At 64.4% G+C, this 51438-nt stretch carries 64 protein-coding genes and 1 riboswitch (2 of these 65 only partly in view); of the genes, 27 read left to right on the top strand and 37 right to left on the bottom strand.

Going from position 1 to position 51438, the window contains the following annotated elements:
- The 3 genes from L6637_RS16780 to bfr all read left to right on the top strand — a co-directional run.
- Window positions 1-206 carry the 3' portion of a hypothetical protein gene (locus L6637_RS16780; RefSeq protein WP_237865841.1) on the top strand. Its footprint begins 100 nt before the window's first position, so the window shows 206 of its 306 coding nt (coding positions 101-306); its start codon lies beyond the left edge, outside the window; its stop codon occupies window positions 204-206.
- A 166-nt stretch (window positions 207-372) separates the two neighbouring features.
- Window positions 373-645: a (2Fe-2S)-binding protein gene (locus L6637_RS16775; RefSeq protein ID WP_237871399.1), complete on the top strand. Its 273-nt coding sequence runs from the start codon at window positions 373-375 to the stop codon at window positions 643-645.
- Between the two features lie 133 nt (window positions 646-778).
- Entirely contained in the window at window positions 779-1267 is a 489-nt protein-coding gene (gene bfr, locus L6637_RS16770) for a bacterioferritin (protein ID WP_011089420.1), read from the top strand.
- Window positions 1268-1343: 76 nt separating this feature from the next.
- Here the strand turns inward: bfr and L6637_RS16765 are convergent, their stop codons facing one another.
- The 3 genes from L6637_RS16765 to L6637_RS16755 all read right to left on the bottom strand — a co-directional run bounded on the left by L6637_RS16765 (window position 1344) and on the right by L6637_RS16755 (window position 3571).
- The gene (locus L6637_RS16765; RefSeq protein WP_237865843.1) at window positions 1344-1946 is read right to left on the bottom strand and encodes an MSMEG_1061 family FMN-dependent PPOX-type flavoprotein; all 603 of its coding nucleotides are present in this window, start codon (window positions 1944-1946) and stop codon (window positions 1344-1346) included.
- Window positions 1947-2022: 76 nt separating this feature from the next.
- On the bottom strand, window positions 2023-2367 hold the full coding sequence (locus L6637_RS16760) for a hypothetical protein (RefSeq protein WP_237865844.1): 345 nt from the start codon (window positions 2365-2367) through the stop codon (window positions 2023-2025).
- 142 nt (window positions 2368-2509) lie between these two features.
- Window positions 2510-3571 carry an alpha/beta fold hydrolase gene (locus tag L6637_RS16755; RefSeq protein WP_237865845.1) on the bottom strand — a complete coding sequence of 354 codons (1062 nt, stop codon included), beginning with the start codon at window positions 3569-3571 and terminating at the stop codon, window positions 2510-2512.
- A gap of 126 nt (window positions 3572-3697) precedes the next feature.
- On the opposite strand from L6637_RS16755, the gene L6637_RS16750 reads away from it, so the two are divergent.
- On the top strand, window positions 3698-3964 hold the full coding sequence (locus L6637_RS16750; RefSeq protein WP_237865846.1) for a DUF2277 domain-containing protein: 267 nt from the start codon (window positions 3698-3700) through the stop codon (window positions 3962-3964).
- Window positions 3965-4061: 97 nt separating this feature from the next.
- Entirely contained in the window at window positions 4062-4277 is a 216-nt protein-coding gene (locus L6637_RS16745; RefSeq protein WP_237865847.1) for a hypothetical protein, read from the top strand.
- Window positions 4278-4286: 9 nt separating this feature from the next.
- On the opposite strand, the gene L6637_RS16740 is transcribed toward L6637_RS16745, so the two are convergent.
- Window positions 4287-4805: a collagen-like protein gene (locus L6637_RS16740; RefSeq protein ID WP_237865848.1), complete on the bottom strand. Its 519-nt coding sequence runs from the start codon at window positions 4803-4805 to the stop codon at window positions 4287-4289.
- Window positions 4806-4961: 156 nt separating this feature from the next.
- Here L6637_RS16740 and L6637_RS16735 point away from each other — a divergent pair, with 156 nt between their 5' ends.
- A complete protein-coding gene (locus tag L6637_RS16735; protein WP_237871396.1) occupies window positions 4962-5213 on the top strand; it encodes a hypothetical protein in 252 nt (83 codons plus the stop codon).
- Here L6637_RS16735 and L6637_RS16730 read toward each other — a convergent pair.
- Window positions 5210-5458, bottom strand: coding sequence for a helix-turn-helix domain-containing protein (locus L6637_RS16730; RefSeq protein WP_237865850.1), 249 nt, complete (start codon window positions 5456-5458; stop codon window positions 5210-5212). The two genes, L6637_RS16735 and L6637_RS16730, sit on opposite strands and share 4 nt — an antisense overlap.
- Window positions 5459-5669: 211 nt before the next feature.
- A complete protein-coding gene (locus L6637_RS16725; protein WP_237871394.1) occupies window positions 5670-6437 on the bottom strand; it encodes an SDR family NAD(P)-dependent oxidoreductase in 768 nt (255 codons plus the stop codon).
- A 111-nt stretch (window positions 6438-6548) separates the two neighbouring features.
- On the opposite strand from L6637_RS16725, the gene L6637_RS16720 reads away from it, so the two are divergent.
- Window positions 6549-7034: a J domain-containing protein gene (locus L6637_RS16720; RefSeq protein WP_237871392.1), complete on the top strand. Its 486-nt coding sequence runs from the start codon at window positions 6549-6551 to the stop codon at window positions 7032-7034.
- Window positions 7035-7040: 6 nt separating this feature from the next.
- On the opposite strand, the gene L6637_RS16715 is transcribed toward L6637_RS16720, so the two are convergent.
- The 4 genes from L6637_RS16715 to L6637_RS16700 form a co-directional block, all read right to left on the bottom strand.
- Complete coding sequence (locus L6637_RS16715) at window positions 7041-7679, bottom strand: hypothetical protein (RefSeq protein WP_237871390.1); 639 nt, start codon at window positions 7677-7679, stop codon at window positions 7041-7043.
- A gap of 92 nt (window positions 7680-7771) precedes the next feature.
- The gene (locus L6637_RS16710; protein ID WP_237865854.1) at window positions 7772-8026 is read right to left on the bottom strand and encodes a hypothetical protein; all 255 of its coding nucleotides are present in this window, start codon (window positions 8024-8026) and stop codon (window positions 7772-7774) included.
- Between the two features lie 231 nt (window positions 8027-8257).
- A complete protein-coding gene (locus tag L6637_RS16705; RefSeq protein ID WP_237865855.1) occupies window positions 8258-8518 on the bottom strand; it encodes a hypothetical protein in 261 nt (86 codons plus the stop codon).
- Window positions 8519-8663: 145 nt separating this feature from the next.
- A complete protein-coding gene (locus tag L6637_RS16700) occupies window positions 8664-9047 on the bottom strand; it encodes a RidA family protein (RefSeq protein WP_237871389.1) in 384 nt (127 codons plus the stop codon).
- 462 nt (window positions 9048-9509) lie between these two features.
- Between L6637_RS16700 and L6637_RS16695 the strand changes: the two genes are divergently transcribed.
- Window positions 9510-9944 carry a hypothetical protein gene (locus L6637_RS16695; protein WP_237865857.1) on the top strand — a complete coding sequence of 145 codons (435 nt, stop codon included), beginning with the start codon at window positions 9510-9512 and terminating at the stop codon, window positions 9942-9944.
- A gap of 144 nt (window positions 9945-10088) precedes the next feature.
- Here the strand turns inward: L6637_RS16695 and L6637_RS16690 are convergent, their stop codons facing one another.
- On the bottom strand, window positions 10089-10784 hold the full coding sequence (locus tag L6637_RS16690; protein WP_237865858.1) for a glutathione S-transferase family protein: 696 nt from the start codon (window positions 10782-10784) through the stop codon (window positions 10089-10091).
- Between the two features lie 11 nt (window positions 10785-10795).
- A complete protein-coding gene (locus L6637_RS16685; RefSeq protein WP_237871387.1) occupies window positions 10796-11191 on the bottom strand; it encodes a hypothetical protein in 396 nt (131 codons plus the stop codon).
- 277 nt (window positions 11192-11468) lie between these two features.
- Here L6637_RS16685 and L6637_RS16680 point away from each other — a divergent pair, with 277 nt between their 5' ends.
- Entirely contained in the window at window positions 11469-11906 is a 438-nt protein-coding gene (locus L6637_RS16680) for a VOC family protein (RefSeq protein WP_237871385.1), read from the top strand.
- A gap of 303 nt (window positions 11907-12209) precedes the next feature.
- Window positions 12210-12938, top strand: coding sequence for an SDR family oxidoreductase (locus tag L6637_RS16675; RefSeq protein ID WP_237871384.1), 729 nt, complete (start codon window positions 12210-12212; stop codon window positions 12936-12938).
- Window positions 12939-13101: 163 nt separating this feature from the next.
- Here the strand turns inward: L6637_RS16675 and L6637_RS16670 are convergent, their stop codons facing one another.
- Window positions 13102-13749, bottom strand: coding sequence for a glutathione S-transferase family protein (locus L6637_RS16670; protein ID WP_237871381.1), 648 nt, complete (start codon window positions 13747-13749; stop codon window positions 13102-13104).
- 247 nt (window positions 13750-13996) lie between these two features.
- On the opposite strand from L6637_RS16670, the gene L6637_RS16665 reads away from it, so the two are divergent.
- Window positions 13997-14221 carry a DUF6429 family protein gene (locus L6637_RS16665; RefSeq protein WP_237865863.1) on the top strand — a complete coding sequence of 75 codons (225 nt, stop codon included), beginning with the start codon at window positions 13997-13999 and terminating at the stop codon, window positions 14219-14221.
- Between the two features lie 7 nt (window positions 14222-14228).
- Window positions 14229-14783 carry an HD domain-containing protein gene (locus L6637_RS16660; RefSeq protein WP_237871379.1) on the top strand — a complete coding sequence of 185 codons (555 nt, stop codon included), beginning with the start codon at window positions 14229-14231 and terminating at the stop codon, window positions 14781-14783.
- Between the two features lie 141 nt (window positions 14784-14924).
- On the opposite strand, the gene L6637_RS16655 is transcribed toward L6637_RS16660, so the two are convergent.
- The 8 genes from L6637_RS16655 to L6637_RS16620 all read right to left on the bottom strand — a co-directional run bounded on the left by L6637_RS16655 (window position 14925) and on the right by L6637_RS16620 (window position 21742).
- Window positions 14925-15431, bottom strand: coding sequence for a mismatch-specific DNA-glycosylase (locus L6637_RS16655; protein ID WP_237871377.1), 507 nt, complete (start codon window positions 15429-15431; stop codon window positions 14925-14927).
- 87 nt (window positions 15432-15518) lie between these two features.
- Window positions 15519-16127 (bottom strand): hypothetical protein, encoded by a 609-nt coding sequence (locus L6637_RS16650; RefSeq protein WP_237871375.1) that lies wholly within the window; start codon window positions 16125-16127, stop codon window positions 15519-15521.
- 91 nt (window positions 16128-16218) lie between these two features.
- Window positions 16219-18117, bottom strand: a complete 1899-nt coding sequence (gene thiC / locus L6637_RS16645; RefSeq protein ID WP_237871373.1) for a phosphomethylpyrimidine synthase ThiC — start codon at window positions 18115-18117, stop codon at window positions 16219-16221.
- A 186-nt stretch (window positions 18118-18303) separates the two neighbouring features.
- Complete coding sequence (locus tag L6637_RS16640; RefSeq protein ID WP_237871371.1) at window positions 18304-18912, bottom strand: thiamine phosphate synthase; 609 nt, start codon at window positions 18910-18912, stop codon at window positions 18304-18306.
- Complete coding sequence (locus tag L6637_RS16635; protein WP_237871369.1) at window positions 18899-19681, bottom strand: thiazole synthase; 783 nt, start codon at window positions 19679-19681, stop codon at window positions 18899-18901. The genes L6637_RS16640 and L6637_RS16635 overlap by 14 nt, the downstream gene beginning before the upstream one ends.
- 152 nt (window positions 19682-19833) lie before the next feature.
- A complete protein-coding gene (gene thiS / locus L6637_RS16630; protein ID WP_237865870.1) occupies window positions 19834-20031 on the bottom strand; it encodes a sulfur carrier protein ThiS in 198 nt (65 codons plus the stop codon).
- A gap of 7 nt (window positions 20032-20038) precedes the next feature.
- Entirely contained in the window at window positions 20039-21049 is a 1011-nt protein-coding gene (locus L6637_RS16625) for an FAD-dependent oxidoreductase (protein ID WP_237865871.1), read from the bottom strand.
- A riboswitch (TPP riboswitch) is annotated at window positions 21037-21178 on the bottom strand. (Overlaps the previous gene by 13 nt.)
- A 27-nt stretch (window positions 21179-21205) precedes the next feature.
- Window positions 21206-21742 carry a lytic transglycosylase domain-containing protein gene (locus tag L6637_RS16620; protein WP_237871367.1) on the bottom strand — a complete coding sequence of 179 codons (537 nt, stop codon included), beginning with the start codon at window positions 21740-21742 and terminating at the stop codon, window positions 21206-21208.
- A 244-nt stretch (window positions 21743-21986) separates the two neighbouring features.
- On the opposite strand from L6637_RS16620, the gene L6637_RS16615 reads away from it, so the two are divergent.
- The gene (locus tag L6637_RS16615) at window positions 21987-22217 is read left to right on the top strand and encodes a hypothetical protein (protein WP_237865939.1); all 231 of its coding nucleotides are present in this window, start codon (window positions 21987-21989) and stop codon (window positions 22215-22217) included.
- On the opposite strand, the gene L6637_RS16610 is transcribed toward L6637_RS16615, so the two are convergent.
- Entirely contained in the window at window positions 22214-23551 is a 1338-nt protein-coding gene (locus L6637_RS16610; protein WP_237871365.1) for an ATP-binding protein, read from the bottom strand. The two genes, L6637_RS16615 and L6637_RS16610, sit on opposite strands and share 4 nt — an antisense overlap.
- Before the next feature lie 15 nt (window positions 23552-23566).
- On the bottom strand, window positions 23567-24307 hold the full coding sequence (locus L6637_RS16605) for a response regulator (RefSeq protein ID WP_237865874.1): 741 nt from the start codon (window positions 24305-24307) through the stop codon (window positions 23567-23569).
- Window positions 24308-24488: 181 nt separating this feature from the next.
- Between L6637_RS16605 and L6637_RS16600 the strand changes: the two genes are divergently transcribed.
- Both L6637_RS16600 and L6637_RS16595 read left to right on the top strand, forming a co-directional pair.
- Window positions 24489-25067 (top strand): hypothetical protein, encoded by a 579-nt coding sequence (locus L6637_RS16600; protein ID WP_237871363.1) that lies wholly within the window; start codon window positions 24489-24491, stop codon window positions 25065-25067.
- Between the two features lie 217 nt (window positions 25068-25284).
- A complete protein-coding gene (locus L6637_RS16595) occupies window positions 25285-25812 on the top strand; it encodes a PRC-barrel domain-containing protein (protein WP_237865876.1) in 528 nt (175 codons plus the stop codon).
- 105 nt (window positions 25813-25917) lie between these two features.
- Here L6637_RS16595 and L6637_RS16590 read toward each other — a convergent pair whose 3' ends face one another.
- The 9 genes from L6637_RS16590 to L6637_RS16550 all read right to left on the bottom strand — a co-directional run bounded on the left by L6637_RS16590 (window position 25918) and on the right by L6637_RS16550 (window position 36359).
- Window positions 25918-27126 carry an ABC transporter substrate-binding protein gene (locus L6637_RS16590; protein ID WP_237865877.1) on the bottom strand — a complete coding sequence of 403 codons (1209 nt, stop codon included), beginning with the start codon at window positions 27124-27126 and terminating at the stop codon, window positions 25918-25920.
- Between the two features lie 168 nt (window positions 27127-27294).
- On the bottom strand, window positions 27295-28122 hold the full coding sequence (locus L6637_RS16585; RefSeq protein WP_237865878.1) for an ABC transporter permease: 828 nt from the start codon (window positions 28120-28122) through the stop codon (window positions 27295-27297).
- The gene (locus tag L6637_RS16580; RefSeq protein ID WP_237871361.1) at window positions 28119-29381 is read right to left on the bottom strand and encodes an ABC transporter permease; all 1263 of its coding nucleotides are present in this window, start codon (window positions 29379-29381) and stop codon (window positions 28119-28121) included. Before L6637_RS16580 ends, L6637_RS16585 begins: the two co-directional genes overlap by 4 nt.
- A 69-nt stretch (window positions 29382-29450) precedes the next feature.
- On the bottom strand, window positions 29451-30521 hold the full coding sequence (locus L6637_RS16575) for an ABC transporter substrate-binding protein (protein WP_237871359.1): 1071 nt from the start codon (window positions 30519-30521) through the stop codon (window positions 29451-29453).
- Between the two features lie 47 nt (window positions 30522-30568).
- A complete protein-coding gene (locus L6637_RS16570) occupies window positions 30569-31678 on the bottom strand; it encodes an ABC transporter ATP-binding protein (protein ID WP_237871358.1) in 1110 nt (369 codons plus the stop codon).
- Window positions 31679-31811: 133 nt separating this feature from the next.
- Window positions 31812-33380 carry a DUF4403 family protein gene (locus tag L6637_RS16565; RefSeq protein WP_237865882.1) on the bottom strand — a complete coding sequence of 523 codons (1569 nt, stop codon included), beginning with the start codon at window positions 33378-33380 and terminating at the stop codon, window positions 31812-31814.
- A 110-nt stretch (window positions 33381-33490) separates the two neighbouring features.
- On the bottom strand, window positions 33491-34336 hold the full coding sequence (locus L6637_RS16560; RefSeq protein WP_237871356.1) for an SMP-30/gluconolactonase/LRE family protein: 846 nt from the start codon (window positions 34334-34336) through the stop codon (window positions 33491-33493).
- A gap of 77 nt (window positions 34337-34413) precedes the next feature.
- Window positions 34414-35052, bottom strand: coding sequence for a Vgb family protein (locus L6637_RS16555; RefSeq protein WP_237871354.1), 639 nt, complete (start codon window positions 35050-35052; stop codon window positions 34414-34416).
- 86 nt (window positions 35053-35138) lie between these two features.
- Window positions 35139-36359, bottom strand: coding sequence for a helix-turn-helix domain-containing protein (locus tag L6637_RS16550; RefSeq protein WP_237865885.1), 1221 nt, complete (start codon window positions 36357-36359; stop codon window positions 35139-35141).
- 99 nt (window positions 36360-36458) lie between these two features.
- On the opposite strand from L6637_RS16550, the gene L6637_RS16545 reads away from it, so the two are divergent.
- Together L6637_RS16545 and L6637_RS16540 are read left to right on the top strand one after the other, a co-directional pair.
- A complete protein-coding gene (locus L6637_RS16545; protein ID WP_237871352.1) occupies window positions 36459-37244 on the top strand; it encodes a DUF899 domain-containing protein in 786 nt (261 codons plus the stop codon).
- Window positions 37241-37498, top strand: coding sequence for a hypothetical protein (locus tag L6637_RS16540; RefSeq protein ID WP_237865887.1), 258 nt, complete (start codon window positions 37241-37243; stop codon window positions 37496-37498). The genes L6637_RS16545 and L6637_RS16540 overlap by 4 nt, the downstream gene beginning before the upstream one ends.
- A 51-nt stretch (window positions 37499-37549) precedes the next feature.
- Here the strand turns inward: L6637_RS16540 and L6637_RS16535 are convergent, their stop codons facing one another.
- Complete coding sequence (locus L6637_RS16535; protein ID WP_237871350.1) at window positions 37550-37822, bottom strand: GNAT family N-acetyltransferase; 273 nt, start codon at window positions 37820-37822, stop codon at window positions 37550-37552.
- Here L6637_RS16535 and L6637_RS16530 point away from each other — a divergent pair.
- A complete protein-coding gene (locus L6637_RS16530; RefSeq protein ID WP_237871348.1) occupies window positions 37821-38210 on the top strand; it encodes a hypothetical protein in 390 nt (129 codons plus the stop codon). The two genes, L6637_RS16535 and L6637_RS16530, sit on opposite strands and share 2 nt — an antisense overlap.
- Here L6637_RS16530 and L6637_RS16525 read toward each other — a convergent pair.
- A complete protein-coding gene (locus L6637_RS16525) occupies window positions 38138-38842 on the bottom strand; it encodes a L,D-transpeptidase (protein ID WP_237871346.1) in 705 nt (234 codons plus the stop codon). The genes L6637_RS16530 and L6637_RS16525 overlap by 73 nt on opposite strands.
- A 274-nt stretch (window positions 38843-39116) precedes the next feature.
- On the opposite strand from L6637_RS16525, the gene L6637_RS16520 reads away from it, so the two are divergent.
- The 3 genes from L6637_RS16520 (at window position 39117) to L6637_RS16510 (ending at window position 41705) form a co-directional block, all read left to right on the top strand.
- Entirely contained in the window at window positions 39117-40169 is a 1053-nt protein-coding gene (locus tag L6637_RS16520) for a glycosyltransferase family 4 protein (protein ID WP_237871344.1), read from the top strand.
- A 33-nt stretch (window positions 40170-40202) separates the two neighbouring features.
- Window positions 40203-40892 carry a class I SAM-dependent methyltransferase gene (locus L6637_RS16515; protein ID WP_237865891.1) on the top strand — a complete coding sequence of 230 codons (690 nt, stop codon included), beginning with the start codon at window positions 40203-40205 and terminating at the stop codon, window positions 40890-40892.
- Window positions 40893-41045: 153 nt separating this feature from the next.
- Window positions 41046-41705: a hypothetical protein gene (locus L6637_RS16510; protein ID WP_237865892.1), complete on the top strand. Its 660-nt coding sequence runs from the start codon at window positions 41046-41048 to the stop codon at window positions 41703-41705.
- A 290-nt stretch (window positions 41706-41995) separates the two neighbouring features.
- Here L6637_RS16510 and L6637_RS16505 read toward each other — a convergent pair whose 3' ends face one another.
- Window positions 41996-43660, bottom strand: a complete 1665-nt coding sequence (locus tag L6637_RS16505; RefSeq protein WP_237865893.1) for an aminotransferase class III-fold pyridoxal phosphate-dependent enzyme — start codon at window positions 43658-43660, stop codon at window positions 41996-41998.
- 35 nt (window positions 43661-43695) lie between these two features.
- On the opposite strand from L6637_RS16505, the gene asd reads away from it, so the two are divergent.
- Both asd and L6637_RS16495 read left to right on the top strand, forming a co-directional pair.
- Window positions 43696-44559: an archaetidylserine decarboxylase gene (asd, locus tag L6637_RS16500; RefSeq protein ID WP_237865894.1), complete on the top strand. Its 864-nt coding sequence runs from the start codon at window positions 43696-43698 to the stop codon at window positions 44557-44559.
- Between the two features lie 69 nt (window positions 44560-44628).
- Window positions 44629-45198: an NUDIX hydrolase gene (locus L6637_RS16495; RefSeq protein WP_237871342.1), complete on the top strand. Its 570-nt coding sequence runs from the start codon at window positions 44629-44631 to the stop codon at window positions 45196-45198.
- Between the two features lie 157 nt (window positions 45199-45355).
- On the opposite strand, the gene L6637_RS16490 is transcribed toward L6637_RS16495, so the two are convergent.
- Both L6637_RS16490 and L6637_RS16485 read right to left on the bottom strand, forming a co-directional pair.
- Window positions 45356-46825: a FecR domain-containing protein gene (locus L6637_RS16490; RefSeq protein WP_237871490.1), complete on the bottom strand. Its 1470-nt coding sequence runs from the start codon at window positions 46823-46825 to the stop codon at window positions 45356-45358.
- A gap of 193 nt (window positions 46826-47018) precedes the next feature.
- A complete protein-coding gene (locus tag L6637_RS16485; RefSeq protein WP_237871340.1) occupies window positions 47019-47789 on the bottom strand; it encodes a DUF2147 domain-containing protein in 771 nt (256 codons plus the stop codon).
- A gap of 256 nt (window positions 47790-48045) precedes the next feature.
- Between L6637_RS16485 and L6637_RS16480 the strand changes: the two genes are divergently transcribed.
- The 4 genes from L6637_RS16480 to L6637_RS16465 all read left to right on the top strand — a co-directional run.
- Complete coding sequence (locus L6637_RS16480; RefSeq protein ID WP_237871338.1) at window positions 48046-48270, top strand: hypothetical protein; 225 nt, start codon at window positions 48046-48048, stop codon at window positions 48268-48270.
- A gap of 58 nt (window positions 48271-48328) precedes the next feature.
- On the top strand, window positions 48329-49531 hold the full coding sequence (locus tag L6637_RS16475) for an extensin-like domain-containing protein (protein ID WP_237865898.1): 1203 nt from the start codon (window positions 48329-48331) through the stop codon (window positions 49529-49531).
- A 282-nt stretch (window positions 49532-49813) separates the two neighbouring features.
- Window positions 49814-51112 (top strand): M20 family metallopeptidase, encoded by a 1299-nt coding sequence (locus tag L6637_RS16470; protein ID WP_237871336.1) that lies wholly within the window; start codon window positions 49814-49816, stop codon window positions 51110-51112.
- Window positions 51109-51438, top strand: the 5' end (the start) of a protein-coding gene (locus L6637_RS16465; RefSeq protein WP_237871334.1) for an ABC transporter permease. 504 nt of this gene lie beyond the right edge of the window; only the first 330 of its 834 coding nucleotides appear in the window; its start codon is at window positions 51109-51111; the stop codon falls past the right edge of the window. The genes L6637_RS16470 and L6637_RS16465 overlap by 4 nt, the downstream gene beginning before the upstream one ends.

Below are 51438 nucleotides of genomic sequence, written 5' to 3'. Positions count from 1 at the left end.
CCAGGACGGGTGGCGATGGCGGCGGCAGCGACAGCTATTCGGATACGACGAATGAGGGCTTCTCGCTGGGAAGCTGGTTCTCCAGCGACAGTTCCGGAAGCTCGACCGACAGCGGCAGCTGCTCCGCCAGCGATGGTGGCAGCAGTGGCGGAGATTGCGGAGGCGGTGGCGGTGGCGATGGTGGAGGCGGCGGGAGCAGCGATTAAGCCCGGTCCGGCATCTTCTTGATCCAGCGCAACTCGCTATTTTAGAGCCGTTCTAGGCTCTATCCAGGCCAGTTTGGAATAGCTTGAAATACCGGTTTTTCCTTTTGCATCCGGCCGGCCCCTTAAATATCGATGATGGCGCATCACCGAAGGGCCTACCGCTTCCATGATCGTTTGTTCCTGTAACGTGCTGAGCGATGACGACATCCGCGCCGCCGTCGCCGAGTCCGACGATGCTGTGCGTCATGCCAAGCAGGTCTATGGATGCCTCGGCTGCAGCGCCGAATGCGGTCGCTGCGCCCGAACGATCAAGACGATCATCGACGAAGCACTTGGCCCATGTGCGCAATCCTGCTGCGCCGGTTGCCCGCACAGCCACACAGTGGCTGCGAATGACGAGATCGCCGAACCCGCCCAGTTCGCCCTAGCCGCCTGCTGAATTCTTTTGCCATCTCATCTGAGCTTTTCCCTGGCCGCGTTCCGGTAGCCGGTTGCTCTCATGTTTGATCTCATTTAGAAGCATTCTAAAATCGGTGTAGCGCCGATTTGGACTGCAAGAGCTGGAGTGGACCATGCAGGGCGACGCAAAAGTCATCGACTATCTCAACAAGGCGCTGCGTCACGAACTGACTGCGATCAACCAGTACTGGCTGCACTATCGCTTTCTCGATAATTGGGGCCTGCTGGATATGGCCAAGGTCTGGCGCAAGGAGTCCATCGAGGAGATGGAGCACGCCGACAAGCTGACTGCGCGCATCCTTTTCTTCGACGGCTTCCCGAACATGCAGGTGCTCGATCCCCTGCGCATTGGCCAGAACGTCAAGGAGATCATCGAGTGCGATCTCGCCGCAGAGATGAGCGCACGGGCGCTTTACCAGGAAGCGGCGACCTACTGCCACGGCGTCAAGGACTACGTCACGCGTGACCTGTTCGAGAAGCTGATGAGCGACGAGGAGCACCACATCGACTTCCTCGAGACCCAGCTCGACCTGATCGGCCGTATCGGCCTCGAGCTCTACACCCAGAAGCACGTCGGCGGGCTCGAGGGCGAAGGGCATTAGGCTCCGACGTTAGTCACACAGTTGCGAGGCCGTCCCGGCTTTTGCGGGGACGGCCTTTTTCGTTCCAGGGCCCCAGCTACAGCTGCGCCTTGTAACGCTCTTCCACGATCTCCTGGCTCTCGGGCTCGCCAAGGCTGGTCTGATCGTGGATGACCTGGCTGATGCTCGGCATCACCGAGCGCGCCACCTTCTCCGGCGACCACAGCTTGGAGCGCATAAGAGCCTTGCCGCAGTGGAAATAGACTTCGCTGACGGCGACGTTCAGCACCGCGCGCGGCGGCTTGCCGAACTCCACCATCGCGGCGAGCAGATCCGGATCGGTCGAGAGCGTGCCGCGTCCCCCGACGCGCAGCGTCTCGTCGATCCCAGGCACGAAGAACAGCAGATGCACGAACCCCGAGCCCTCGACGACATTGCGAAAACTGTCGATGCGGTTGTTGCCGGCGCGGTCGGGCATGAGCAACTGGTTTGGGCCAGCGACATGGACGAAGCCGACGCCGCCACCGCGCGGTGAGGCATCGACGCTGCCGTCGAGTCCCGATGTCGCGAGCACGCAGAACGGCGACATCTCGATGAACTTCTTCGCATGCGCATCGATCGCGGGACGCGCTTTGGCGATCACGCGCGGGGTTGGCTTCGCATAGATGGTGGCGAGGTCTTCGGCGCAAAGGTAGGTCAACGGTGTGCCTCCGGATGAGCTCGGCGTCAAACTACTTGATTGCTTTACGTCCGCCAACGAATTCCATCTTGAGACGTCAGACCGCGTCGGCCGGTACGAAGCAGCTGATGATGATGGCGCCGCGGTGATGGACGTACCACACCACGGCTTGACCGACCGGATTGCCGCGATCACGGATGATGGCGCGCTCAGGCACCTCCATCCATTGTCCCTCGATCGGCACCCAGTAAGCACCTTTGCGCACGTCGTAGTCGGTGCGGTGGCCATCCGAAATGTCGCAGCAGGGTACGCCGTTCGGCGCGATCACGCTCTTGAACCACGCGCGGATGTCGGGCGGAACGCTGTCGTACTGACCATTGTCGAACGCGAGCGCGGTGCTCGTCATCGCGGCGAGCCAAACGCACAGCGCAAGCCTGTGCATGCAAATCCTCCTCATCGCGTTTTCGATTCGTATCGTTGATGCGATTAAGCCCGAGCCGCCGGCTCATTGCATGCTCAAATAATATGCGGCGCCGAGGCGCCGCATATGATGCGTTGCGATATCGAGGTTGCTCCGACGATGTCTACATCGTCCGCTGCGGTGCGGTTTGCAGCAATTGTCGGACCTGCTCGCTGTAGAATTTTGCGTTGCCGGTGGTGCCGTGGCCGCGCGTCTCGGTGCTCGCGGGGATGAGGTACAGCTTGCCGTTCTTGACCCGCTTCATCGCGGCATCCGTGATCCCTGTCTCGGGCGGATTGCGCTCGTCGTCGGCGGAATTGATCAGCAGCAGCGAGGCCTCGATAGCCTCGAGCTTCTCGGCAGCGTTGTAGTCATGTGAGGAGTCCCATTGATAGACGTAGTCGTTCGCGTCAGCAGTAATCGGCGTCGCCAGTCGCTCGTCGACGATCTTGTCGGCCTTCGCCGCGGTCGGCGCTTGTTGCTGATAGGCGAGCGTGCCGCCGATGCTGGCAATGCCATAGGCGGTGATCGCGTACTTCATCATCCGTGGCTGGCTGGTGTAGTTGCCGCCGTTGTAGTCGGGATCGTTCCTGATGGTGTCGAGCATGATCCGTCGCAGCATCCAGTTGCGTGACGCCATCTCGGTCGGTTGCGAGGCCATCGGTACCAGCGCGTCCATGTCCTTCGGATACTTCTCGCCCCACAGCCAAGTTTGCATGCCGCCCATGGAATTGCCGATCACGAGCCGCAGGTGCTTGACGCCGAGGCCTTCAGTCACGAGGCGATGCTGCGCCTCGACCATGTCGTCGTAATCGTATTTCGGAAAGCTCGTCTTCATGCCATCGGAGGGCTTCGACGATTTACCGTGGCCGATCGCATCTGGGAGGATGATGTAATATTTGGACGCGTCGAGTGGTTGGCCGGCGCCGAACAATTCGCCGGCGAAGGCTGGCGTCAGCATGCTTGCGCCCGAGCCGCCGGTGCCGTGCAGCACCAGCACCGGCTGTCCAGTCGGTTCGCCGACCGTGGTGTAATGCAGCTTCAGTTCCGGCATGACCTCGCCGGTGTGGAATTTGAAATCCCGCGCGACCCAATCGCCCTGCTTCGGCGCCGGGTAGTCCGCCGCGTATGCCGATGCGGAAACGGACAGCAGAATGGCCGACAGCGCTGCAAAATATGCTTTCATGTTCCTCTCCCCAGGCGGCTCATATCCGGCGGCCGCGTTGGCGTGGACCTTACCAGAAGAGGGCGGAACGATGTAGGATTTCGGCTCAGCCGATCGTCTTAAGGGGAAACCACCGGGAGAAACGGCATGTGCCGCAACATCAGGACGCTGTTCAATTTCGAGCCGCCGGCGACAGAGGAGGAGATCCACGCCAGTGCACTCCAGTTCGTTCGAAAGCTCTCCGGCTTCAACAAGCCGTCACAGGCCAACGAGGCGGCCTTCGACCGCGCGGTGGCGGAGGTTTCGGATGCTGCGCGAAGACTGCTGACCTCGCTGCACACCCACGCACCGGCGCGCGACCGAGAGGTCGAGGCGGAGAAAGCCAAGGAGCGTTCGCGGCTGCGCTTCGGTTAGAGGTTCCGCAAGGTCCCACCGTGACCTGCCTCACGGTGGCGTTGGCCGTGACGCGCGATGATGCCTGCCGGGGTTCTGACAACCCGGAGCAGGAACCATGAGCCGTCCCCTTCTTCCGCTGAAAGCAGGTGCCATCATATTCACGCTGTTGTGGACCGCGTGGATGATGTGGTGGAGCGGATCGTTCTCAAGCGCAAACGTGGTGATCCTGGCGGTTTGCGGCGCGGCAGTCGGCTATCTCTGGTACCGCGCCATGCGCTGGCAGTTCGAGCGCATGGGCATGGTGCCGCGGCGGGACGACCAGGCGCAGTAGCTGCGCCCGCTAGTCCTTGTGGCCGTGCTTCTTCTTTTTCTTCTTTCTCTTGGGCTCGTCGCCTTCGCCCTCGTCGCTCTCGTCATCCGAGGACGCATCTTCAGCCTCGTGCACTGCAGCTTCGAGCGCGGCGTGCTCGGCGGCCTCCTGCTCGCGCTGGCGGCGACGTTCATCCCAGGCGTCGAAGAGCTGATCTAGCCACGGCAGCACTTGTTCGATGGACGGTAATTGACCGGGAGGGCCTGGCTCGCCGCGCGGGCCCTGGGGGCCGGCTGGGCCCTGAGGTCCTGAGGAGCCCTGCGGTCCTGCGGCGCCCCGCGGACCGGCTTCGCCCGGCTTGCCCGGCAAACCAGCCTTGCCCTGTGCGCCTGCCTTTCCGGCCGGTCCCGGTTTACCCTGTGGTCCCGGCTTGCCGCGTGCACCGTCCGGGCCTCGCTTGCCCGGATGACCCTGCGGCCCCGGTCGCCCCGGTTCGCCCTGCCGCCCGCGCGGACCCTGTGGTCCCGGCCGTCCCTGATCGTCTGCCACGCCGCTACTCCCTCTTGGCAAGCTTGCTACTTAGCGGCGTTTGACGACAGCAGCAATTCCGCTCGGGCGTCGTGGCGGCTTGATCAACATCAATCGGCGCCGCAGGGCGCCGTGTCATTGATGACGCGCGGCCACAATCCTTGCGAGGAACGACCGATGCGTGCAGCCTGGAAAGTCTTCTGCCTGTCCGCGGTCGTTCTCGCAGCGACGCTCGGCCTTGCCCATCTGCTCGTGCCGGACGTCGTCCCGGTTGGCTATGCCGAGGAGCTGCAGCCGTCATGGGCTATACTGACGGCCTTCGCGCTGCGCGCCATCGCGTTGACCGCGGCCTGGGTCGCGATCATCACGGTGTCACTGCTTGTCGGCACGAAGCTGTACCGGACGCTCTCCGGCGCCGTCACGCGCTAGTCGTGATAGGCCGGCACCTCGATGCCGGAGGCGGCATAAATCCTGATTTTGTTGCGCAGCGTGCGCACCGACAGGCCGAGCACACGCGAGGCACGCGTGCGGTTGCCGTCGCAGCGCGCGAGCGTCTGCAGCACGAGCTCGCGCTCGACCTCGCCGACGGTCGCGCCGATCAACAGTGGAACGATCTCATTGGGTGCAAGGAATTGCGCGCCCTGCTCGGGCGCCGCGACATGAACAGTGGTCATCAACACACTCCCCGATCAACGCCCGCCTCCATCGTTGGAAGCGGATCGAGAACAAACGACCCCCAAGCCGTATATCCTAAGCCGTAGATCTACGGTGGGCGGGTTTGGTTAATCAAAGGTTAATTTCGATCTATCGCACGAGATGACCTTGGGAATGCCGCCGCGTTGCCGCGATTGGCACGAGATGCATAGCAACGCGGACCGATCTCACTCACACCGTGCGATATCCGCCGTCCACCATGACGATCGATCCTGTGACGAACGACGACAGGTCTGACGCAAGGAAGATCGCGGGGCCGACGATGTCCTCCGGCTTACCGGTACGTGCGAGCGGGGTGTGGTCGACGAAGGCCTGCACCAAAGCAGGATTGGTGGCGCGTACATGGGCATTGATGTTGGTCTCGATGAAGCCTGGCCCGATCGCGTTGACGCGCACGCCTTCCTTGCCGAGCTCGACCGCGAGCGCCTTGGTGAAGCCGAGCACGCCGTGTTTCGAAGTGGTGTAGGCGGCCGAGCTCGGCGTGCGCAGATGCACGAAAGACTGGATCGACGCGATATTGACGATGCGGCCCTTGGCTGCACGCAGCGGCGCGAGGAAAGCCTGCGTCGTGTTGAAGACGCCGTTGAGGTTGAGTGAGATGATGTCGTTCCAGTCCTTCGCCACCGCCTCGGTCTCCGCAGTGATGGCGTTGCGGCGGGTGATGCCGGCATTGTTGACGAGGATCGAGACCTGACCGACCTTTTCGGCGACCTGCTTGGCCAGGGCGAAGCAGTCGTCACGCCTGGTCACGTCGAGCGCAAAGCTCGTAGCCTTACCGCCGGCCTTGCTGATCTCTTCGGCGGCCTCCGCGACCGTGGCGGCGTTGACGTCGAGCAGCACCACTTGCGCGCCCTCACGGGCATAGCCGGCGGCGATCGCCCGGCCGATGCCGGAACCGGCGCCCGTGACGACAGCGATGTGGTTTGCGAGCAATGCCATGGCAATTTCCTCCCGGATTCGTTTCTAAGTTTCATGAAAGGCTAACCCGAAATTAAGGGGTCGGAAACGGCGGCCTTGGCATACTCGTCCGCGTTGCTAAACGTTGCGCGCATGATGGAACGACTCGAATCCTGGAAATTGGCGCTCGAGCGCCTGCGGTCGGCGGAATTTGCGGACTGGGCCGAGGCTGGCCGGCTGGTGGCCGAGATCGTGCGGATGAGCACGGATGCCACGCTGCGGCAGGCCGCCGAGCAAGCGCTCCCCGTGCTGCGTCAGGCCGCGGACAATGACGATCAGGGCGTGACGCTCGCCGCCCGGCGCCGCGTCCGCGTGATCCTCGATGTCGTCCATGATCTGACCGCGCCGCGCTTCGGCCGTCGCAACGCGGCGCCAAAGAAACTGTCGAGCGAGGATCGCGCCCGCAAGATGCTGGGCCTGCCGCTCGCAGTGCAGCTCACTTGCGAGGACATCAACCAGGCCTATCGTCGCGCCGCCAAGGGCATGCATCCCGACCAGGGCGGCAGCGCGCAGGCCTTCATCGACTTGTCGGCCGCCCGCGATGTCTTGATTCATCCCGGCGCGCACAAGGACGCCTGAGAGCGCTCAGCTCTTGTTGACGCAGCTCGGATAGGGCGCGGCTTCGCCTGAGACGATCGGGCAGAGATCGATCGGGTTGAGATCGCGTAGGCGCGTTTGCCAGCGCTCGTCGTTGACCGGCGGCTCGTCGCTTTCGGGGCCGCGCTCGGCCCATTGGATGGTGTAATAGTCGCTCGCGCCCTTGAGCGTGATCAGCAGCGCGGTCTCGCTGTGCCGCGTCGGGCCGCTGTCGATGCGACCGCAACCGATCACCGCGACAAAGCCCTCGAAGCGGCCGAACATGGTCGCGCCCAAAGGCCTTGCCGCAAAGCTGTCGGGGCAGGCCGATTTGAAGCCGCCGGCGATGGTGCCCGCGAACATCTCCGGCGAGCTGCCCGGCGTCAGCGTCATGCCCTTCTCGCCGGTGACCGTGATCATCTGCGTCCAGCGCTCGGGCGTCTCACCCTTGAGCACGGCTTCGCGGATGTAGTGGCCGCCCTTGGTGTTCTCGAACACGGCCGCGAAGTCAGACGGCATCGCGAAGGCGACGAGCTGGCCGAAGATCGGCGAGATCACGCGGAAGGATTGCGGGGCCTGCGCCGCAGCCGCAGCAGTGAGCAGAAGCGAAGCGGCGAGGGCGGCCAGCCGCGTGGTCCGTGCGCGCATCGACCTGCTCCTGTCGGCGAGGTGAAAAAACGACCGGGCAAGGATGCTAGCGTCGCATCCTTGCCCGGCCCTGTCGTCCGCCGATCGAAGTCTTACCAGCTGCAGTGACCGGCCTTGAGCGCGCTGTCCTTCATGACGAGCGCGTCGACGAAGGTCGGAACGCTCGCGCTGGCGCGATGATAGCCGGCGGGCCACGGCGTGGTCGGAATGCTCTCGTCCCAGATCTGGCAGAAGCCGCTGTCCTGCCAGCGGATCAGGTGATAACCGGCTTCGGCCGGGCTCGCAGCGACGAAAGCGGCAGCGGCGAGACCGGCGGCAGCGCAGAGCATGGAAATACGACGACGCATGGATCAGCTCCTCAAATTGAAAGATGTGATGCGCCTCCCGACAATGACGGGGAGGGGGTGCGGGGCGCTTCCTCAGCCTGCGCCCCGGACAAGAGGTGAGTAGTTCCGTGCGCTGATCAGGTTCAAAGCGAAAACGCGGGAAATCGCGGAATTCGCTTGCCAAAAGACCTGCCAAAAGAAGAGGGCGGGCTGCTCGCGCAACCCGCCCTCAAACAGAAACGGCCCGATGGCTCAGAGCGTGCAGCGACGCTCGCCACGCAGCTTGATCTGGAGGTCCGAGGCCTGGGTGAAAGTCGGGAACGGCTTGCTGACGACCTTGTAGGTCGAGACGCCCCACTGGGGCGGCTTGTACTGCAGGTCCTCGTTCCAGACCTGGCAGATACCCGTGTTGTCCCAGCGGATCACGTAATAGCCGACCTTCGCGGAGGCGGGCACTGCAAAGACGGAGCTGGCGATGCCGGCAACGGCACAAAGGGCGAAAACGCGACGCATGGAAAATCTCCTTGGTCTGGGCGGGTGATCCGAAAATTCGTGCGGTAAAAACAGCGGCTTTGCAAGCCGGGGAGCCCGCCTTCACGGATATGTCAGACCGGCGCGGCCACTTGGTTTGGCTGCGTGCCCTGCAAGACACACACGCTCACTTCGCCAGCGACGCCACCGCCTCGATCTCGATCAGCATTTTCGGATCGGGCAGCGCCTGCACCACGCAGGTGGTGCGTGCAGGGAACGGCGGCGGGCCGAACGCGCCGGCATAGAGCGCATTCATCGCGGCGACGTCAGTGGGGCGGGTCAGGAGCACGTTGACCTTGACGAGGTCGCGCGTCGTGGCGCCGGCCTCGTCCAGCACGCGCTTGATGTTGACGACGACGTTGGCGAACTGCGCCTCGAACCCGTCAGGCAGCGCGCCGTGGGTGTCGAAGCCCGGAATGCCCGACACGAACAGCAGGTCGCCGACACGGGTCGCGAAGGAGAGCGGCGGCGCCTTGACGTGCGGCGGGGCAGCGAAATGCTGGATCGGCATGGGAGCCTCCGAGGATGCGAGGTGAGTTGGACGAAGCGTAGCGGGATGGGCGGCCTGCTCCAACACAAAACGCGAAAACAACCCCATGCACAGTAGGACTGATGGGCGAAACGGAAATTCGGGAAGACAGAAATTTGGGTTGACCCGTCGGGCAAAACAGTGGCAGGATGGCATGATGGGGTGATGCGGGTGCGCGCGCCTTGCAGCCTCGAACTCCGCTGTCATCGCCCGGCTTGACCGGGCGATCCAGTACGCCGCGGCGGATGTGGTGAGAGCGAGCTCTTCGACGCTGGTCTCTCGAATACTGGATCGCCCGGTCGAGCCGGGCGATGACAGCTGAGTGTATGGCTGACGGCTCGCGCCTCACCCACCCCCCATCATGTTGCCGCCGCGATCGATCGGATAGATTGCGGCGTCTGATTCGCTTTTCCTCTCGAGAAAAATAGCCCCCGGAGACGCCCCATGAAGATTGCTTCCACCTTGCGTGCCGCGCTCGTCGCCATTGCCGCGCTGGCCGGCCTTTCGACCGCGGCGCAGGCCGACGGCGGCACCGTGGTGCTGACGATCTACAAGGCCGGCTGGATCATCGGCGGCTCCGGCGGCTCGGGCGTTTTGAACTTCCGCGGCCGCTCCTATGCGCTCTCGACCGGCGGGCTCGATTACGGCCTCGTCTTCGGCGGCTCCAAGACCGTGCTGCGCGGCCGCGTCTCCAACATCGTCAGGCCCTCCGACGTCGCCGGCGTCTATGGCGCCGCCGGTGCCGGCCTCGCCGTCGGCCGCGGCGCCCGCGCCATCGTGCTGACCAACCAGAAGGGCGCGGTGCTGGAGCTGTCGGGCACCCAGACCGGCCTGATGGCGAATGCGGATCTCTCCGGCCTCGCGATCACGATGCAGTAGAGCACGGTGCCGTAGGGCGCGGTGCCGTAGGGTGGGCAATGGCGCGCCCTTCGCGCGCCGTGCCCACGTTCTGCCGGATACGGAGAGAGAGCGTGGGCACGGCGCAAGAGCGCCTTTGCCCACCCTATGAGATCTCGAGCGCGTCTACGCTCCACTCACCATCCCATGCACCCGCTCGCAATGCGCGACGAGATTCTTGTGCGCATCGACGAACGCCTTCAGCGGTGTCGGGATCGGGAAGTAAAAGATATTCGCGATGAAGCCGTAGATGCCGGCATCTACGCTGGTGGGCCGCTCGCCCTCGACGAAACCGGACGCCGGCACGATCTCGGCCAGCACCTGCAGATCGGCAAGTCCCCGCGCATAAGCCTGCTCCGGCGTGTAGCGGCCGATGCCCTGGTAGTGATAGCGCTGTGCGTTGTAGGCCTTCGCCTTCTCGAAGCCTTCAGCATTGATCTGCTGATGCTGCGCGATGAAGCCGTCGCGAAACGCGGGGTAATAGCGCTCGTCCTTCCAGCGCGAATAGGACATCACCCAGTAGAGATCATCCAGCATGCGCGTGATGAGATGATGGCTGCGGCGCTGCGCCGGTGACAGCGCGGCATCGATGGTCAGGTGATATTTCGCGATCGCGTGCGCGATGATGGGTTCGCTGTCGCCGATGGTCTCGCCGTCGTCGACGACATAAGGCAGTTGCCCGCGCGGTGCCGCGGAGGCATCGAAGATGTGCTCGTGCACGAAGGGAACGCCGGCGAGCTTCAAGAAGGCGTAGACCTTGAGCCCGTAGCCGTTGTTGTCGGCGACGCCGAAGAGTTCCGGATACGAATAGAGTGTGAGCATGATGGCTCCCTTTACTCGCGGGCGGGCGTCGTGGCTCGCTTGTCAGTGGTGGCGGCCTGCGCGCGTTTGCCGGAGCGGATCATCAGGAACGATCCTGACGTGCCCGGCAGCCGCCAGCGTCCGTCGATCTCGGTCGCCTCTCCGTTCATGATGCCGTCATAGTGGACGATGTCGAAGCCGTAGCCCGGCGGCTCGTAGCGCTTGACGAACGACACCACGCTGCCGGCACGATGGCCCGTGATCGAGGCGTTGTGCGTCCGTAGCGGGCAGTGCGGATTGGAGCACGGCTCGGTGACGTGGCCTGAGAGCGCGCCGCCGGCCTCGATCAGTGTTGCCGTGAACGTGACCATTCCCGTGCCGGGTTGGATGTAAGTGCCGTCCCAGACACCGGAGAGATCGTCGCTCATGCGGCGGCTTCCTCGATATGATGTGCGCCGGTTGAGGCCCGGCTTTTCCGTCCCACGTTCTTCCACCCAAAGTCGTATCGCCCCGGTTCCGCGCTTGCAAGTGTCCGCACGCGACGTCCATGGGTCGCGGGATGCGCGGCCTCATCCGTTCGGTGTAGTCCGGTGCCGCTCAGGGGCAAAAAAGCGCTATTCCGCCTGTCGGATGATCGCCCGCTCGTTCGTCCTTCGGGTGACGGCGCACCCGCGTGCGTCCGGTTCGACGCAAAGGATAGCGCATATGACCTCCATCACGCCGTTTCTCTGGTTCGACAACAACGTTCCGGAAGCCGTCGCCTTCTACAAATCGGTGTTCCCCAATGCCAGGGTCGAGACCGTCAGCGACTTCATGGCGGTGTTCGAGCTCGAGGGACAGCGTTTCCACGCGCTCAACGGCGGGCCGCAATATCGCTTCAACGAGGCGGTGTCGTTCTTCATCAGCGTCGAGACGCAGGAGGAGGTCGACTATTTTTGGAAAGCGCTCACCGCCGACGGCGGCGAGGAATCCCGCTGCGGCTGGCTCAAGGACAAGTTCGGCCTGTCGTGGCAGGTCATTCCGGCGGCGCTCGGCCGCTATCTCGGCGATGCCGACCGGACCAAGGCCAACCGCGTCATGCAGGCGATGATGGGGATGCGGAAGATCGTGATTGCGGATCTGGATAGAGCCTACGCTGGGTGAGGCGCTGACGGTTCGCGGTTTGGTGTCATGTCGTATCCAAACCCATAGTGTCGTCTCGGCGAAGGCCGGGACCCATACCGCGTGATTTATCGGTTGCGGTCAATAGAAGTACCGAACGACGAGTCTTCGCCAAATCGCCGCCTGTGGTCATGGGTCCCGGCCCCCCGTGCGCAATTGCGCACTAGGCCGGGACGACGGCTGAGTGTGGGACGCTAGCGTTGATCCACCCGACGAGGCCTGTGATCCACATCGCCAATTCGCGTGGAGCCGCTATACTGCCGAGCTCGGTTGGATGGTGATCTCATGGCAAGAGAATTGGAAGGCAAGGTTGCGGCAGTGACCGGGGCGGCATCGGGCATTGGGCTTGCGAGCACTGAAGCCATGCTGGCCGCGGGCGCGCGCGTGGTGATGGTCGACCGCGACGAGGCCGCGCTCAACACGCTCCGCAACAAGCACGGCGACGCGATGATCCCGCTGGTCGTCGACCTGCTCGATCCCAAGGATTGCGCGACGCTGTTGCCGCGCGTGCTGGAGAAGGCAGGCCAGCTCGACATCTTCCATGCCAATGCGGGCACCTATGTTGGCGGCGACCTCATCGATGCCGACACCATGGCGATCGACCGGATGCTGAACCTGAACGTCAACGTCGTGATGAAGAACGTGCACGACGTGCTGCCGCACATGATCGCGCGCGGGAGCGGCGACATCATCGTGACGAGCTCGCTGGCGGCGCATTTTCCGACGCCGTGGGAGCCGGTCTATGCCTCGTCCAAATGGGCGATTAACTGCTTCGTCCAGACGGTGCGGCGCCAGGTCTTCAAGCACGGCATTCGCGTCGGCTCGATCTCGCCCGGTCCTGTTGTCACTTCGTTGCTCGCCGACTGGCCGCCCGAGAAGCTGCAGGAAGCGAGGGCTTCGGGCAGCCTGCTGGAGGCCAGCGAAGTCGCTGAAGTCGTGATGTTCATGCTGACCCGGCCGCGCGGCATGACCATCCGCGACGTCGTGATGATGCCGACGAATTTCGATCTCTAGGCATGTTCTCGTAGGGTGGGCAAAGGCGCGCGTCTTCGCGCGACGTGCCCACGTTCTGTTGGACTCATGGAGAGATCGTGGGCACGGCGCAAGAGCGCCTTTACCCACCCTACGGCACCGTGCCTAGCCGCCCGACGTTGTCGTGAACACTACGGCCTTGTGCCTAGCTGGCCGATGCCGCCGTGAACACCGCCAGCTGCGCATCGAACGCGCGTCGAAAGGCAGGCCGCGCTTCACCGCGGGCCACATAGGACGAGAGCGTCGGATAGGCCTCGAGCATGTTCGATGCATTCAACCGGCGCAGCACCGTCACCATCAGGAGATCGCCGGCGCTGAAGGCGCCGTCGAGCCAGTCGGCGCCGCCGAGATGACGGGAGAGTTCGTCGAGCCTGATACCGACGCGATTCCTCAGGATTGGCAGCCGCTCCTCATACCAGCTCTCGTCGCGTTCGAGCAGCACCGCCATTCCGAGCTCGACGATCGGCGGCTCGATCGTGTTGAGCGCGGCAAACATCCAGGCGATCGCGCGGCACCTCGCATTCGCGTCGTTCGGCAGCAATCCGTCATGACGCTCGGCGATGTGCAGCACGATCGCGCCGGTCTCGAACAGGGCGAGATCGCCGTCCTCATAGGTCGGTATCTGCCCGAACGGATGCAGCGCCAGATGGGCCGGCTGCTTCATGGCCTCGAACGACAGCAGGCGCACGTCGTAAGCCTGGCCGACCTCCTCGAGCGCCCAGCGCACCCGCATGTCCCGCGCCTGCCCCCGGCCGCGGTCGGGCGAGCTTTCGAAGGCGGTGATGGTGGGCATGTGGGGTCTCCGGGTGAATGTAACTCTGTCTCTAGGACGAACGAGCGGAGCGAATTCCGACAATGCCGTAGGGTGGGCAAAGGCGCGCCCTTCGCGCGACGTGCCCACGTTCTGTCGGACTCATGGAGCGGTGGTGGGCACGGCGCAAGAGCGCCTTTGCCCACCCTACAAAGCGGTGCCCTTGGGGAGCGTTGCGGATTGCCTGATGTGCATTAGGATAGTGCCAATACCGCACGGGGAGATCACAATGGCCATCAACACCGACAAGATCGACGACGCGGCGCTCGCCTTACTTCGCCTGACCCTGCACGATGGTTGTCGGGCGTGGAAGGGTTTCGACTGGGATGTGCTTGGCCGCCTCCACGACAAGGGCATGATTGATGATCCCGTCGGCAAGGTGAAGTCGGTGGTGTTCACCCCCGAAGGCCTCGAGCGTGCGAAGGCGCTGTTCAAGGAATTGTTCGAGGAGTGATGCCTCGATGAACCGCGAACAGCTAGCTGCCGCCTACGCGGCACCTGGCCGCCACTATCACAATCTGGCGCATATCGAGGATTGCCTGGCTGCACTCGCGCGGGTCGACGGTCTTTCCGCGGCCGAGCGCGAGACGGTGACGGAGGCGATCTGGTGGCATGATGTCGTGTACGATCCTGCTAGGTCCGACAACGAGGAGCGCAGCGCGGAGCTCGCCGAGCAGTACGTCCGCACTGATCTTCGTCAGGACGTCGGCCGCCTGATCCGCCTGACCAAGACGCACGACGTTAGCGCCGGCGATCGCTTAGGGGCGATCCTGATTTCGATCGACCTCAGCATTCTCGGCACCGATCCCGCGCGCTATGACGCCTATGCCGCCGCGATCCGCCAGGAATTCAGCCACGTCAGTGAGGACGACTATCGCATCGGCCGCGCCCGGGTGCTCCGCCGTTTCGCCGCACGCGAGGTCATCTTTCCCGATCCTGACTTCGCCGCGATGTACGACCGCCCCGCCCGAGCAAATCTCGCGCGTGAAGTGGCGGCGCTGGGCGTCGGTGCGTAGGGTGGGTTAGCCGCTCACAAGCGCAGTCGTTCAACACGAAACGGTGCAAGGCGTAACCCACCGCGTGCGCCGCCGCGGCAACAGAAGCGGTGGGTTACGCCGGGCGGCCCGCGCTTCGCGCAGCCGCGCAGCTAACCCACCCTACGCAGCAATCCACCTCGCCAGCTCCCGCCACGGCTCCAGCGTCCAATGCCCCGACGCCGCACCGGATGGCGAGGGCAGCACGAAGATCTCCGGCAAGCTCTCATCCCGCTTCTGCCGTCCCAGCGCAATCGCAGCTGACGGCCTGCCATAAAACAAGCTCGCCGCCTTCTTGCTCGTGAACGCAATCGTCCTCGGCCGGTACTTCTCGATCTTCGCCCTGAAGCCGGGCACGTCGATCGTCTCCGCCGCGATCTGGTGATCCATCCCCGCGCCCGACTTGGAGAGATCGGTGAAGCCGATCCCGAGCTCGATCAGCGATGCGAACTCGCCCGGCTGATAGCGCCGCGGCGTGATCCCGGCCTCTTGGATCGCGCGCCAGAAGCGGTTGCCGGGATGAGCGTAGTAGTGCCCGAGTTCGGCCGAGCGCGTGCTGGCCGCGGTGCCGACGAAGACGAGGCGGAGGTTGGGGCGGAGTTGGTCGGGGAGGCGGTGGGGGAAGGGCAAATAAAGTATCCGTTGCGTACAGCTCGCATAAGGATCGGCTACACGCGGAGCGAACGTTGAGTTCAGGTGTCCATTCGTTCGTCCGAGCTACGCCTGCTTTTTGAATAGAGCAGTATGGACAGATCCCGTTTCGGCGCTCTGCATGCCAACATACAGGATGGTTTCATCATCAGGAAATTTTATAAGATGGTGATTTAAGAGGCGGATCAATCTTTCTCGCCATGAAGGAAATAAGCTCTCAAGTTCATTCAGTGACTGTTCTTCTCGATATGGGTTATTTGCATGCATTAGAGTCCCGATCTTGCCGTGCGCTTCAACCAGTTCGTCAAGCGTTAAGAACCCAACTGAGACGGGTTTCCATTCGTCCTTCGCGCTTTTGTTTGTCGACGGTACTCGATCGATTGGGTTCGGAAAGAATCCAGGGTTCTTGCTTTTGACGATCACGACAATCTTCGTTACCTGCCATTCTTTGGCTAGTTTGCGTGTCAGCCCTTCAAATAAATGCTGATGAGACGTCAGCGTTGCCAAAATTACCAACTCAAAGATCTTGCGGAATTGTAGAGCCACGAATTCGATGTTTGTGTATTTGAATGATGTCGTCTTTCTCTCGTAAAGTATCTCGTCTATTGCGATTTGCCTGCGCTTAATCTCCTCCATGCACCTAGTGTAGTTTGCATAGTCAGGTTCGGCAGCCATTCTGCCCACTCCAATTCAAGAGCCGGGCTTTCGCCCGGCTCTTGTAGGATCATTGCTTGCTATTTCGCGCGAGATTGGTCGTGGGTGCCCCTCACAACACCCGATTGCTCTCCTTCACCTTCTCCGCATCCAGATAAACGCTGCTGCCCATCTCCTTGAACTTCGCGCTCATCTTGGCCATGCCGTCTTCGGCCGTGCCCTGCATCGACATGCCCACGCTGTTCGGATCGTTCAGCGTCGCCGCGTAGTCCCGCACGTCCTGCGTGATCTTCATCGAGCAGAACTTTGGGCCGCACATCGAGCAGAAATGGGCGACCTTGTGGGCTTCCTTCGGCAGGGTCTCGTCGTGGAAGTTCTTCGCGGTGTCGGGGTCGAGGCCGAGGTTGAACTGGTCGCTCCAGCGGAAGTCGAAACGGGCGCGGGAGAGGGCGTCGTCGCGCAGCTGGGCGGCCGGGTGGCCCTTGGCGAGATCGCTGGCGTGGGCGGCGATCTTGTAGGTGATGACGCCGGTCTTGACGTCGTTGCGATCGGGTAGCCCAAGATGCTCCTTCGGCGTGACGTAGCAGAGCATGGCGCAGCCGAACCAGCCGATCATGGCAGCGCCAATCCCTGAGGTGATGTGGTCGTAGCCCGGCGCGATGTCGGTGGTCAGCGGTCCAAGCGTGTAGAACGGCGCTTCGCCGCACTCCTTGAGCTGCTTGTCCATGTTGATCTTGATCTTGTGCATCGGCACGTGGCCGGGGCCCTCGATCATGACCTGGCAGCCCTTGTCCCACGCAATCTTGGTGAGCTCGCCGAGCGTCTCCAGCTCCGCGAACTGCGCGCGGTCGTTGGCGTCAGCGATCGAGCCCGGACGCAGGCCGTCGCCGAGCGAGAACGAGACGTCATATTTGCGCATGAGGTCGCAGATCTCGTCGAAATGCGTGTAGAGGAAGCTCTCCTTGTGATGCGCCAGGCACCACTTCGCCATGATCGAACCGCCGCGGCTGACGATGCCGGTGACGCGGTTGGCAGTGAGGTGGATGTAGGACAGGCGCACGCCGGCGTGGATGGTGAAATAGTCGACGCCCTGCTCGCACTGCTCGATCAGCGTGTCCTTGTAGAGTTCCCAGGTCAGCTTGACGGGATCGCCGTTGCACTTCTCCAGCGCCTGGTAGATCGGCACGGTGCCGATCGGCACCGGCGCGTTGCGCAGGATCCATTCGCGGGTGGTGTGGATGTTGCGGCCCGTCGAGAGGTCCATCACGGTGTCGGCGCCCCAGCGGATCGCCCACACCATCTTCTCGACCTCTTCTTCGACCGACGAGGTCACCGCCGAGTTGCCGATATTGGCGTTGATCTTGGTCAGGAAGTTGCGGCCGATGATCATCGGCTCGAGTTCGCTGTGGTTGATGTTGGAGGGGATGATGGCGCGGCCGCGGGCGATTTCGCTGCGCACGAACTCCGGGGTGATGAAGGCGGGGACCGAGGCGCCAAAGCTCTCGCCGTCGGCGAGGGCGGCTTCGGCGCGCTCGAGCTGCTCTTTGCGGCCGAGATTTTCGCGGGCGGCGACGTAGATCATCTCCTTGGTGATGATGCCGGCGCGGGCGAATTCGAGCTGGGTGATCTTGTGGCCGTCGAGGCCGCGCAGCGGCTTGTGATAGGCGGCGAAGGAACGCGCGGCCTTGTCGGTGGAGAGGTTGCCGTTGTCCTCCGGCTTGACCTGGCGGCCCTCATATTCCTCGACGCCGCCGCGCTCCAGCACCCAGGCCTTGCGACCGCGGGGCAGGCCGGCGTTGACGTCGATGGTGACGGATGGATCGGTGTAGGGGCCCGAGGTGTCATAGACCGGCAGGTTCGGCTCGCCCGCGCCTTCGGAGAGAATGATCTCGCGCAGCGGCACGCGCAGATCGGGCGCGGCGTCGGGCGAGGCGAAGATCTTTCGCGAGGACGGCAGCGGGCCGGTGGTGACGGCGGGGACGGTTTTTTCAGGGTTGGAGCGGATGTTCATGGGATCCTCCTTAATTCAGTTCGTTTGTGTCGCTGAGCAAGCGTCGATTGCGGCTGTCATCCCCGCGAAGGCGGGGATCCAGTATTCCAGAGGCCGCGCGGCTCAAGCCGAAAAGCCGCGGCGTACTGGATCGCCCGGTCAAGCCGGGCGATGACAGTGGGGTGTGGGGTGAGAGCGGAGTGCGCATCACGCCGCCTCCTTCGACTGGCCGAGCCACTGCCGCACCCGCGCGTCGGGATCGGCATTCTGGGTAACATCGGATACGACGGCGATGGAATCCGCGCCCGCGGCAAAGATCTCCGCGGCGTGCTCGAACTTGATGCCGCCGATCGCGACCAGCGGGATGTTGCCGACGCGCTTCTTCCATTCCGTGATCTTGGGAATGCCCTGCGGTTCGAAGCGCATCGATTTGAGCGTGGTGAAGAAGATCGGGCCGAGCGCGATATAGTCGGGCTTGGCCTTGAGCGCCGTTTCGAGCTCGTCGTCGTCATGGGTGGAAACGCCGAGCGACAGGCCGGCTTCGCGGATGGCCTTGAGGTCGGCGTCCGCCAGATCTTCCTGGCCGAGATGCAGATACTTTGCGCCGGCGACGATCGCCGCGCGCCAATAGTCGTTCACGACCAGCCTGGCCTGCGTGCCCTGCGTGATCGCCAGTGCGTCGGTGACGATCTGCAAGGCCTGCGAATCGTCGAGATTTTTCGCACGCAGCTGGATGGTGCCGACGCCGAGCTTGGTCAGGCGCTCGACCCAGTCGAGACTGTCGACGACGGGATAGAAACGATCAGGATACGGCATGCCAGAACGGGGTCCCAACGACAGGGGTGGAAGGGGAGGCGAAATCGCGGGCGTTCATCAGCCCGGCTTCATAAGCGGTGCGGCCGGCATCACAGCCGAGGCGGAAAGCCCTGGCCATCGCGACGGGATCGGCGGCTTTTGCAATTGCGGTGTTGAGCAGCACGGCGTCATAGCCGAGCTCGAGCGCTTCGGCCGCGTGGCTCGGTGCGCCGATGCCGGCGTCGACCACCAGCGTGATGTCGGGCAGGCGCTCGCGCAGCAGCTTGAGTGCGTCGCGGTTGATGATGCCCTTGGCGCTGCCGATCGGCGCGGCCCACGGCATCACCACCTTGCAGCCGGCGTCGACCAGGCGGTTCGCGACTGACAGATCCTCGGTGCAATAGGGGAACACCTCAAAGCCGTCCTTGATCAGGATGGCGGCGGCTTCGACGAGGCCAACGACGTCGGGCTGCAGCGTGTCGTTGTCGGCGATGACCTCCAGCTTGATCCAGGAGGTGCCGAACAATTCGCGCGCGAGCTTTGCCGTGGTCACGGCTTCGCGCACGCTGCGGCAGCCGGCGGTGTTCGGCAGCACCGTGACGTCGAGCTCGCGGATCAGCTTCCAGAACGCGTCGCCGGTCTTGCCGCCGGCGGATTCGCGCCGCAGCGACACCGTGACGATGTTCGAGCCGGAGGCGCGGATCGCGTCCTGCATGATCGCGGGCGAAGGATAGAGCGCGCTGCCGGTCAGCAGGCGGGAGTCGAAAGTCTTGCCGTAGAAGGTCACCATTTGGGAGGTGTCTCCTTGAATGACGGTGTCATCCCCGCGAAGGCGGGGATCCAGTATTCCAGAGGCCGTGCCGTGATACGGAGGAGCCGCGGCGTACTGGATCGCCCGGTCAAGCCGGGCGATGACAGCGGAGTGTGTGGTGCATTCATCAATCACCCTCCCTGCCGCGGCGTGATGATCTCGATCTCGTCGCCGGCTTTCAGTGCGGTCTCGGCCCAGCGGCTTTTCGGGACGACGTCGTAATTGAGTGCGATGGCGAAATGCGTGCCCTCGTAGTCGAGCTCGGAGAGCAGCGCATCGACGCTGACTGAGCTGATCTCGCGTTGCTCGCCGTTGATGATCACAAGCATTGGACGATCACGCACATTGCATCACCTCATTGTCGATCTGGCCGCGCTCGACGAAGTTGAGCGTCAGTTCGGCCAGCGCAGGGGCGATCAGGAAACCGTGGCGGTAGAGCCCGTTGACGCTGATCTTGCCGCCGCGCACGCCGATGCGCGGCAAATTGTCGGGAAAGGCCGGGCGAAGGCCGGAGCCGAATTCGACGATGCGGGCTTCGCCAAAGGCCGGATGCACGGCATAGGCCGCACCCAGCAGCTCCAGCGCGGAGCGGACGGAAACGCCGGTGTCCTCGGCCTCGATCGAGGTTGCGCCCAGCATGAACAGATTGTCCTCGCGCGGGATCACGTAGAGCGGCCAGCGCGGATGGATCAGCCGCACGGGGCGCGACAGCTGCACCTCGCTGGTCTCGATCAGGATCATCTCGCCCTTGACGCCGCGCAATTCCGGCTGCTCGTCGCGGGCGCCAAGGCCGCGGCAGTCGATGACGAGCCCCTCAAGGTCGTTGGCGCTGACATCGCTGCCGAACTTGATGGTGCCGCCGGCGGCGACGATGCGCGCGTGCAGCTTCGGCAGCACGCGGCGCGGCTCGACATGGCCCTCGGTCGGGAAGAACAGCGCATCGCGGAAACGGCCCTCCAGCGACGGCTCGAGCTCGGCGAGGCCAGCGGCATCGAGCCGGCGATGGCCCTCGGTCATGCGGGCAAAGCGCTCGAAATCGTTGCGCTCGCGCGGATGGGCGACGACGAGGGAGCCGTTGAAGGGGGTATCCGGCAGCTCGCGCCGCCAGATGTCGAGCGAGCGCAGCCCCAGGCGGCTGATGATGGGTTCGGCGACTTCCGCCTCGCAATAGGGCGCGAGCATGCCGCCGGCCCAATGGCTGGTGGCATCGGTCATGTCAGCGTCACTGCGCTCGTGTAGGGTCACGGCGTGGCCGGCCTGCGCGAATAACAGCGCCTGCCAGGCTCCGGCTATGCCTGCACCGATGATGGATACCGGGGAATCCGGTCGCTTGGTCGTCTGCAACATCCCTGTCCCTTCGCCGGCATGACCCGGATCAGGTTCAAAGGGTCACCGCGGTCTTGGGCAGCCGGTGTTGGCCGTATTGCCCATTTAGCGGTATCTCAGCTCCTCCTCGGAGCACCCCTCGGAACGGCTCTAATGTAGGCTAGTGGGGCAGGGTGGTCAACGCGTTTGGCCCGGAACCTGCGCCCGCGCGTTGCGGATATGCTGGGCGAGCTTCCTGTGCGGGGCTATGAACATCGGCTGCGGATTGCCGTTCGGCTCGAGCTGAGGTTCGAAGCTGGCCTCTCGCACCATCTCCTGACGTTGCCGCTTTGCAGCGTAGTAATAGCCGCCCGAGAAATAACGCACGGCTCGGTCATGGTCGCCATTGGCGGCATGATAGGCGCCGGCGAGGTACTTGACGGCGTAGGTGAGATTGGTGTTGGGGTCGCGCAGGCCGCTCGCATCGCCGGTGTAGCCGAGGCCGCGGGCCGTCGCGAGCTTGATCTGCATCAGCCCGATGGTGCCGCCATGGCCGACGAGGCCCGGCTGATAACGGCTCTCGCGCATGATGACGCGATGCACCAGCGCCTCCGGCACGCCGTTGGCGCGTGCATGCATCGCGACCATCTCGGCATAATCGGCCTGGCCTGCGAAGGCTGCCTGCGACGACATCAGTCCGGCCGCGACCAGCGCGGCAACGCGTAAAATTTTCATGTAAATCCCGGAGATCCTGAGTGACCTGCGCCGGCTGCCGTTAGGCCTGCCGAACGCGGCGATGATGTGGCCAAACGCCGCCGGTCCTGATTTTGCGGCGCCGAGCCGCCGTTACGACTCAATCCTGGCGCAGGAGTCTCTCAGGCGGACATCTCGCGACAGCGACCCTGTCTATTCGCAGATGTCAGCGAAAGCGAGTATGAAGCCCTCGCGAATCGGGAGAGGTGCCATGACAAAAGCAGCGATGACAAAAACAACCATGGTCAACACCCACAGCGGCGACATGTCCAGACAAGATCTGCCCACCCAGAACCCGTGTGCCCAGTGCGGCGCGCCGATCGCGCAGCCCGACTGGATCGAGCCGGGCGAGGGGCGGGTCTCCTATCTCTGGACATGCCACGCCTGCAATTATCGCTTCGAGGCGATCGCGATCTTCGACGAGCCTGCCGTCGAGTATCCGCCACTCGCGGCTTAAGCGGCGACCTGCGCCGCTAGCTTGGGCTGCTGCCACACCGGCAATTGCATCCGCACGATCAGCCCGTGCGGCTGACGGTCGTGCAGCGACAGCTCGCCGCCATGGGCGAGCGCGATCGCGCGCGCGATCGACAGGCCAAGGCCGAAGCCGGTGGAATCGTCCATGGTGCGCGCGTCGTCGCCGCGCACGAACGGCTCCAGCATCTCCTGCTTGCGCGCGTCCGAGATACCGGGGCCGTCATCCTCGACGTCGATGACGAGTTTTGTGCCGGATACATCGAGGCGGATCGTCACCTCGGCGCCGAAGCGCACCGCGTTCTCGACGAGATTGGTGACGCCGCGATGCAGATCGTCGGGGCGCGCTGCCGCGGTCGCGGATGAAGGGCCGTCATAATGCACGACATGGCCCATGTCGCCGAACTGGTCGGCGATGAGCTGCAGCGTGCTGGCGATATCGACCAGCGTCACCGCTTCGATCTTGCGGTCGTTGCGCAGCAGTGACAGCACGCTCTCCAGCATCGAGCGCATCTGGTCGAGGTCGATCAGCATGCGCTTGCGGTTGCCTTCGTCCTCGATGAACTCTGCGCGCAGGCGCAGCCGCGTGATCGGGGTGCGCAGGTCGTGGCTGATCGCCGCCAGCATCTTGGTGCGATCCGACATCAACCGCGCAATGCGCTCGTGCATGCGATTGAGCGCGCGGGCCACCGAGCGGATCTCCTCCGGGCCGCGCTCGGGCAGCGGATCGGCAGCACCGTCCAGGCTGAAATTCTCGGCCGCCTTGGCAAAGGACGACAAGGGCGCCGCCAGCGCGCGCGCGGCCCACAGGCCGAGCACGGTGATGCAGATGAAGGCGGTCATCAGCGTCACCAGCCACGGTGCGCCCCAGAACCACGGACGCGGACCGTTCTCGACGTGGCCTGCGATCACGGTGCCGTCAGGCAATTCCACGCCGACGCGATGCGCATCGCCCTTTGGCGCAAGCTGCACCACCTTGTAGCCGCGGGCGAGATGGCGGCGGATCCCACGCAGGTGCTGGGCTTCGCTGTCGTCGACCGACGCCGCCGTGCCGGGCGCCAATTTCTCGAGGTTGAGCTTCGGGAAGGCGCGCGCGAGATCTGCGATGAGGCGCGGCCGGTCGTCGGGGCTCGCCGAGCCGAGCAGCAGCGCCGCGTCGGTCAGTTGATGTGCGCCATCAGGCGGGCTGTCCGGACGATCGGGGCGGCTGAGCAGGAAGGCGGTGGTGACGACGAGATGCAGCGCGACGGTCGAAGCCAGCACCAGCGCGGCGATCTGTCCGCCGATACCCTTGAGGTGAAAGAACCCGAACGGCTTCATCGTCGCAAAGCCCGATCAGTTGCTCTGGGGTGTGGCAAACACTTCCGTCCGAGGCGTAAACAGGTAGCCGCCCGAACGCACCGTCTTGATGATGGTGGGGTCGGCCGGATTGGGCTCGATCTTGCGGCGGATGCGGCTGACCAGCACGTCGATGGAGCGCTCGAACGAACCGGTGTTGCGGCCCTGCGTGAGGTCGAGCAGGCTGTCGCGGGACAGCACGCGCCCGGGGCGCTCGCAGAACGTCCTGAGCAGGTCGAACTCGGCGCTGGTCACCGCGACGCGGGCGCCTTCCGGATTGCGCAGCTCGCGCAGGCGCAAGTCGATGCGCCAGCCTTCGAAGACAAGTGTAGAGGCGCCCTCGATCGAGCTCGCGGCCTGGGCGGAGGCCTGACGCCGCAGCACCGCGTTGATGCGGGCGAGCAGCTCGCGCGGGTTGAACGGCTTCGGCAGGTAATCGTCCGCGCCCATCTCGAGGCCGACGATGCGGTCGACGTCCTCGCCGCGCGCGGTCAGCATGATGATTGGCGTCTGCGCCTCGGAACGTACCTTGCGGCACAGGCTGAGGCCATCTTCGCCGGGCAGCATGACGTCGAGGATGATGAGATCAACGCGGTGGTCCGCCATGGCGCGCGACATCTCGCGGCCGTCGCTCACGGCGGTGACGTTGCAGGAGTTGTTGCGCAGATATTTCGCGATCAACGTCCGGGTTTCGCGATCGTCCTCGACGACCAGGATATTGGGAGATGGAATGGCCATGGGCCTTGTTTGTCCAAGATTCGGGCCAAAAGGCGAAGATTATTGTTTCAGTGTGTTTCCGGGCGAATGTCCGCAACGCCCCGCAACGACACCGTCGTCGTACGGCAAGGTCTCGTTAAGTCCGGTAACCATACCGTGGCGCAGTTGCGTACGAAACCCCCGCAAAAACCACGGTGCTATCATGACTTCGATTTCGGCAGCCTCCGCCAGTCTTCACCAGTCGCCGCTCCAGCGGCTGCAGCAGGAATTGCAATCGCAAGTGTCGGACGGCACGATCTCGTCGTCCGACCAGTCCGCTCTCACCACAGCCCTGCAGGACATCGATACGGCGCTCCAGCAGAGCCAGCCCAGCGATCAATCCAGCGGCACCAAGCCGTCCAAGGATGGCCTGAAGTCCAAGATCGACGACCTCATCTCCAATGAGGTCTCGAACGGCACGCTGACGTCGAGCCAGGCCGACGAGCTGAAGGGCGTGTTTCAGTCCGCCTTTAGCAAGGGGCCCGGCGGCGCTCACGGCGCCGGTGGTCCGCCTGCGGGGCCGCCGCCGTCGGATGGCGGCTCTTCGGATTCTTCGACATCGACGACGGACGCGACGAGCAGCAGCTCGACCGACAGCAGCACGGCGAAAATCCTCGAGCAGTTTCTCCAGGCGCTGCAGCAGTCGCAGTCTTCGTCGAATTCATTATACGGCGCCAACGGCAGTGCGACGAGCGCGAGCAGCACGGACATCTCCGCGCTTCTGATCGACTACAAGAGCTGACCTGCGCGACGCTAGGTCGGCGCGTTCCTCGCCGCGAGCATGCTTCGTCCCAGGGCGCATGATCGTCGGCGGGGAACTGTGCATCCCCGCACGTTCCAGGAACTTTTCCTCGCGCCGCAGCGCCGCAAGGGCGCAACGAAATTGCCGCATGTTAGGAACCGTGCGTGTTCGTCGCTGTTCTCTCAGCACAAGTTTTCTGCTGAAGGAGAGGACAACCATGTTGATGAAATCGATCGCCGCCGGCCTTGCCGGCACCGCTTTGCTTGCGACCGTTGCGTTTGCGCAAAATCCGACCACCACCGCCGACAAGGCGCCGACCGCTACGACGACGACAACCACAAGTGCGTCGGGTGAATGGCGCGTCTCGAAGATGGCGGGCGTGAAGGTCTACAACGACGCCAACGAGAACATCGGCTCGATCAACGACCTGCTGATGGACAAGAGCGGCGCCGTGAAGATCGCCGTGATCGGCGTCGGCGGCTTCCTCGGCATGGGCGAGCATCTCGTCGCCGTGCCCTATGAGAAGCTGAAGTTCGTCAATGAGGCTGTGGCCTATACCGGCACCAGTGCGAACCCGAATGCCAAGCCCGCCGCGACCACTACGACCGGCGCCGCGACCGGCACCGAGAAGACGACCACCACCACGACGGCATCGTCGAGCTCGAAGTGGTATCCGGACCACGCCGTGTTCAATGCGTCCAAGGACGAGCTGAAGAACATGCCCGAGTTCAAGTACTCCGAGTAATAAACGTCGCGTGAGTGCTGAAACGAAGCGCGCCCGGCTTTGACCGGGCGCGCTGTCGCGTCTTCTTTTCTTTCACCTTTCCCCGGTTGCGGGGGGAGAGGAGCTTTACTTCACCAGCGGGCAGCCGCCCTTGTCGAGCGGACGGAAAGCTTCGTCGCCGGGCACCGTGGTGACCAGCTTGTAGAGGTCCCACTCGCCCTTGGATTCTTCCGGCTTCTTCACCTCGTACAGATTCATGTCGTGGACCATGCGGCCGTCAATGCGGATCTTGCCGTTCTTGGCGAAGAAGTCGTTGATCGGCGTCTTGCGCATCTGCTCCATCACCTTCGGAGCTTCGTCGGTCTTGATGGCCTCGATCGCCTTCAGATAGTGCATCGTCGCCGAATAGAGGCCGGCCTGGATCATGGTCGGCATGTGGCCGACCTTGTCGTTGAAGCGCTTGGAGAAGGCCCGGGTCTCGTCATTCGTGTCCCAGTAGAACGCATCCGTGATGATCAGGCCCTGCGTCGCCTTGATGCCAAGCGAATGAACGTCGGTGATTTCCATGAGCAGCGCGATCATCTTCTGACCGCCTTGCGTGATGCCGAATTCGGCCGCCTGCTTCAGCGCATTGGTGGTGTCGCCGCCGGCGTTTGCCAGCGCGACGACCTTGGCTTTCGAGGCCTGGGCCTGCAGCAGGAACGAGGAGAAGTCCGACGAATTGAGCGGATGGCGGACGTCGCCGAGCACCTTGCCGCCGCTCTCCTTGACGACGTTGGCGGCGTCACGCTCGAGCGCCATGCCGAAGGCGTAGTCGGCGGTGACGAAGAACCAGGTGTCCTCGCCGCGCTTGACCATGGCCTTGCCGGCGACGTTGGACAGCGCGTAGGTGTCGTAGGTCCAGTGCACGGTGTTGGGTGAGCAGGCGACGCCGGTGATGTCGGACGAGCCCCCGCCCGAATTGATGTTGATCTTGTTCTTCTCGCGCGTCAGCGCCGAGATCGGCAGCGCGACCGAGGAGGTCGGCACGTCCATGACGGCGTCCACCTTCTCATTGTCGTACCAGTTGCGGGCGATATTGACGCCGACGTCGGGCTTGTTCTGGTGGTCGGCGGACACGATCTGGATCGGCACGCCCGCGACCTTGCCGCCGTAATCGGCGACGGCCATCTCGACGGCGGCGAGCGAGCCCTTGCCGGTCGCATCGGCGTAGAGGCTCGACATGTCCGTGAGCACGCCGAGCTTGACCACGTTGTCGGAAATCTGCGCCTGCGCCGCGCCGCAGCTTGCGGCGACGGCGAAGCTTGCCGCGACCGCGGCGATGAGTTTATGCATATCGTTTCTCCCTCAGCATTGTTGTTTGGGCTTTGTTGCGGGGACTGTTCTAGCGGCTATTGGAGATCGCAGCTAAGCGCTCCACGCCATAGCAGGATGCAAAATCGGAAGGGGCGGGCGGTGTGCCTTCGCCTCTCCCCGCTTGCAGGCGGGCCGAGGGAGAAGCCCTCAACCGCTACCCTTCAGCCGTTCGTTGCGCCGGCGCAGGCCTTCCAGCGTCGCAAGCAGGATGACCGAGACCGTCGTGAGGATCACCGCGGCTGCCGTGATGGTCGGGCTGATGTTCTCGCGGATGCCGCTGAACATTTCGCGCGGCAGGGTGCGCTGCTCAGGCCCCGCCATGAACAGCACGATCACGACCTCGTCGAAGCTGGTCGCGAAGGCGAACAGGGCGCCCGATGCGACGCCGGGCAGGATCAGCGGCAGGATCACGCGGCGGAACGCTTCAAGCGGCGCGGCGCCGAGCGAGGCGGCGGCGCGGGCGAGGTTGGTGTCGAAGCTTTGCAGCGTCGCGCCGACGGTGATCACCACGAACGGCGTTGCCAGCGCGGTGTGAGCGAGGATCAGGCCGAGATAGCTGCCGGTGAGGCCAATCGGCGCGAAGAAGAAATAGAGACCCACTGCGGTGATGACGCCGGGCACGACGACCGGCGACAGCACGAACGCCAGCACCAACGGCTTGAACCGGCTCTTCCACTGCGCCAGCCCAAGAGCTGCCAGCGTGCCCAGAACCATGGACAGCAGCGTCGAGGCGACGCCGATGATCATGCTGTTCTTCAGCGAATTCATCCAGCGCGCCGAACTGATGAAATCCTCATACCAGCGCAAGGAGAGGCCCGGCAGCGGATAGGTGAGATAGGAGCCCGAGCTGAAGGACAACGGCATGATCGCCAGGATCGGCGCGATCAGGAAGATGAACACCAGCGTCGAGATGACGATGGTCGCGATCCATGCGATGCGCTGGCTGGGCGTGCGGAGGGAAGGCGCGTCGCTCAATTCTTCATCCCTCCGGTCACCTGCTGGCCCTGCACCAGCTTGCCGTAGACGAGCGCGAGCAGGACGGTCGCCAGCAGCAGCACTGCACCCAGCGCCGACGCAAGGCCCCAATTGGCTGTTTCGGTGGTGTAGAGCGCGATGAAGTAGCTGATCATCTGGTCGGCGGCGCCGCCGACCAGCGCCGGCGTGATGTAATAGCCGAGCGCCAGGATGAAGACGAGCAGGCTCCCGGCGCCAATGCCGGGCAGCGTTTGCGGCAAATAGATTCGCAGGAAGGCGGTGACGGGCGACGCGCCGAGCGAGGCGGCGGCCCGCATGTAGGCCGGCGAGATCGCCTTCATGCTGCTGTAGAGCGGCAGGATCATGAACGGCAGTAGCACGTGGGTCATGGCCACGCAGACACCGAAGCGGTTGTAGATCAGGCGCAGCGGCTCGTCGATGATGCCGAGCCAGCGCAGGCTGTCGTTGACGACGCCCTTGCTCTGCAACAGCACGATCCAGGCGCAGGTGCGGACCAGAAGCGAGGTCCAGAACGGCAGCAGCACGAAGATCATCAGCAGGTTCGACCGGCCCGGCGGCAGCGTTGCCAGCAAATAGGCGACCGGAAAGCCAAGGATCAGGCAGAGCACCGTGACACCAAGACTGATGAGGAAGGTACGGGCGAACACCTCGCGGTAGATGGCCTGATCAGGCGGGGCCGCGACGATTGCACCGTCGGCGTTCCTGACAAGGTCGAGCGCCCCCAGCAGGTAGAAGCTGGTGACTGGACCACTTGCCCTTTTGATCGTCGTCCAGGTGGCGCGGTCGCGCCAGGCTGCGTTGATCTTGCCCAGCGTCTCCTTGGCCGTGCCCGGCCCCGGCATCGCTTTCAGATTGCGCGCGGTGCTGGTGAGGATCGTGCGAAAGCCGTTTTGGGCGTAGTTGAGCCGCTTGGCCGCGATGGCAATGGTGCCGGCGTCGCGCGCAGCCTGAATGTCGCCTGCCAGGGCTGCATAGGTCTTTTCGTCCGGCAGTTCCTTGCCGTCCCAATTGGCGAGAGCCACGACGGTTTGCGGCAGAACCTGGCGCACCTCGCGGTCATCGACGGCGTGCCACAGCATGCCGGCGATGGGCCCGGCGAAGGTGAACAGCAGAAACAGCAGCAACGGTCCGACGAGCGCGAACGCCTTGAGCTGGCGCGCGCGCTCCGCCCGCTTCAGGCGGCGCTTGAGCGGCACTTCGGTCTCGGCACCGGCGCCGGTGAAGGACGCTGCTGTCATGGCGTGATCATTTCAGGCAAGAGGCACAAGCGAAGGGGAGCGCCTCTCCGCCTGTGCCATACGGCCGCATTACTTCGCGGCCCATTTGTTGAAGCGCTCGGTCAACTTGTCGATGTTCTCGAGCCAGAAGGCGACATTGATCTCGACCGCGTTCTTGATGTTATCGGGCGCGGTCGGCAGATCCTTCAGCACGGCCGGCTGGATCAGCGCAGCGGCGTCCTTGTTCGAAGTGCCATAGGCGATGTTCTCCGAAAGCTTCGACTGGTTCTCGGCCTTGCCTGCGAACTCCAGGAACTTGTAGGCCGCGTCCTTGTTCGGGCTGCCCTTCAGGATGACCCAGCTGTCGAGGGTGAAGAGCGCGCCATCCCACACCATGCCAAAATTCTTCTTCTCGTTCTTGTTCGCGGTGTCGATGCGGCCGTTATAGACCGAGGTCATCGCCACCTCGCCGGAGGCGAGCAATTGCGGCGGCTGGGCGCCGGCCTTCCACCAGACGAGGTCGCCCTTGATGGTGTCGAGCTTCTTGAATGCGCGATCGACGCCCTCGTCGGTCGCCAGCACCTTGTAGACGTCCTGCGGAGGCACGCCGTCGGCCATGAGGGCGATCTCCAGCGTGGTCTTCGGGCCCTGGCGCAAGGCGCGCTTGCCCGGAATCTTCTTGGTGTCGAAGAAGTCGGCCCAGCTCTTGGGCGCTTCCTTCAGCTTGTCCTTGTCGTAGCCGAGCACGAAGTCATACAGGATCGCGCCGACGCCGCAGGGATTGACCGACGGCTTGATATAGGCGCCCTCGCCGCCGATCTTGGAATAGTCCAGCTTCTCGTACAGGCCTTCCTCGCAGCCGACGGCGAGCTCGTCGCTCTCGACCTGGACGACATCCCAGGTGGCGGCGCCACCCTGCACCTTGGCGCGCAACACGCCGACGCCGCCGTCCCAGGACTCGTCGTTCATGGGAACGCCTGATGCCTTCTTGAACGGCTCGAAGTACACCTTCTTCTGTGCATCCTGATACGCGCCGCCCCACGACACGACGGTGAGGTCACGCGCCTGCGCAACCGTCACCAGCGCTGCGCTGACGGTGAACGCCGCGAGGAAACCCAGAGCAATCTTGCCAGTCGTCTTGCTGGTCTTGCGCTTCAACATGGTCCTTGTCCTTCTTCAGGTGAGTTGCGTTGAGGTTGATCGATCAATCAAACGGGGTCGAGCGCGAGGCAGTCCTCGGGGCGGAAGGTGATGAAGACACTTTCACCGTGGCTCAGGCTGTCAAGCAAGCCCGGCTGCAGCTTGACCATGAACTCGCTATTCCCTGCGACGTCGAGCACGGCCAGCGCGTGGTCGCCGAGATAGATGGTGTTTTGTACCTTGGCCGGCAGCCGGTTCGGTCCATCGCTGGACGCGCCATCCGGGACGATGGCGATCCGCTCCGGCCGCACCGACAGCGAGGTCGCGGCGCCCGCGCCTGATATGTTGACCGCACGGGCCATGACGGTGCCGCCGGCCTTAAGCGCGACGCGGCAATAGTCCTTGTCGATCGTCTCGACGGTGCCTGAGAGCACGTTGTTCTCGCCGACGAAATTGGCAACGAAGCTGTTCACCGGGCGCTCGTACAGCGCGTCGGGCCTGTCGATCTGCTGCACGATGCCGTCGTTGAACACGGCGATGCGGTCCGACATGGTGAGCGCTTCGCTCTGGTCGTGGGTGACGTAGACGACGGTGATGCCCATCGTCTCGTGCAACTGCTTGATCTCCAGCTGCATCTGCTCGCGCAAGCGCTTGTCGAGTGCGCCAAGCGGCTCATCCATCAGCACGAGCTGCGGGTTGAAGACCAGCGCGCGGGCCAGCGCCACGCGTTGCTGCTGGCCGCCCGACAGTTGCCCGGGGCGCCGCTGCGCCAGCGTTTCCATCTTGATCATCCGCAGCGCCGCCTTGACGCGCTCCTGCGTTTCCGCCTTGCTCGTCTTGCGGACGGACAGCGGGAAGGCGACGTTTTCCTCGATCGTCAAGTGCGGAAACAGGGCATAGTTCTGGAACACCATGCCGATGTCGCGCTTGTGCGGCGGCATGTTCTTGATCGGGCGGTCTGCAATATAAATCTCGCCCTGGGTCGGGACCTCGAAGCCGGCCAGCATCATCAGCGTGGTCGTCTTGCCCGAGCCCGATGGGCCGAGCAGGGTGACGAACTCGCCCTTCCTGATGTCGAGATCGAGGTTCTTCACCACGAGGTGCTCGCCATCATAGGTCTTCTGGATGCCGGAAAAGCGCACCAGGGCCGGCGCAGTTGTGACGATGCCGGCTTCCATGATACCTCGCGATGTCCCCTACAAACCCTCGGCACCTCGTCGGAGGTTGCGACGATCAGCTTAGCATCCTCCAACGAGAATGCCAGCCGCGCAAGCGATAAGGGACTGCGCGGATTCCGTGCATGAAAGCGCGCTACATCCCCGACAGCTTGGTCACGTACACGTTCAGCGTTCCGCCGGCTTCCGCAACCACGCGCAGCGTCTTGGAATCGAAGGCGATGTCGGCCAGCGTGAGGCTGCTGATGGAGGCGTCGACCTTGACGCCGTCCTCGCTCTTCTGGAAGTCGGCGATCGCGGCCGCGATCTTCTCGCGCGCGTTGGCGGCGATCGGCTTCAGGTCGAGCGTCGCCTTCTGCACCAGCGCCTGCTGCATCTGCGGTACCACCGCGCGCGCCGCGGCGCCGAGCAGACCGAAGGCTGCCTCGGATTCGACCGCAAGCTGGATGTCGGCGAGCCGCAGCGTCTGCTGCGCCTGGTCGAGCATCGGCCGGCCCCAGATGTGCACGGTCGCCTCGGCGCCGAGCCCGAGCCAGCTCTTCTTCTCCTTGGCGCGCACCAGGAGCGAGATCAGAAGGCGATCGCCAGAGGGGATCACGTTGACGCTCTTCACGGTGACCTCGACCGGGCCGGAGCCGTCCTCGGGATAGGTGTGGCCGACCATCTGGGCCGCGATCAGCTTGTTGATCTCAGTGAAGGGCACGTCGATGGGAACGCCGATGTTCACGCCGGTGCCGGTCGGCGGCACGATCGAGATCTTGTCGGGGAACGGGCAGTCCGGCTTGGTCTGCGTCGAGGTCACGCGCGTCTCGGCCTCGAGGCCGAGCAGCAAGGTCACGGCCTGCGCATCGACGCGCGGCTGCGCCGCGATGGCGCGGGTCGGCTTCATCTCGAGCCAGAGCGGCGGCAGCGTCGCCGAGGAGCCGGTGCCCTGCAGCGGGATCGAGCGGCAGGCCTTGGCCCATTGCACCCTAGCGTTCTCGCGCAGGCTGGGGTCGTTGCGGATGCGCTCGGCGACGACATTGAGCTGCTCGCCGACGGTCTTGTCGATCAGCGGCTTGACCTGCGCCGGCACGTTGACCTTGGCGCCGGCGACGTTGACGTTGGTGTCGCCGAGATTGACCTGCGCGCCCAAATTCGGCTCGAGATGCCAGGCGGCCGCGAGCTTGGGACGCGAGGTGACGACCACGCTGCCCTTGATCTCGGCGCTGGCATTCAGGTTCTTGATGTTGACCGCACCGATCCGTTTTGCCGCGTCGCCGCCGAGCACGCTACCCAGGGCATCGCCCAGCGCGCCGGTGGCTTTCGACGACAGCGAACCCGTGACATTCAGCTTGCCGGTGATCGGCGTCGATAGCGTCAGCACGTCCTTGTCGCCGGTCGCCGACATCGGCCCGCGCGCGGCTGTCCAGCCGATATCGGCGTTCTCCAGGATTTGTGAGATTGGGTTCTCGGCCTTGCCGGCGAAATTGCGCGGCGAGGCCTTCTCGGCCTGGTCGCGGATCGCCGACAGCGCGATCGCGACGGGGGCGACCACGATCGAGCTCTTGGAGGCCGGCGGCAGCGGCGGCAACTGCGCGATCGGGGGAGCCGAATTGGTCGCGCGCGGCGACAGCCAGTCCATCACCCTCAAGCTGACGAAAAAAGACGCCGCGAGCACCGCGGCGGCGATCAGCACAGTCTTCAAATTCAAAGTCAGACGCATCAATCCCCCAGGCCGCCCCGAGGAGGATTTTACAGGGCGGGCGAGGAGGGCGCTAGAGCGCACCGATGGGGTGGAATTGCGGCAAAGGGGTTAATGGCAGCGGCCGCGGCTCAGGGGTAGCCCGCGCCGGGCGCATCCACCGTGACGGTATCGATCCGCGCGGAGGACTTGCCGCGCCGCAGGTCCTCATGCGAGGTCGCGGCGCTGATGCAGAACAAGGTTCGCTGCTCGGGGCCTCCGAGCGCGCATGCAATGGCGCGGCGGCCGGGGACGGCGATGCGCTGCAGCTCCTGCCCGCTGGCGTCGATCCGGATGAAGGCATCCTCGGAATAGGCGGCAACCCAGACCGCGCCGTCGTGGTCGAGGCAGATGCCGTCCGGCTCCTTGCCGCAGGGCAGCCTGCGGCGGAAGGTGAGGCTGCCATCGGGCGCCATCTCGTAATCGGCGACGCATTCGCCATCCATCTCCGCGACGACGAGCCGGCGGTGGTCGGGCGAGATCGCGATGCCATTGGGAAAGCGCAGTCCTTCGGCGACCAGGCGCGTCGCGCCGTCCGGTGCGACCTGGATGATGCGCCCGTCGGCGCCGCGATCCGGTGGAGGCGGGAAGTTGAAGCCGAGGTCGCCGACATAGGCGCGCCCGAGCCCATCGACGATCATGTCGTCGATGACACCGGTCGCGACGCCCGACAGATCGGCATACAGCGAGAGCTTGTCCTCGGCGAAGACGAACAGGCGCTTGCGAAACATGGTCAGGACGATCAGCCTGCCATCGGGCAGGAAGCCGGTGCCGCACGGCGTGTCGTCCTCGAACGTCGCGTGCGTTCTGCATTGGCCCGCGGTGTCGGTGCTCAGTAGCGTCCGCGCCAGGCAGTCGACGAACCAGAGGCGTCCGTCATGCCAGCGCGGCGCCTCGTAATATTTGCCGCCGTCGAGCAGCGTGGTCAGCGCGGTCATTGGTTTCTCCCGAGAGACGGTGCCATATCTTTACACCGTGATCGCGGGACTCGGCTATCGCTGTTAGCTGCGCTCCTCTAGCTGCGTTTGGGGCGGCGAACCGCTCTCACACGCCCGCTGTCGCCGCCGCCGCAGAACAGCTGGTCGCCGCCGTCGGATTCCAGCCCCGAGACCATCGTCCCTTCCGGCATATCGAGCTGCTCCAGCACCTTGCCGGTGTCAAGATCGATCCGCCTGAGGTCGCTGTCATCGCCTTCCCAGGTGCCGTGCCAGAGCTCGCCGTCGACCCAGGTCACGCCTGTGACAAAGCGCTTGCTTTCGATGGTGCGGAGGATCTTTCCCGTTTCAGGATCGACCTGATGGATCTTGCGCTCGCGATACTGACCGACCCAGAGCGATCCCTCGGCCCAGGCCAATCCGGAATCGCCGCCACCGCCCGGTGCGGGAATCGTGCTCACGACCGCACCGCTCGCCGCGTCGATCTTCTGGATGCGATCCTCCGCGATCTGGAACAGGTGCCTTCCGTCGAACGCCGTCCCCGCATGTGCGGCGACGTCGATGGAGCGCGAGATCTTGCCGCTCGCCGGATCGAGGCCATTCAACTTGTCGCCCGACGCGAACCAGACTTGGCTGCCATCATAGGTGACGCCGTGGACGGCCTTGACGTCCGGGAAAGGCCCGTACTCTCGGATGATCTCGGCGGCGGAACGCTTCATCGGCTCGATCCCTGTGATGCGGCTTTATTGTTTACGCATGATCTTGTCGGAAAACCGCTGCACACTTTTCCGGATCATGCTTTAGCCTACGTCTTTATCAGCGGCGAGGGGAGTAACAAGCCTGTCGGGAAACCCGGGACCGGCGGCGTCATCCAGCGGCGCGCCCTGCCGTGGCCGAACGACTGCACCTTGTTCGATCGTGCAAGCTCCTCGAGCGCACGCTGCACCGTGCGTGCGCTCATGCCAAGCGCGAGCGCGAGCGCCGAGCTCGACCAGGGCTCGCCATCGGCAAGGATGGCAAGGACGGCGGCGTGCTTCTCCTCGACGGGGCGCGCCAGCACGATGACGTCGCGCGTTTTTCGCGGCGCCAGCTCAAAGCCCTGCTTGGTTGCGCTGATCTCGGCCAGCGGCTTGAGCTGGGTGCGGAGCCGCCCGATCTCGACGCGCAAGCGCGCGCGGTGAGACTCGTCGGCGTGCCTGGCCTGGAACGCGCCTGAGATCAGCGCCTCGCGCGAGACATCCTCAGGCCATGCCTGTGCCAGCAGACGAGCGAGTGCGAACAGCACGGGCCGCGTTCCAAGCGGCACGGCAACGTTTTGCCTGCGCACCACATGATGAAAGGTGTCGACGACGAGCGCCGTCGAGGTCGCAAGGCGCTCGACCTCGCCGAGCAGGAGCGGGTGCTCGCTGCCGCGCGCGATCAGGCGCGCGGCCGGCGTGTTCAGGATGAGGCTTGCGCTGTCGACCTCGGCCACCAGCGCCGGGATGTCGGCCTGTCGCGCGGCGCGGGCCGCCAGGTCAAGCGCCGAGCGCGCCTCCTTTGATTTGAGCCGCCTGATGGCGATGCCGGCAACCACGAGCTCGCGCACGACCAGGGACGCAGGCGGCAGCGGGCAGGCGCCGATCTCGGCCAGCGTCCGCTCGGCCTCGTCCACGCGTCCGAGCAGGAGCAGACGGCGCGCCTCGATATGGCCTGCATGGGCGGCATTGGCGAGATCGCCGTGGCTTGCCAGCGTCGCCCGCGCCGCTGCGAGAGTCTTCGCCGGCCAGTTCAGGTCGCGCGAGACCAACGCGATCTCGGCTTCGGCCACTACGCATCTCGCCCGCGCGACCGCCTCTCTCGGCCCGAAGGCGCGGGCGGCGCTCCGCAGCAGCGCCTTGGCCTTGGCGAGATCGCCGAGCTGCGCCATCGCGATGCCGCGCAGCGCCAGCGAGGGCGCATCGTTGCGCAGTGCGACGCGGTTCAGCGCGCCGAGCGGATCGCCGGCCTCGAGGGCGCGTGCGGCGGCCGTGATCAGCGACTCCATGAAAATCCCGCCACACTTGTTACTCCCACCGTCCGCTCCTCCGGTGCGAGAACTCCCCCACGGCCGACGATGTGCGGTGAGCGAGAGATTTGGAGAGCCATGATGACATCAGCAAGCAAAGCAGGGACTAACGAACAGACCGTCATGCAGACACCGCCGGTGGTGTCGCCGCAGGAATGGGAGGCCGCCCGACAGCAACTGCTGGTGAAGGAGAAGGCACATACCCGCGCCCGCGACGCACTCGCCGCCGAACGCCGGCGCATGCCGTGGATGGAAGTGACCAAAACCTACGCATTCGAGGCGCCCTCGGGCAAGGCCAGTCTGCTCGATCTGTTCCAGGGCCGGAAGCAGCTCATCCTCTACCGGGCGTTCTTCGAGCCGGGCGTGTTCGGCTGGCCCGACCATGCCTGCCGTGGCTGCTCCGTGGTGGCCGACCAGGTCGCCCATGTGTCGCACCTGAACGCCCGCGACACTACGCTGGTGTTCGCCTCGCGCGCCCCGCAGGCGGATATCGCGCGGCTGAAAGCGCGGATGGGCTGGAACATTCCGTGGGTTACCATCACCGACAGTTTCGATGCCGATTTTGGCGTCGATGAATGGCACGGCACCAACGTGTTCTACCGCGATGGGAAGCGGATCTTCCGCACCTATCTGATCAAGAGCCGCGGCGACGAGCAGATGGGCGGAACCTGGAACTATCTCGACATCACCCCGCTCGGCCGCCAGGAGCCCTGGGAGGATTCGCCGCCCGGCTATCCGAAGAGCCCGACCTACAAATGGTGGAACTGGAACGACAGCTATGAGGCTGGCAGCGAGCCCGACAAGAAGTGGGTCGAGATCACGGACGCCGGCGAAATCGCGCTTCGTGCGCCAGGCGCGCAATGAGCGACGTCCATCCCGCCAGCACCAGGCGTGACGGCAGCGAGGCCGCATCTCAGCTTGCCCGATGGCTGGGTCTTGCGGCCACGCCCACCTTCGCGGTCATGGCCCTGCTGACGGCCGCCTTCAGTGGCGGCCCGGCGGATATGCTCTGCTCCGCCGGGCACGGACTGTCACTGGGCGGGATGGTGCCGATGTATCTCCTGATGAGCGCGTTTCATTCAGCGGCGTGGCTGCGGCTGTTCTCGCCGCGGCGGTAGACGGGGATCATTGCAAGGAAAAACGGCCCCGGCATTGCCGGGGCCGCTTTGCTATTTGTTGCTTCCGTCGAGGAATAGCTCCATCAGCACTTCATCGAAATACTGGCCGTTCTGTTTGAAGGCCTTCACCTCGCGGCCGTATTCGACAAAGCCGGTCGTCTTGTAGAGGCGCAGCGCCGCTTCATTCTTGCTCATAACACTCAGCTGGAGCTTTTCGACATGCTTTGCCGCATGGGCAATCACCGTGTCGACGAGATGCCGGCCCACGCCGGCTCGCCCTGCCTGTTGTCGCACATACATGCCCCACAGATGGGCCTTGTGCATGGTGCGGACCATCCTGCCGGTGGAAGCCGGCGATGCCGACGAACTCGCCGTCGATGAAGGCGCCGAAGATGTCGGACGCGGTGAGGCGCTCCTCGAACCAGGCGAGCGGTTTTTCCTGCTCGCGCGCGAAGGTGCTGGCGAAAGCTTCGGGATGCGCTTCGAGCGCTTCAAGCCTGATCGCCCGGTAAAGAGCCGCGTCTGCGGGTGTGAGCAGTCGGATCATGTTGATGAAGATATCTCACGACAGACCATGTGCCCAAACGAAAACGGCCCCGACAGCGCCGGGGCCGTTCGTATCTCGATCCCCGCCTCGCGTTACCTCAGCTCAGCGCGGCGCTCGGTCATCGGAAGCACGATCACCTTGGTGCCGACGTTGACGCGGGAGTAGAGGTCGGAGACGTCGTCATTGGTAAGGCGGATGCAGCCGGACGAGACGTGCTTGCCGATCGTATCGGGGGCGTTGGTGCCGTGGATGCGGTAGACGGTGCCGCCCAGATACATGGCGCGGGCGCCGAGAGGGTTGCCGGGGCCGCCGGCCATGTGGCGCGGCAGATAGGGCTGGCGCTGGATCATTTCCGGCGGCGGCGTCCAGTCCGGCCACTCCGCCTTCTTGGTCACTGACTGCGTGCCGGACCAGGTGAAGCCGTCACGACCGACGCCGATGCCGTAGCGGATCGCCTGACCGTTACCGAGCACGTAATAAAGATAGGTGTTGGGCGTATCGATGATGATGGTACCCGGCGCTTCGCGCGTCGCATACGAAACGGTCTGGCGGCGGAAGCGGGCCGGCGTCTCGACTGCGTCCTGATCCTCGGACGGCGCGGTCTGGTAGGTCGGCGCAGAATAGGGCTGGAAGGGCTGAAGCGGCTGCGGCGCAGTCATCACCGGCAGCGGCTGGAAGAACGGAAACAGCTGTACGGGCGCGGCTTCGGCCGGGCCGGCACATGCGATTGCAGCAACGGCCACTGCACTGACGGCAACGGCGCGCGAATGCGTCTTCAACGTGTCCAGATTGAACATTGGTCGCCCCTGTTTGCGTGGTGTTTCTTGGTCACCCCGGCACCGTTGCGGTGCTCCGTTGCTTAAGTTCCTAACGGAAACAAGTTTCGGGACGTTTGCGCGGAAAACCGAAAACGGTTTCATCGCGGCAAGGATTGTTTCATGACAGTTTCGTGGCCGCGGAGGTTCGTTAACGAACAAAACAGCGCGCCGACACTTATGTGACGTCACACGCCTGAAATATCCATCGTTGATGGTCGATGCCTGAGAATCATCAAACTCTCGGGATTTCCCCATGCGGGTATTAATCGCGACTGACGCCTGGCATCCGCAGGTCAACGGCGTGGTCCGGACGCTGACCTCGCTGGCGGCCGCCGCCAGGGCGCTCGATGTCGAGATCGACTTCCTGACCCCTGACGGCTTCAGGTCCTGGCCGCTGCCGACCTATCCGGGCATTCGCATCGCGCTGCCGAGCGGGAAAGAGATCGCGCGGCGGATCGAGAGGTGCGCGCCTGAAGCCCTGCATATCGCGACCGAGGGCCCGATCGGCTGGGCGGCGCGGGCCTATTGCCGCCGCAACCGCCTCGCCTTCACGACATCCTATACCACCCGCTTTCCGGAATACGTCTCGGTACGAACTGGCATTCCCGATGCCGTCGGCTATGCCGTGCTGCGCCACTTCCACGATGCCGCCGCCATGACCATGGTGGCGACGCCGTCGCTGCGACAGGAGCTCGCAGGCCGCGGCTTCAAGCGGCTCGGCTTCTGGGGACGCGGCGTCAACACCGAGCTGTTCCATCCTGACTCTCCCGCAGCGCTCGATCTGCCGCGACCGATCTTCATGACCATGGGCCGCGTCGCGGTCGAGAAGAATCTCGAAGCCTTCCTCTCGCTCGAACTGCCGGGCACCAAGGTCGTCGTCGGCGATGGTCCGCAGAAGGCCGCACTGGAAAGGAAATATCCTGATGTGGTCTTCCTCGGCGAGAAGAAGGGCGCGGATCTCACTGCGCATCTCGCCGCTGCTGACGTCTTCGTGTTCCCGAGCCTCACCGATACGTTCGGCGTGGTGCAGCTCGAGGCGCTCGCCTGCGGTACGCCGGTTGCAGCGTTTCCGGTGACGGGACCGAAGGACGTCATCGCCGATCATCCGATCGGCGCGATCGACGGCGATCTGCGCGCCGCGTGCCTGCGCGCGCTCACGATGTCGCGCGAGACTTGCCGCAACTTCGCGCTGGAGCGCTCCTGGGAGAACAGCGCGCGTCAGTTCGTCGGCAATCTCACCTCACTCCAGCCCAGCCGTGCCTTGCGCGCCTCGCCTCGCATGGCGCGGCGGCCAGTGCGCGGTTGATTCATACTTTGACCCACAGCGAGAACCTCATCGATGGCTAAGATCATGAACCTTGACGGCACCCAGCAGCTCGACCTCACCCGTGGCTCGGTCGAGCAGGCCTATGACCGCTGGGCGCCCGTTTACGATCTCGTGTTCGGCGGTGTGTTTGCCAAGGGCCGTCAGGCCGCGATCGCAGCCACTAACAAGATCGGTGGTCGCGTGCTCGAGGTTGGTGTCGGCACCGGCATCTCGCTGCCGTTGTACGCTCCTCATCTGCGCATCTTCGGCACCGACATTTCGGACGCGATGCTCGACAAGGCCCGCCGGCGCGTCAGCGAGGGCAACCTCAAGAACGTCGAGGGCCTCGCGGTGATGGACGCCGAGAAGCTCGAATTCCCCGACAATTCCTTCGACGTCGTGATGGCGCAGTATGTCGTCACCGCGGTGCCGAACCCGGAGAAGGCGCTCGACGAATTCGCTCGCGTGCTGCGTCCGGGTGGCGAGCTGATCATCCTCACCCGCGTCAGCGCCGACACCGGCATGCGCCGTTTCATCGAGCAGAAGCTGCAGCCGGTGGTGCGTCCGCTCGGTTTCCGCACGGCCGAGTTCGCCTGGTCGCGTTATGCCAAATGGCTCGCCGGCGCCAAGGGTATCGAGCTCGCCGAGCGCCGCCTGATTCCGCCGCTCGGTCATTTCTCGCTGGTGCGCTTCCGCAAGGTCGACATCGCCAAGGCAGCCTGAGCAAGGCTGCAAGAGCGGCGGCTCTGTCCGCCGCTCACGCGTTCGCGTGCGTCACCGCGTCGCTGCACATCGTCACATGACAAAATGATGATGTCACACGGCGTACATCGAATCTCTGTAAATCCTGAACCCGAAAGCATTTTGGGGGAGAGCATGATCAAGAACTACCTCGAGCAGTTGCGGATCCAGCGCTGGGACGACCATCGCTATTATCACCACAGCCGCATCAATCAGAGCCTGCACTTCGTCAGCGCGCTGAGCTTCCTCTTTGCTTATCTCTGGCTCTTCGTCGATCCCATGATCTCGGCGCTGGTCGGCTGGCTGGTCTCGATGACCTCGCGCCAGGCCGGTCACTTTTTCTTCGAGCCGCACACCTACGACCACGTCAACCAGGCGACGCACGAATACAAGGAAGAGATCAAGGTCGGCTATAACCTTCAGCGCAAGGTGGTGTTGATGGCGATCTGGGCGCTGTCGCCGCTGGTGCTGGTCGTCGATCCGACGCTGTTCGGCCTGTTCACGCCCTGGGCGAATGCGACCGACTTCGTGCGGCAGGTTGCCAAGATCTGGCTGGCGGTCGGCGGTGGCGGTCTCTTGTTCCGCACCGTGCACCTGTTCTTCATCCGCGACGTCGAGACCGGCCTCGTCTGGATGACCAAGATCCTGACCGACCCGTTCCACGACCTGATGCTGTATCGCAGCGCTCCGCTGGCCCTGATGCGCGGCGAGCTGATGGACCCCGGCCTGCACCTCAATCCCGAGCACACGCTGGGCCTCATCTCCGAGCCCGTGCTCGAAGAGCAGCACGCCTGAGCGCGCTGGTCTCACCCAATACTCCGATGTCTGATGGTTACGTCATGCCCGGCCTCGTGCCGGGCATCCTTCTTTCGCCTCTCCCCGCGTGCGGGGAGAGGCCGGAGCGCATCGTAGATGCGATCCGGGTGAGGGGGAGTCTCCGCGGGGGGGCTGCCAGATGGTCGTGCGCCAACGCTCACCGCGCGCGCGGAGAGTCCCCCTCACCCCAACCCTCTCCCCGCAAGCGGGGAGAGGGGGAGCAGAGAGCTCGCCCCGGAATTACGGTGGCTATGAGTGGAGAATCAGCCTCAGCGCCCAAAGCGCTTGGCCAGCATCTCTTTCAAAATCTGCCGCTTGATGGTCTTGTTGGTGAGTGCACCATCGTGCCACCAGAAGCCATCCGCCTTCATCTTCTCGGCGGCGCGGACGAAGCGGTCGGAGACTTCGCTGAAGTCGGCGTCGGTGTAGTTCAGACTGAAGATCAGCCGGCCGGTGCCGACCCAGCTCAGCGCCAGGCCTTCGGCGCGAAGGTAGTATTGCAGCATCCAGTTGTAGCGCGACGGGGTTGTGTATTTCACCGTCCAGATCGACGAGAAGTTGGCGAACTCCACCGGCAGCTTGGCATCACGCATCATCTTGTTGAGCCTCGCGGCGCGGCCGTTCCAAGTCGTATCCAGGCCGTCATAGATGGCGCGGAAGTTCGGGCTGGCGAGCCGGCTCAGGAACTCGTCCATCGCCGTCATGACGTAGGGATGCGAGTTGAAGGTGCCGCGGGCAAAGCAGACGTCGGCCGGGCGATCATCGCGGAAGCGGCGCATCAGGTCGCGTCTGCCGCAGACCACGCCGACCGGCAGGCCGCCGGCGAGGCTCTTGCCGTAGGTCACCATGTCGGCCTTGACGCCGAAATATTCCTGGGCGCCGCCGGCAGCGAGACGGAAGCCGACGAAGACCTCGTCGAAGATCAGCACGATGCCGCGTTCGGTGCAGATCTCGCGCAGCTTCTTCAACCATTCGGTGTAGGCGCCACGATCGAAATGACCGCCGCGAGAGGAGTCGACCAGCGAGGAATCGCCGGGCGCGTTGGCATTCGGATGCAGGCCCTGGAGCGGATTGACCAGCACACAGGCGATGTCCTTGCGCGTGCGCAACACGTGCAGCGTCTTCTCCGACATTTCGGAGAGGGTGTAGGTCTCGTGCGCAGGGATCGGGTTGCCGACACCGGGCTGCACGTCGCCCCACCAGCCGTGATAGGCGCCGGCGAAACGAACCAGATGCGTGCGCTTGGTGTGGTAGCGCGCAAGGCGCACCGCCTGCATCACGGCTTCTGTGCCGGACATGTGGAACGAGACTTCGTCGAGGCCCGATATCTGGCAGAGCCGCTGCACGTTCTCGAGGATGACGGGGTGGTAGGGGCCGAGCACCGGACCGAGCGCATGGGCGCGCTTCTCGGAGCCCTCGATGCATTCCTTGTAGAAGTCGTTACCGAAGATGTTGACGCCGTAGGACCCGGTGAGGTCGTAGGAGGTGTTGCCGTCGACATCGGTGACGGTGACGCCGCTCGAGGATTCCATGAAGGTCGAGGTGCCCAGATGCTCGCGAACGAGACGCGAGAACTGGAACGGCACGCGGTAGCTTTCGGTGAAGTTGAGGTCCGAGATCGTCTCGGCCGCCTCCTTCGTCATGGCGCGGCCCTTGGGGTAGCGATCGGCATAGAGGCGCGCGAGGCGGAAGAAGGCGTCCTTGCGCTGCATCACCACATTCGCGGGCGCGCCGTCACAGCCGAAGTACTTATCGCCTTCGAACTCGTAGAACGGCAGCAGCTTTGCCACGCGGCGCGACATCTTGGAGTGCCCGGCGAGCGAGCGGTGCTTGGCGCGGGACAATTCGACCCGCGCCTTGATCTTCGGGAGGACGGCGGCAGCGGACGCTGCGGCGGCCACGGACATCGAGAGAATCGGGAGTGTCGTTTCCATGACAACAAGCGCTAATACTGTGAGCTGACAGATTCATGACAGTCAAAGCCTTCATCGCCTCTTTCACCCAGCAGGAAGACCTCAACTTCCTGTTGACCAACCGCATTCCCCGCGCGGCGCTGACCCGCTTCATGGGCTGGTTCTCCAAGATCAGGAATCCGCTGGTGCGGGATTTTTCCATCGCGCTGTGGAAGCTGTTCTCCGACCTCGACCTGTCGGAAGCACGCAAGACCCATTTCACCAGCCTGCACGATTGCTTTACGCGCGAGCTGAAGCCGGGTCTGCGTCCGTTCGATCCGGATCCCTCGGTGGTCGCCAGCCCTTCCGACGGCATCATCGGCGCTCATGGCCGGATCGCGGACACCGAGCTGTTCCAGGTCAAGGGCGCGCCCTATTCTTTGCTCGACCTGCTCGGCGATCCCGCGCTGGTCGAGCAACACCGCAACGGAAGCTTCGTGACGCTGCGGCTGACCTCGAGCATGTATCATCGCTTCCATGCGCCCTATGATGCGCATATCGAGCGCGTCACGCTGATCCATGGCGATGTCTGGAACGTCAATCCGATCGCCTTGAAGCGGGTCGAGCGGTTGTTCTGCAAGAACGAGCGCGCGGTGATCCGCACGCATTTGTCGACCGGTGAGGCGGTGACGCTGGTGCCGGTGGCGGCGATCCTGGTCGCCAGCATCCGGCTGCATTTCCTCGACATGGTGCTGAACGCGCAGACCAGGGGGCCGGTCAATTTCTCCTGCGACGCCAACGTCGCCAAGGGTGAGGAGCTCGGCTGGTTCGAGCACGGCTCGACCATTATCATTCTCGCGCCCGGTGACTTTTCGTTCTGCGACGGCATCGGCGAGGGGACGCGTATCCGCGCGGGTCAGGCCCTGCTTCGTCGGACATAGTCTTCATTCCGCCGCGTCGGCGGCCTATATCGTTCACGGGGACGAATAGACGATACGACGGGATTGGTGATGGCGCGGGCGCCGGTGATGGCGGCGGGTGGAATTGTGCTGCGGCGTGGTGCGCCGCCGCTGATTGCCATCGTGCGCCAGCGCAAACGCAATGAATGGGTCCTGCCCAAGGGCAAGCTCGACGACGGCGAGACGCCGAAACAGGCCGCGCATCGCGAGGTGCTGGAGGAGACCGGCCACGAGGTCGCCATTCAGGAGTTTTTGGGCACGCTCGTGTACCAGTCCGGCGGTCGCTCCAAGGTCGTGCATTTCTGGCGAATGGAGGCCGAGGGCGGCCAGGTCCGCAGGTTGATGAACGACATCAAGGCGGTCGATTGGTTGCCGCTGGACGACGCGCTCGCGCGCCTGTCGCGCGAATATGAGCGCGCCTTCCTTACCCAGGTCGGCCCGATCGCGATCGCCGCGGCGGGGCTTGCACCGTCACCCGCGCCCGAACCGACGCCAACGCTGGCCGCCGACGAGATCGATGCTGCCTTGCAGACGCTGACACCGGCCGAGGCTGCCTCCGTCGACGAGCTGCGGCACGGCCTGTTGCAGAAGGTGCGAGCCTGGCTGCGCGGCGAAGCGTGAGCTAGCTCTCTCTCCGCGATTCCGGAATCGTAGGGTGGGCAAAGGCGCCCTTGCGCCGTGCCCACCACCTCTCTCCATCGCGAAAGATGCGTGGGCACGCTTCGCTTTGCCCACCCTACAATACTTCCCGCAATGATGGAGAGACCCGCTCTCCAACCTATCGCTTCTTCTTTTCCTTCGGCGGCGGAGCCAGCGCGGGTCTGCGTGGCGCGGCGGGGCGTTGTGCGCCAGGCAGGCGCTGCTGGAAGCCGGGCTGGCGTGGTGCTGCGCCTTGTTGCGGCTGGACGGTCGGCGGCGCTCCGGGCTGACCGGGCTGCAATCCGGTGTGCGGCGTTTGCGGTGTGGTGCCGTTCGGCTGCGCGGGCGTGACTGGTCCAGGTCGCTGCGGAGATTGTCGGCTGCGCTGTGTCGGCGTCTGGAGCGCGCCGCTCGGTTGCGTGCCCTGTCCGGTGCGCGGCTGCCCGGCCGGTTGACCCGTGCCCGGCTGGCCCGGTTGCTGCTGACCCTGGCCCGCGCGCGGCGCACCTAGCTGTGTCGCTCCGCCTTGTCCTTGGCGCTGCGGCTGCTGCGTGCCCGGTTGCGTTCCCTGACGGTTGGGAGCTCCCGGCTGCGGCTGCTGACCCGGACGGTTGTTCTGGCCGGGTTGACCAGGCTGGCCATTCGGCCGCTGCGGCTGCTGCGGGGTCGGCGCCGGGTTCGGGCGCAATTGCTGTTGCTGCGGCACCTGCGCCGGCCGCGGAATGCGGCTCACTGCTGCCGGATTGGCGCGGCGGAAGTCACGCTGTTCGGTGACGATCTGCCGTCCCGTGGTCTGCGCTGCGTGCACCTGGCTGACGAAGCCGCGGTCGCGCGCGATCTGCTGCGGGGGAATCGTGATCGGGACTGCGGCAAAGCGCATGCCGCCTGGGCCGGCCGCACCCGGCCGAATCGCAAAGCCGCTCGAGGCTTGCGTCAGCGCGCCAAGCCGCGTGCCGCTGGCGCGGTCGTTGACGTCGATATGGCCGACCCGGCCGTCAGCGTCGGGATAGAGCTTGATGTTGACGTTGTTCGCAGCGTTGGCGGTCGCATTCTCGGGCACGTCGACGACGCCGGTGGTGCCGCGGATGCCGAGCGTTGCGGTCGGGGTCGCGATCTTCATGTCGCCGGTCTTCGCCACGGCTGCGGCGACGAAGGCGACGGTGCCCTTGCCGATGTCGAAGATGGCCGAGTTCTGCTTGCCGCCGTCCTCATAGACGTAGTTATCAATGGTGATCTTCGCGCTGGCCGAGAGATTGAACGTGGTGGCGTCGTTGAAGGTGATGCCGAGCGAGGAGTTCGAGGACGTCTGCACGACGTCGTTGAGATAGATGTCGTCGCGCACCTTCAGCGGATAGGAGTTCTTGTCGCGGATCACGGTCGCGATTCCGGTCACGGTGGCGACGTTGCCGATCGGCTCGACCGTGGTGGACTGTGCATCCGCAGCGGGCGCGGGCGAAGCTGCTGGCGTCGGCGAAGGAGCGGGCGAGGATTGTACTTGCGGCTGCGCCTGCGCGAGCTCGATTGCGTCGGATGCGCGCGCGTTGTCTGCGCCGGCCAGCGGCAGCGCCAGCAGCGGCAATGCGAACACGAAGCGGCGCCAAGCCACCATCAAAGCCACGAATGAGATCCCGGTGAGAACGCGAGGCGAGATCGAGCGATATCAGCCGGAGATTGCTGAACGGCGGATGAACATCTATCGCATGGGAGGGGCGAACGTTCAAACGCCAACGCTCAAACGCCACGCCCCCTGAAACAGGGACGTGGCGCCATCATAAGAACAAGAATGCTTGCCAGCCGCAGCCTCAGCTCACACGCTTCCAGGTCTGGCCGCCGCAGAACATGCCGCCGAAGGCGCAGCCCTGCACGCGCATTGCGTTCGGGCCCTTCATGGCGATCGTGGAGTCGTAATTGCGGCCGGAGTCGGGATCGTGGATGCGGCCGCTCCACTTGGCGCCGTCGGGCTTCATGTTGATCAGAATGCGCTCGTTGGTCTTCTCGGCATAGCCGCAGAGATTAGAGCCGCATTGTTCGACGCGAACATTGCCCTTGTTCTCTTCGGTTGCCCACACGCCGATTGGCGTGTTGGCGGCCTGCACTGGCGCAACGGGTGCCGGGGCCGGCGGTGGTGTGTAAGCGGGTGCAGCAGCAACCGGCGCAGGCGCAACGACCGGAGCGGGAGCCGCAACAGGTGCGGGCGGCGTGGTCGTATCGACGGACGGCGCGGCGGCAACGGCCGGGGCAGGGGCGGCGGGCGAAACCGCGGGCGCGGTCGCCTGCACGGGGGCTTGCTGCGCGGGTTGTTGCACCGGCGCGGGCTGCGCCGTCGTCGCGGGCGCCGTGCTGTCGTCATCGTCCTTGGAGCCAAGGCCCTTGAGGTTGATGTCGTTCAGCTTGATCGGCTTGTTCGACAGGCCGGGCGCCACGATGGTGACGCAATCGAGCGAGGCGCAATTGCGCGGCGTTTCGATGCGGATGTTCTGGCCTTCGATCCGGAACGAGATCGAATTGCCGGCATGCGCGACGGCAGTCGAGGCGAGGAAGAGTGCTGCGGCTGCGATGGTGAGCTTGTTCATGACAACCTCCGAAATGGCGTGGGTCCCGAGATGGATTGAAGTCGCCCCTGGGCCCGATGTGGTTCGACCCTATGCCAGACCGCTTCGGTCTTCTGTGACGAACCTCACAGCCGCTGCCTGCGTGAGCCAGCGAACATTCGGTTGCACTTGGACAACGTCGCGCCGACCTCTGTCCAATTTGTAATTCCCCCGCACCGAACCCGCATTCGCCTTGCACGCGACCGATGGCCGGCGACGCATGCAAAGGAGAATGCACATGAAACGTCTCGCCCTCATCGCCGCGCTATTGATCGGCAGCGCAATCTCGGCGCACGCCGACACCGATATCTGGACCAATGTGCTGAAGCAGAAGCGCGGCGACGACGCACTCAACACTGACAGCTCGTTCTGCGATGCGCAGCTCGGCGCACCACAGAACGGCACGCCGACATCGGCGCCGTACAAGCGCTGCATGCGCGCACCGCGCGGCCGGTATGGTTAAGGAATGTTGAAATCAACACGTTGAAGAGTCTTTAAGTAAATTCACCGAACGTGCGCGCATGACGCGCGGAGTTCGTTTGTATCTCGTCGGCTCCATCGTCCTCGTTTCTCTCGCGGGTTGCGGACGCGGCTTTTTCCAGGCCGAACGTGAACCGTGGCGAGCCGAGGCCGAAGCAGCGTGCCTGAAATCGGGCGCCGTGAAAGAGAGCGCTGACATCGTCCGGATCGATCCGATCTCCGGCCCCGGCATGTGCGGAGCCGAGTTCCCGCTGAAGGTCGCAGCCATCGGTGAACCCTCCAGCAGCTACGGTTTCGCCGATGAAGAGCTGCGTCCGCCCGGCAATGTCGGCAACCAGCCGCGCTGGCCGGTGACCCAGCCGCAACAGAATTATCCCGCCTCCAGCTATCCGCAGCACTCGAACTATCCTGAAAGCGCTGTGCGCCAGCCTGCCGGCTATGGCGCGTCTTCAGGACCGGTGTCGCTCAGCGCCCCCGGGGTCGCGCCGCAGGAAGACGAGATCGACCTGCCGCCCGAGGGCACTGACGCCGCAGGTGCTGCGCGCTACATGAATGCGCCGAGCTATCCGGCACGGCCGCCCGGGCCTGCGCCTTACTCGCAGGCGCCAGCGCAACAATCGTTGCCGCGTCTTGGTCCCGCGCAGGGCAATCCGGTTACTTCCGTCGGTCCGGTCGCGGTGAAGCCGACCGCAACGCTCGCCTGTCCGATCGTCTCGGAGCTCGACCGCTGGTTTGCCGACACCGTGCAGCCGTCGGCGATGCGCTGGTTCGGCGCCCGTGTGGTCGAGATCAAGCAGATCTCTGCCTATTCCTGCCGCGGCATGAACGGCAACCCGCACGCCCACATCTCCGAGCACGCTTTCGGCAACGCGCTCGATGTCGCCGCCTTCGTGCTCGCCGACGGCCGCCGCATCACCGTGAAGGATGGCTGGCACGGCATGCCGGAAGAGCAGGGGTTCCTACGCGACGTCCAGTCGGGCGCGTGCGCGCATTTCACCACGGTGCTGGCGCCGGGTTCCAACGTCTATCACTACGATCACATCCACGTCGATTTGATGCGCCGTGCCAGCCGTCGCCTGATCTGCCAGCCGGCCGCGGTGTCCGGCGAAGAGGTCGCCGCGCGCGCGGGCGGCCGCAGTCCTTACGCGAACAATCGCGATCCCTACGTGACCGGCTCGCTCGGTGGGCGCAAGAGCGGCAAGCACGAGAAGATCAACGAGGAAGACGAGTTCGCGGACGAGTAGCCCGGCGCGATCCGAATCCTCCGCTCTCCGCGTCTGGCGCCTGCACGGACGACCTTGACCAGCCGCCCGCACGCTGAGGACAGTCTGTTCAGCCTGCGCTGCGTCTTCGGCAAAGTGCATCTCGGGCGCAAAAATTTGCGCGGTCGAAATTTCCGCCCAAATCATTGAACCGCAATCATTAATCACGCCCTGACCGGTATTTCGGGCGGTTGGCACAGTCGCTGCAATGAAGGTGCTGCAACGAAGCGGCGCGGCCGGCGCCGTGAGCCAGCGGAACCCGTCATGCAGATGCCCGTCACCCCGCCCTATTCCGATCTCGAGCAGCGCGTGCTGTCGCGTATCACGGAGCAGCGCTGGCTCGAGTTGGCATCGGAGCTGATCCGCACCGGCCAGCCGCGCTCCGGCAATCCGCTCGATCCCGACCTGCCGCCGGCGGAGGAAGAGGCGATCTCGATGCTGGTCGCGGGCAAGCTCGAAGCCCTCGGCATGGAGGTCACCAAGCATTGCGCCCAGCCGCACCGGCCGAACGTGCTCGGTGTGTTGAAGGGACGCGAAGGCGCGCCGTCGTTGATCCTCAACGATCACCTCGACACCTATCCGGTGGTCGAGCCGGAGAAATGGCACATGACGGATTTCGATCCGTTCAAGGCCACGCGTCATGGCGACCTGCTCTATGCCCGCGGCACGTCCGACACCCGCGGCAATCTCGCCGCATCGCTGCTGGCGGTGCAGGCGCTGATCGAAGAGGGCGTGAGGTTCGATGGCACCCTGTTGTGCTGCTACACCGTCGACGAGGAGCGCAACGGCACCGAGGGTTCCATCTACATGCTCAACGAGGTCGGCTTGACCGCCGACTACGAGATCACTGCGGAGCCGACCGCCTGGGGTGACGTGTCCGGCGATTGGGGCATGAACCTCTCGGTCGCCAATTCCGGTCATTGCCTGGTCGAGGTCGCGGTCCAGGGGATCAAGTCGCACATCTGGCGACCCGACAACAGCGTCAATGCCATCATGGAGGCGGCCAAGCTGCTGCCGAGGCTGAAGGAGATGGCCTTCACGCATATCCCCAGCAAGTTCATGGGCCATACGCCGCCGTGTTGTTCGGTGGTGCGCATCCGCGGCGGCTTGCCCGGCGAGATGCAGTTCTCTCCGGATGCCTGCACCATCACGCTTGCGGTGGTCGGCATCGTGCCGGGCATGACGCTGGACAGCGTCATCTCCGACATCGAGCGTGTCGGCCGGGAAACATTTGCGGGCGCCAACGACGTCAAGGTCGCGGTGCGCCAGGTGCCCGGCTCGCTGTTCGTCAACGCAACCGAGCCGGTGCCTGTGAAGGAGGAGCCTTGCCGCTCCTTGCGTGCCGTGTACCGGCGCCTGATGGGCCGCGAGCCCGGGGTCAACCGCAAGAATGCCTTCAACGACACCATTCGCTTCCGCGAGGCCGGCATCAACGCGGTGACCTTCGGTCCCGGCGAGGACGGCTGGGCTGTCGACAACGAGAACATCTCGATCACCAAGTCGGTGATGGCAACGCGGATCTATGCGCTGACCATCATGCAGATCCTGGGAGTTCGCACATGAGCGTCGAGGCTAGCCCCATGGCCATTCCGATCTCGGCTGATCGCACGCGGCGAGGCAGCCTGAGGCTCCCGAAGGTCTCGCGGTCCGTTCTGCTGTCGACGCTCACCATCGCCGCGCTGCTGGCGACATGGGCCGTCGTCACGGAGATGGGCTGGGCCAACGAGCTCTTCCTGCCGAAGCCGCAGGCGGTGTGGGCTGCCTTCATCAAGACCATGACCAAGGGCTATCAGGGCGCAACGCTGCTTCAGCATCTCGGCGCCAGCCTTTATCGCATTCTCGTCGCTTTCGCCCTGGCCTGCCTGATCGGCATTCCGCTCGGCGTCCTC

The sequence above is a fragment of the Bradyrhizobium zhengyangense genome, from assembly GCF_022012435.1.
In the GTDB taxonomy this organism is placed as follows: domain Bacteria; phylum Pseudomonadota; class Alphaproteobacteria; order Rhizobiales; family Xanthobacteraceae; genus Bradyrhizobium; species Bradyrhizobium zhengyangense.
Note: the sequence above shows the minus strand (reverse complement) of the source record. Positions and strands in the feature narration are given on the sequence as shown.

What these genes read in the sequence shown, in the direction of transcription:
- L6637_RS16775 (WP_237871399.1), top strand. Translation starts at nt 373, where the DNA reads ATGATCGTTTGTTCCTGTAACGTGCTGAGCGATGACGACATCCGCGCC.
- bfr (WP_011089420.1), top strand. Translation starts at nt 779, where the DNA reads ATGCAGGGCGACGCAAAAGTCATCGACTATCTCAACAAGGCGCTGCGT.
- L6637_RS16760 (WP_237865844.1), bottom strand. Translation starts at nt 2,367, where the DNA reads ATGCACAGGCTTGCGCTGTGCGTTTGGCTCGCCGCGATGACGAGCACC.
- L6637_RS16755 (WP_237865845.1), bottom strand. Translation starts at nt 3,571, where the DNA reads ATGAAAGCATATTTTGCAGCGCTGTCGGCCATTCTGCTGTCCGTTTCC.
- L6637_RS16750 (WP_237865846.1), top strand. Translation starts at nt 3,698, where the DNA reads ATGTGCCGCAACATCAGGACGCTGTTCAATTTCGAGCCGCCGGCGACA.
- L6637_RS16745 (WP_237865847.1), top strand. Translation starts at nt 4,062, where the DNA reads ATGAGCCGTCCCCTTCTTCCGCTGAAAGCAGGTGCCATCATATTCACG.
- L6637_RS16735 (WP_237871396.1), top strand. Translation starts at nt 4,962, where the DNA reads ATGCGTGCAGCCTGGAAAGTCTTCTGCCTGTCCGCGGTCGTTCTCGCA.
- L6637_RS16730 (WP_237865850.1), bottom strand. Translation starts at nt 5,458, where the DNA reads ATGACCACTGTTCATGTCGCGGCGCCCGAGCAGGGCGCGCAATTCCTT.
- L6637_RS16725 (WP_237871394.1), bottom strand. Translation starts at nt 6,437, where the DNA reads ATGGCATTGCTCGCAAACCACATCGCTGTCGTCACGGGCGCCGGTTCC.
- L6637_RS16720 (WP_237871392.1), top strand. Translation starts at nt 6,549, where the DNA reads ATGATGGAACGACTCGAATCCTGGAAATTGGCGCTCGAGCGCCTGCGG.
- L6637_RS16715 (WP_237871390.1), bottom strand. Translation starts at nt 7,679, where the DNA reads ATGCGCGCACGGACCACGCGGCTGGCCGCCCTCGCCGCTTCGCTTCTG.
- L6637_RS16710 (WP_237865854.1), bottom strand. Translation starts at nt 8,026, where the DNA reads ATGCGTCGTCGTATTTCCATGCTCTGCGCTGCCGCCGGTCTCGCCGCT.
- L6637_RS16705 (WP_237865855.1), bottom strand. Translation starts at nt 8,518, where the DNA reads ATGCGTCGCGTTTTCGCCCTTTGTGCCGTTGCCGGCATCGCCAGCTCC.
- L6637_RS16700 (WP_237871389.1), bottom strand. Translation starts at nt 9,047, where the DNA reads ATGCCGATCCAGCATTTCGCTGCCCCGCCGCACGTCAAGGCGCCGCCG.
- L6637_RS16695 (WP_237865857.1), top strand. Translation starts at nt 9,510, where the DNA reads ATGAAGATTGCTTCCACCTTGCGTGCCGCGCTCGTCGCCATTGCCGCG.
- L6637_RS16690 (WP_237865858.1), bottom strand. Translation starts at nt 10,784, where the DNA reads ATGCTCACACTCTATTCGTATCCGGAACTCTTCGGCGTCGCCGACAAC.
- L6637_RS16685 (WP_237871387.1), bottom strand. Translation starts at nt 11,191, where the DNA reads ATGAGCGACGATCTCTCCGGTGTCTGGGACGGCACTTACATCCAACCC.
- L6637_RS16680 (WP_237871385.1), top strand. Translation starts at nt 11,469, where the DNA reads ATGACCTCCATCACGCCGTTTCTCTGGTTCGACAACAACGTTCCGGAA.
- L6637_RS16675 (WP_237871384.1), top strand. Translation starts at nt 12,210, where the DNA reads ATGGCAAGAGAATTGGAAGGCAAGGTTGCGGCAGTGACCGGGGCGGCA.
- L6637_RS16670 (WP_237871381.1), bottom strand. Translation starts at nt 13,749, where the DNA reads ATGCCCACCATCACCGCCTTCGAAAGCTCGCCCGACCGCGGCCGGGGG.
- L6637_RS16665 (WP_237865863.1), top strand. Translation starts at nt 13,997, where the DNA reads ATGGCCATCAACACCGACAAGATCGACGACGCGGCGCTCGCCTTACTT.
- L6637_RS16660 (WP_237871379.1), top strand. Translation starts at nt 14,229, where the DNA reads ATGAACCGCGAACAGCTAGCTGCCGCCTACGCGGCACCTGGCCGCCAC.
- L6637_RS16650 (WP_237871375.1), bottom strand. Translation starts at nt 16,127, where the DNA reads ATGGCTGCCGAACCTGACTATGCAAACTACACTAGGTGCATGGAGGAG.
- thiC (WP_237871373.1), bottom strand. Translation starts at nt 18,117, where the DNA reads ATGAACATCCGCTCCAACCCTGAAAAAACCGTCCCCGCCGTCACCACC.
- L6637_RS16640 (WP_237871371.1), bottom strand. Translation starts at nt 18,912, where the DNA reads ATGCCGTATCCTGATCGTTTCTATCCCGTCGTCGACAGTCTCGACTGG.
- L6637_RS16635 (WP_237871369.1), bottom strand. Translation starts at nt 19,681, where the DNA reads ATGGTGACCTTCTACGGCAAGACTTTCGACTCCCGCCTGCTGACCGGC.
- thiS (WP_237865870.1), bottom strand. Translation starts at nt 20,031, where the DNA reads ATGCTTGTGATCATCAACGGCGAGCAACGCGAGATCAGCTCAGTCAGC.
- L6637_RS16625 (WP_237865871.1), bottom strand. Translation starts at nt 21,049, where the DNA reads ATGTTGCAGACGACCAAGCGACCGGATTCCCCGGTATCCATCATCGGT.
- L6637_RS16620 (WP_237871367.1), bottom strand. Translation starts at nt 21,742, where the DNA reads ATGAAAATTTTACGCGTTGCCGCGCTGGTCGCGGCCGGACTGATGTCG.
- L6637_RS16615 (WP_237865939.1), top strand. Translation starts at nt 21,987, where the DNA reads ATGACAAAAACAACCATGGTCAACACCCACAGCGGCGACATGTCCAGA.
- L6637_RS16610 (WP_237871365.1), bottom strand. Translation starts at nt 23,551, where the DNA reads ATGAAGCCGTTCGGGTTCTTTCACCTCAAGGGTATCGGCGGACAGATC.
- L6637_RS16605 (WP_237865874.1), bottom strand. Translation starts at nt 24,307, where the DNA reads ATGGCCATTCCATCTCCCAATATCCTGGTCGTCGAGGACGATCGCGAA.
- L6637_RS16600 (WP_237871363.1), top strand. Translation starts at nt 24,489, where the DNA reads ATGACTTCGATTTCGGCAGCCTCCGCCAGTCTTCACCAGTCGCCGCTC.
- L6637_RS16595 (WP_237865876.1), top strand. Translation starts at nt 25,285, where the DNA reads ATGTTGATGAAATCGATCGCCGCCGGCCTTGCCGGCACCGCTTTGCTT.
- L6637_RS16590 (WP_237865877.1), bottom strand. Translation starts at nt 27,126, where the DNA reads ATGCATAAACTCATCGCCGCGGTCGCGGCAAGCTTCGCCGTCGCCGCA.
- L6637_RS16580 (WP_237871361.1), bottom strand. Translation starts at nt 29,381, where the DNA reads ATGACAGCAGCGTCCTTCACCGGCGCCGGTGCCGAGACCGAAGTGCCG.
- L6637_RS16575 (WP_237871359.1), bottom strand. Translation starts at nt 30,521, where the DNA reads ATGTTGAAGCGCAAGACCAGCAAGACGACTGGCAAGATTGCTCTGGGT.
- L6637_RS16570 (WP_237871358.1), bottom strand. Translation starts at nt 31,678, where the DNA reads ATGGAAGCCGGCATCGTCACAACTGCGCCGGCCCTGGTGCGCTTTTCC.
- L6637_RS16565 (WP_237865882.1), bottom strand. Translation starts at nt 33,380, where the DNA reads ATGCGTCTGACTTTGAATTTGAAGACTGTGCTGATCGCCGCCGCGGTG.
- L6637_RS16560 (WP_237871356.1), bottom strand. Translation starts at nt 34,336, where the DNA reads ATGACCGCGCTGACCACGCTGCTCGACGGCGGCAAATATTACGAGGCG.
- L6637_RS16555 (WP_237871354.1), bottom strand. Translation starts at nt 35,052, where the DNA reads ATGAAGCGTTCCGCCGCCGAGATCATCCGAGAGTACGGGCCTTTCCCG.
- L6637_RS16550 (WP_237865885.1), bottom strand. Translation starts at nt 36,359, where the DNA reads ATGGAGTCGCTGATCACGGCCGCCGCACGCGCCCTCGAGGCCGGCGAT.
- L6637_RS16545 (WP_237871352.1), top strand. Translation starts at nt 36,459, where the DNA reads ATGATGACATCAGCAAGCAAAGCAGGGACTAACGAACAGACCGTCATG.
- L6637_RS16540 (WP_237865887.1), top strand. Translation starts at nt 37,241, where the DNA reads ATGAGCGACGTCCATCCCGCCAGCACCAGGCGTGACGGCAGCGAGGCC.
- L6637_RS16530 (WP_237871348.1), top strand. Translation starts at nt 37,821, where the DNA reads ATGGTGCGGACCATCCTGCCGGTGGAAGCCGGCGATGCCGACGAACTC.
- L6637_RS16535 (WP_237871350.1), bottom strand. Translation starts at nt 37,822, where the DNA reads ATGCACAAGGCCCATCTGTGGGGCATGTATGTGCGACAACAGGCAGGG.
- L6637_RS16525 (WP_237871346.1), bottom strand. Translation starts at nt 38,842, where the DNA reads ATGTTCAATCTGGACACGTTGAAGACGCATTCGCGCGCCGTTGCCGTC.
- L6637_RS16520 (WP_237871344.1), top strand. Translation starts at nt 39,117, where the DNA reads ATGCGGGTATTAATCGCGACTGACGCCTGGCATCCGCAGGTCAACGGC.
- L6637_RS16515 (WP_237865891.1), top strand. Translation starts at nt 40,203, where the DNA reads ATGGCTAAGATCATGAACCTTGACGGCACCCAGCAGCTCGACCTCACC.
- L6637_RS16510 (WP_237865892.1), top strand. Translation starts at nt 41,046, where the DNA reads ATGATCAAGAACTACCTCGAGCAGTTGCGGATCCAGCGCTGGGACGAC.
- L6637_RS16505 (WP_237865893.1), bottom strand. Translation starts at nt 43,660, where the DNA reads ATGGAAACGACACTCCCGATTCTCTCGATGTCCGTGGCCGCCGCAGCG.
- asd (WP_237865894.1), top strand. Translation starts at nt 43,696, where the DNA reads ATGACAGTCAAAGCCTTCATCGCCTCTTTCACCCAGCAGGAAGACCTC.
- L6637_RS16495 (WP_237871342.1), top strand. Translation starts at nt 44,629, where the DNA reads ATGGCGCGGGCGCCGGTGATGGCGGCGGGTGGAATTGTGCTGCGGCGT.
- L6637_RS16490 (WP_237871490.1), bottom strand. Translation starts at nt 46,825, where the DNA reads ATGGTGGCTTGGCGCCGCTTCGTGTTCGCATTGCCGCTGCTGGCGCTG.
- L6637_RS16485 (WP_237871340.1), bottom strand. Translation starts at nt 47,789, where the DNA reads ATGAACAAGCTCACCATCGCAGCCGCAGCACTCTTCCTCGCCTCGACT.
- L6637_RS16480 (WP_237871338.1), top strand. Translation starts at nt 48,046, where the DNA reads ATGAAACGTCTCGCCCTCATCGCCGCGCTATTGATCGGCAGCGCAATC.
- L6637_RS16475 (WP_237865898.1), top strand. Translation starts at nt 48,329, where the DNA reads ATGACGCGCGGAGTTCGTTTGTATCTCGTCGGCTCCATCGTCCTCGTT.
- L6637_RS16470 (WP_237871336.1), top strand. Translation starts at nt 49,814, where the DNA reads ATGCAGATGCCCGTCACCCCGCCCTATTCCGATCTCGAGCAGCGCGTG.